This is a genomic window from Enterococcus sp. 3G6_DIV0642 (genome assembly GCF_002140635.1).
GTDB classification, from domain to species: Bacteria; Bacillota; Bacilli; order Lactobacillales; family Enterococcaceae; genus Enterococcus_D; species Enterococcus_D casseliflavus.
Genome location: NZ_NGLH01000001.1, coordinates 759,658 through 816,420, shown reverse-complemented (window position 1 = coordinate 816,420; position 56,763 = coordinate 759,658). Strand labels below are relative to the sequence as shown.

The 56,763-nt window shown below is 39.7% G+C and carries 68 protein-coding genes and 1 tRNA gene; 17 read left to right on the top strand and 52 right to left on the bottom strand.

The genetic code is table 11. The features are described from left to right. Positions 1–283 precede the first annotated feature (283 nt). The 19 genes from A5878_RS03975 to A5878_RS17450 form a co-directional block, all read right to left on the bottom strand. Positions 284–697: a hypothetical protein gene (locus A5878_RS03975; RefSeq protein ID WP_086294663.1), complete on the bottom strand. Its 414-nt coding sequence runs from the start codon at positions 695–697 to the stop codon at positions 284–286. 213 nt (positions 698–910) lie between these two features. Further along, complete coding sequence (locus tag A5878_RS17460; RefSeq protein WP_175496514.1) at positions 911–1,072, bottom strand: hypothetical protein; 162 nt, start codon at positions 1,070–1,072, stop codon at positions 911–913. Between the two features lie 298 nt (positions 1,073–1,370). After that, positions 1,371–1,571, bottom strand: a complete 201-nt coding sequence (locus A5878_RS03960) for a hypothetical protein (RefSeq protein WP_086294660.1) — start codon at positions 1,569–1,571, stop codon at positions 1,371–1,373. After that, positions 1,561–1,986, bottom strand: a complete 426-nt coding sequence (locus A5878_RS03955) for a YopX family protein (RefSeq protein ID WP_086294659.1) — start codon at positions 1,984–1,986, stop codon at positions 1,561–1,563. The genes A5878_RS03960 and A5878_RS03955 overlap by 11 nt, the downstream gene beginning before the upstream one ends. Before the next feature lie 2 nt (positions 1,987–1,988). Further along, complete coding sequence (locus A5878_RS17455; protein ID WP_179190618.1) at positions 1,989–2,150, bottom strand: hypothetical protein; 162 nt, start codon at positions 2,148–2,150, stop codon at positions 1,989–1,991. Beyond that, positions 2,150–2,560 carry a hypothetical protein gene (locus tag A5878_RS17665; protein WP_252708602.1) on the bottom strand — a complete coding sequence of 137 codons (411 nt, stop codon included), beginning with the start codon at positions 2,558–2,560 and terminating at the stop codon, positions 2,150–2,152. The genes A5878_RS17455 and A5878_RS17665 overlap by 1 nt, the downstream gene beginning before the upstream one ends. 253 nt (positions 2,561–2,813) lie before the next feature. Beyond that, the gene (locus A5878_RS03945; RefSeq protein ID WP_086294658.1) at positions 2,814–3,092 is read right to left on the bottom strand and encodes a hypothetical protein; all 279 of its coding nucleotides are present in this window, start codon (positions 3,090–3,092) and stop codon (positions 2,814–2,816) included. Between the two features lie 37 nt (positions 3,093–3,129). Continuing rightward, complete coding sequence (locus A5878_RS03940; RefSeq protein WP_086294657.1) at positions 3,130–3,354, bottom strand: hypothetical protein; 225 nt, start codon at positions 3,352–3,354, stop codon at positions 3,130–3,132. 32 nt (positions 3,355–3,386) lie between these two features. Next, entirely contained in the window at positions 3,387–3,698 is a 312-nt protein-coding gene (locus A5878_RS03935; protein ID WP_252708603.1) for a hypothetical protein, read from the bottom strand. Between the two features lie 384 nt (positions 3,699–4,082). Further along, positions 4,083–4,553 carry a single-stranded DNA-binding protein gene (gene ssb / locus A5878_RS03925; RefSeq protein WP_086294654.1) on the bottom strand — a complete coding sequence of 157 codons (471 nt, stop codon included), beginning with the start codon at positions 4,551–4,553 and terminating at the stop codon, positions 4,083–4,085. Further along, positions 4,550–4,936, bottom strand: coding sequence for a RusA family crossover junction endodeoxyribonuclease (locus A5878_RS03920; RefSeq protein WP_252708604.1), 387 nt, complete (start codon positions 4,934–4,936; stop codon positions 4,550–4,552). The genes ssb and A5878_RS03920 overlap by 4 nt, the downstream gene beginning before the upstream one ends. Next, positions 4,926–5,108, bottom strand: a complete 183-nt coding sequence (locus A5878_RS03915) for a hypothetical protein (RefSeq protein WP_086294653.1) — start codon at positions 5,106–5,108, stop codon at positions 4,926–4,928. The genes A5878_RS03920 and A5878_RS03915 overlap by 11 nt, the downstream gene beginning before the upstream one ends. 1 nt (position 5,109) lies before the next feature. Then, positions 5,110–5,421 (bottom strand): hypothetical protein, encoded by a 312-nt coding sequence (locus tag A5878_RS03910; protein ID WP_086294652.1) that lies wholly within the window; start codon positions 5,419–5,421, stop codon positions 5,110–5,112. Next, entirely contained in the window at positions 5,396–6,217 is an 822-nt protein-coding gene (locus tag A5878_RS03905) for a hypothetical protein (RefSeq protein WP_086294651.1), read from the bottom strand. The genes A5878_RS03910 and A5878_RS03905 overlap by 26 nt, the downstream gene beginning before the upstream one ends. 4 nt (positions 6,218–6,221) lie before the next feature. After that, positions 6,222–6,899, bottom strand: a complete 678-nt coding sequence (locus A5878_RS03900) for a putative HNHc nuclease (RefSeq protein ID WP_086294650.1) — start codon at positions 6,897–6,899, stop codon at positions 6,222–6,224. Positions 6,900–6,904: 5 nt separating this feature from the next. Continuing rightward, the gene (locus tag A5878_RS03895; protein WP_086294649.1) at positions 6,905–7,600 is read right to left on the bottom strand and encodes a DUF1071 domain-containing protein; all 696 of its coding nucleotides are present in this window, start codon (positions 7,598–7,600) and stop codon (positions 6,905–6,907) included. Then, positions 7,597–7,926: a hypothetical protein gene (locus tag A5878_RS03890; RefSeq protein ID WP_086294648.1), complete on the bottom strand. Its 330-nt coding sequence runs from the start codon at positions 7,924–7,926 to the stop codon at positions 7,597–7,599. Before A5878_RS03890 ends, A5878_RS03895 begins: the two co-directional genes overlap by 4 nt. Positions 7,927–7,981: 55 nt before the next feature. After that, complete coding sequence (locus A5878_RS03885) at positions 7,982–8,191, bottom strand: hypothetical protein (protein ID WP_086294647.1); 210 nt, start codon at positions 8,189–8,191, stop codon at positions 7,982–7,984. Between the two features lie 123 nt (positions 8,192–8,314). Beyond that, entirely contained in the window at positions 8,315–8,452 is a 138-nt protein-coding gene (locus A5878_RS17450; protein ID WP_174784177.1) for a hypothetical protein, read from the bottom strand. A 152-nt stretch (positions 8,453–8,604) separates the two neighbouring features. Between A5878_RS17450 and A5878_RS03880 the strand changes: the two genes are divergently transcribed. Then, positions 8,605–9,021, top strand: coding sequence for a hypothetical protein (locus tag A5878_RS03880; protein WP_086294646.1), 417 nt, complete (start codon positions 8,605–8,607; stop codon positions 9,019–9,021). Between the two features lie 169 nt (positions 9,022–9,190). Here A5878_RS03880 and A5878_RS03875 read toward each other — a convergent pair whose 3' ends face one another. Further along, the gene (locus A5878_RS03875; RefSeq protein ID WP_086294645.1) at positions 9,191–9,934 is read right to left on the bottom strand and encodes a phage antirepressor KilAC domain-containing protein; all 744 of its coding nucleotides are present in this window, start codon (positions 9,932–9,934) and stop codon (positions 9,191–9,193) included. A 51-nt stretch (positions 9,935–9,985) separates the two neighbouring features. On the opposite strand from A5878_RS03875, the gene A5878_RS03870 reads away from it, so the two are divergent. Next, a complete protein-coding gene (locus A5878_RS03870) occupies positions 9,986–10,207 on the top strand; it encodes a hypothetical protein (protein ID WP_086294644.1) in 222 nt (73 codons plus the stop codon). Positions 10,208–10,290: 83 nt separating this feature from the next. On the opposite strand, the gene A5878_RS03865 is transcribed toward A5878_RS03870, so the two are convergent. Continuing rightward, entirely contained in the window at positions 10,291–10,578 is a 288-nt protein-coding gene (locus A5878_RS03865; protein WP_179190617.1) for a hypothetical protein, read from the bottom strand. 14 nt (positions 10,579–10,592) lie between these two features. After that, positions 10,593–10,781 carry a helix-turn-helix transcriptional regulator gene (locus A5878_RS03860; protein ID WP_086294643.1) on the bottom strand — a complete coding sequence of 63 codons (189 nt, stop codon included), beginning with the start codon at positions 10,779–10,781 and terminating at the stop codon, positions 10,593–10,595. A 294-nt stretch (positions 10,782–11,075) separates the two neighbouring features. On the opposite strand from A5878_RS03860, the gene A5878_RS03855 reads away from it, so the two are divergent. The 4 genes from A5878_RS03855 to A5878_RS03840 all read left to right on the top strand — a co-directional run bounded on the left by A5878_RS03855 (position 11,076) and on the right by A5878_RS03840 (position 14,063). Further along, entirely contained in the window at positions 11,076–11,420 is a 345-nt protein-coding gene (locus A5878_RS03855; RefSeq protein WP_086294642.1) for a helix-turn-helix domain-containing protein, read from the top strand. Positions 11,421–11,432: 12 nt separating this feature from the next. After that, positions 11,433–11,789 carry an ImmA/IrrE family metallo-endopeptidase gene (locus A5878_RS03850; protein WP_086294641.1) on the top strand — a complete coding sequence of 119 codons (357 nt, stop codon included), beginning with the start codon at positions 11,433–11,435 and terminating at the stop codon, positions 11,787–11,789. A 90-nt stretch (positions 11,790–11,879) separates the two neighbouring features. After that, positions 11,880–12,638: a DUF5067 domain-containing protein gene (locus tag A5878_RS03845; protein WP_086294640.1), complete on the top strand. Its 759-nt coding sequence runs from the start codon at positions 11,880–11,882 to the stop codon at positions 12,636–12,638. Positions 12,639–12,923: 285 nt separating this feature from the next. After that, entirely contained in the window at positions 12,924–14,063 is a 1,140-nt protein-coding gene (locus A5878_RS03840) for a site-specific integrase (RefSeq protein ID WP_086294639.1), read from the top strand. 84 nt (positions 14,064–14,147) lie between these two features. Here A5878_RS03840 and groL read toward each other — a convergent pair whose 3' ends face one another. Both groL and groES read right to left on the bottom strand, forming a co-directional pair. Further along, the gene (gene groL, locus A5878_RS03835) at positions 14,148–15,776 is read right to left on the bottom strand and encodes a chaperonin GroEL (protein ID WP_005237384.1); all 1,629 of its coding nucleotides are present in this window, start codon (positions 15,774–15,776) and stop codon (positions 14,148–14,150) included. 32 nt (positions 15,777–15,808) lie between these two features. Next, a complete protein-coding gene (gene groES / locus A5878_RS03830) occupies positions 15,809–16,093 on the bottom strand; it encodes a co-chaperone GroES (RefSeq protein WP_005225291.1) in 285 nt (94 codons plus the stop codon). Between the two features lie 217 nt (positions 16,094–16,310). On the opposite strand from groES, the gene A5878_RS03825 reads away from it, so the two are divergent. Beyond that, positions 16,311–16,955 carry a CPBP family intramembrane glutamic endopeptidase gene (locus A5878_RS03825; protein WP_005225290.1) on the top strand — a complete coding sequence of 215 codons (645 nt, stop codon included), beginning with the start codon at positions 16,311–16,313 and terminating at the stop codon, positions 16,953–16,955. Positions 16,956–16,997: 42 nt separating this feature from the next. On the opposite strand, the gene A5878_RS03820 is transcribed toward A5878_RS03825, so the two are convergent. The 10 genes from A5878_RS03820 to A5878_RS03775 all read right to left on the bottom strand — a co-directional run bounded on the left by A5878_RS03820 (position 16,998) and on the right by A5878_RS03775 (position 27,807). Then, entirely contained in the window at positions 16,998–18,428 is a 1,431-nt protein-coding gene (locus tag A5878_RS03820) for a 6-phospho-beta-glucosidase (protein ID WP_086294638.1), read from the bottom strand. Between the two features lie 25 nt (positions 18,429–18,453). Then, positions 18,454–19,746: a PTS sugar transporter subunit IIC gene (locus tag A5878_RS03815; protein ID WP_086294637.1), complete on the bottom strand. Its 1,293-nt coding sequence runs from the start codon at positions 19,744–19,746 to the stop codon at positions 18,454–18,456. Positions 19,747–19,901: 155 nt separating this feature from the next. Then, on the bottom strand, positions 19,902–20,639 hold the full coding sequence (locus tag A5878_RS03810) for a MurR/RpiR family transcriptional regulator (RefSeq protein WP_010747610.1): 738 nt from the start codon (positions 20,637–20,639) through the stop codon (positions 19,902–19,904). Positions 20,640–20,681: 42 nt separating this feature from the next. Beyond that, positions 20,682–21,488 carry an MBL fold metallo-hydrolase gene (locus A5878_RS03805; RefSeq protein WP_005231151.1) on the bottom strand — a complete coding sequence of 269 codons (807 nt, stop codon included), beginning with the start codon at positions 21,486–21,488 and terminating at the stop codon, positions 20,682–20,684. Positions 21,489–21,543: 55 nt separating this feature from the next. Further along, complete coding sequence (locus A5878_RS03800) at positions 21,544–22,398, bottom strand: two-component system regulatory protein YycI (protein WP_005225285.1); 855 nt, start codon at positions 22,396–22,398, stop codon at positions 21,544–21,546. Next, on the bottom strand, positions 22,399–23,709 hold the full coding sequence (locus A5878_RS03795) for a YycH family regulatory protein (protein WP_086294636.1): 1,311 nt from the start codon (positions 23,707–23,709) through the stop codon (positions 22,399–22,401). Further along, positions 23,706–25,547: a cell wall metabolism sensor histidine kinase WalK gene (walK, locus tag A5878_RS03790; RefSeq protein WP_005225283.1), complete on the bottom strand. Its 1,842-nt coding sequence runs from the start codon at positions 25,545–25,547 to the stop codon at positions 23,706–23,708. The genes A5878_RS03795 and walK overlap by 4 nt, the downstream gene beginning before the upstream one ends. Positions 25,548–25,550: 3 nt before the next feature. Then, the gene (gene yycF / locus A5878_RS03785) at positions 25,551–26,255 is read right to left on the bottom strand and encodes a response regulator YycF (RefSeq protein ID WP_010747607.1); all 705 of its coding nucleotides are present in this window, start codon (positions 26,253–26,255) and stop codon (positions 25,551–25,553) included. Between the two features lie 132 nt (positions 26,256–26,387). Continuing rightward, a complete protein-coding gene (locus A5878_RS03780; protein WP_005225280.1) occupies positions 26,388–27,248 on the bottom strand; it encodes a DegV family protein in 861 nt (286 codons plus the stop codon). After that, on the bottom strand, positions 27,241–27,807 hold the full coding sequence (locus tag A5878_RS03775) for a DUF1836 domain-containing protein (protein WP_034858210.1): 567 nt from the start codon (positions 27,805–27,807) through the stop codon (positions 27,241–27,243). Before A5878_RS03775 ends, A5878_RS03780 begins: the two co-directional genes overlap by 8 nt. A gap of 269 nt (positions 27,808–28,076) precedes the next feature. Between A5878_RS03775 and A5878_RS03770 the strand changes: the two genes are divergently transcribed. Next, positions 28,077–28,149: transfer RNA gene (locus A5878_RS03770), tRNA-Lys, on the top strand. A gap of 495 nt (positions 28,150–28,644) precedes the next feature. Here the strand turns inward: A5878_RS03770 and A5878_RS03765 are convergent. From A5878_RS03765 to A5878_RS03740, 5 genes are all read right to left on the bottom strand, one after another. Further along, entirely contained in the window at positions 28,645–28,899 is a 255-nt protein-coding gene (locus tag A5878_RS03765) for a type II toxin-antitoxin system PemK/MazF family toxin (RefSeq protein WP_240937516.1), read from the bottom strand. Beyond that, positions 28,892–29,167, bottom strand: coding sequence for a type II toxin-antitoxin system RelB/DinJ family antitoxin (locus tag A5878_RS03760; RefSeq protein WP_005225277.1), 276 nt, complete (start codon positions 29,165–29,167; stop codon positions 28,892–28,894). Before A5878_RS03760 ends, A5878_RS03765 begins: the two co-directional genes overlap by 8 nt. Before the next feature lie 930 nt (positions 29,168–30,097). Continuing rightward, positions 30,098–30,586, bottom strand: a complete 489-nt coding sequence (locus A5878_RS03750) for an ATP-binding protein (protein WP_034868317.1) — start codon at positions 30,584–30,586, stop codon at positions 30,098–30,100. 538 nt (positions 30,587–31,124) lie between these two features. After that, positions 31,125–31,514 carry a DUF4430 domain-containing protein gene (locus A5878_RS03745; protein WP_086294634.1) on the bottom strand — a complete coding sequence of 130 codons (390 nt, stop codon included), beginning with the start codon at positions 31,512–31,514 and terminating at the stop codon, positions 31,125–31,127. Between the two features lie 87 nt (positions 31,515–31,601). Further along, entirely contained in the window at positions 31,602–34,079 is a 2,478-nt protein-coding gene (locus A5878_RS03740) for a vitamin B12-dependent ribonucleotide reductase (protein WP_086294633.1), read from the bottom strand. A 140-nt stretch (positions 34,080–34,219) separates the two neighbouring features. Between A5878_RS03740 and A5878_RS03735 the strand changes: the two genes are divergently transcribed. Further along, positions 34,220–34,759: a hypothetical protein gene (locus tag A5878_RS03735; protein ID WP_086294632.1), complete on the top strand. Its 540-nt coding sequence runs from the start codon at positions 34,220–34,222 to the stop codon at positions 34,757–34,759. A 558-nt stretch (positions 34,760–35,317) separates the two neighbouring features. Next, positions 35,318–36,745 carry an APC family permease gene (locus tag A5878_RS03730; RefSeq protein WP_005225272.1) on the top strand — a complete coding sequence of 476 codons (1,428 nt, stop codon included), beginning with the start codon at positions 35,318–35,320 and terminating at the stop codon, positions 36,743–36,745. Between the two features lie 115 nt (positions 36,746–36,860). Here A5878_RS03730 and A5878_RS03725 read toward each other — a convergent pair whose 3' ends face one another. From A5878_RS03725 to A5878_RS03705, 5 genes are all read right to left on the bottom strand, one after another. Then, positions 36,861–37,487, bottom strand: a complete 627-nt coding sequence (locus A5878_RS03725) for a TetR family transcriptional regulator (RefSeq protein ID WP_086294631.1) — start codon at positions 37,485–37,487, stop codon at positions 36,861–36,863. 47 nt (positions 37,488–37,534) lie between these two features. Beyond that, entirely contained in the window at positions 37,535–38,236 is a 702-nt protein-coding gene (locus tag A5878_RS03720; protein ID WP_086294630.1) for an ABC transporter ATP-binding protein, read from the bottom strand. Between the two features lie 5 nt (positions 38,237–38,241). Further along, the gene (locus A5878_RS03715; RefSeq protein WP_086294629.1) at positions 38,242–39,318 is read right to left on the bottom strand and encodes an ABC transporter permease; all 1,077 of its coding nucleotides are present in this window, start codon (positions 39,316–39,318) and stop codon (positions 38,242–38,244) included. Between the two features lie 317 nt (positions 39,319–39,635). Beyond that, a complete protein-coding gene (locus A5878_RS03710; protein ID WP_086294628.1) occupies positions 39,636–40,595 on the bottom strand; it encodes an L-lactate dehydrogenase in 960 nt (319 codons plus the stop codon). A 94-nt stretch (positions 40,596–40,689) separates the two neighbouring features. Beyond that, entirely contained in the window at positions 40,690–41,658 is a 969-nt protein-coding gene (locus tag A5878_RS03705; RefSeq protein WP_086294627.1) for a TDT family transporter, read from the bottom strand. Positions 41,659–41,808: 150 nt separating this feature from the next. On the opposite strand from A5878_RS03705, the gene A5878_RS03700 reads away from it, so the two are divergent. After that, entirely contained in the window at positions 41,809–42,636 is an 828-nt protein-coding gene (locus tag A5878_RS03700; RefSeq protein ID WP_086294626.1) for a LysR family transcriptional regulator, read from the top strand. Between the two features lie 83 nt (positions 42,637–42,719). Here the strand turns inward: A5878_RS03700 and A5878_RS03695 are convergent, their stop codons facing one another. Further along, on the bottom strand, positions 42,720–43,148 hold the full coding sequence (locus A5878_RS03695) for a GNAT family N-acetyltransferase (protein ID WP_086294625.1): 429 nt from the start codon (positions 43,146–43,148) through the stop codon (positions 42,720–42,722). A 182-nt stretch (positions 43,149–43,330) separates the two neighbouring features. Then, positions 43,331–44,047, bottom strand: coding sequence for a GntR family transcriptional regulator (locus A5878_RS03690; protein WP_086294624.1), 717 nt, complete (start codon positions 44,045–44,047; stop codon positions 43,331–43,333). 148 nt (positions 44,048–44,195) lie between these two features. Between A5878_RS03690 and A5878_RS03685 the strand changes: the two genes are divergently transcribed. Further along, positions 44,196–45,605 carry a PTS transporter subunit EIIC gene (locus A5878_RS03685; RefSeq protein WP_086294623.1) on the top strand — a complete coding sequence of 470 codons (1,410 nt, stop codon included), beginning with the start codon at positions 44,196–44,198 and terminating at the stop codon, positions 45,603–45,605. Positions 45,606–45,616: 11 nt separating this feature from the next. Further along, positions 45,617–46,708, top strand: a complete 1,092-nt coding sequence (locus A5878_RS03680; RefSeq protein ID WP_236596213.1) for an SGNH/GDSL hydrolase family protein — start codon at positions 45,617–45,619, stop codon at positions 46,706–46,708. Between the two features lie 155 nt (positions 46,709–46,863). Here A5878_RS03680 and mngB read toward each other — a convergent pair whose 3' ends face one another. The 4 genes from mngB to A5878_RS03660 all read right to left on the bottom strand — a co-directional run bounded on the left by mngB (position 46,864) and on the right by A5878_RS03660 (position 51,704). Continuing rightward, positions 46,864–49,539 (bottom strand): mannosylglycerate hydrolase, encoded by a 2,676-nt coding sequence (gene mngB, locus A5878_RS03675; protein WP_086294621.1) that lies wholly within the window; start codon positions 49,537–49,539, stop codon positions 46,864–46,866. Positions 49,540–49,803: 264 nt separating this feature from the next. Next, the gene (locus A5878_RS03670; RefSeq protein ID WP_015509121.1) at positions 49,804–50,904 is read right to left on the bottom strand and encodes a PTS fructose transporter subunit IIC; all 1,101 of its coding nucleotides are present in this window, start codon (positions 50,902–50,904) and stop codon (positions 49,804–49,806) included. An 18-nt stretch (positions 50,905–50,922) separates the two neighbouring features. Then, on the bottom strand, positions 50,923–51,246 hold the full coding sequence (locus tag A5878_RS03665) for a PTS fructose transporter subunit IIB (RefSeq protein ID WP_005237427.1): 324 nt from the start codon (positions 51,244–51,246) through the stop codon (positions 50,923–50,925). Beyond that, positions 51,243–51,704 (bottom strand): PTS sugar transporter subunit IIA, encoded by a 462-nt coding sequence (locus A5878_RS03660; protein ID WP_086294620.1) that lies wholly within the window; start codon positions 51,702–51,704, stop codon positions 51,243–51,245. Before A5878_RS03660 ends, A5878_RS03665 begins: the two co-directional genes overlap by 4 nt. Before the next feature lie 247 nt (positions 51,705–51,951). Here A5878_RS03660 and A5878_RS03655 point away from each other — a divergent pair, with 247 nt between their 5' ends. Next, complete coding sequence (locus A5878_RS03655) at positions 51,952–53,886, top strand: BglG family transcription antiterminator (protein WP_143353828.1); 1,935 nt, start codon at positions 51,952–51,954, stop codon at positions 53,884–53,886. Positions 53,887–54,054: 168 nt separating this feature from the next. Here the strand turns inward: A5878_RS03655 and A5878_RS03650 are convergent, their stop codons facing one another. Then, positions 54,055–54,645 carry a nucleotidyltransferase family protein gene (locus tag A5878_RS03650; protein ID WP_086294618.1) on the bottom strand — a complete coding sequence of 197 codons (591 nt, stop codon included), beginning with the start codon at positions 54,643–54,645 and terminating at the stop codon, positions 54,055–54,057. Positions 54,646–55,024: 379 nt separating this feature from the next. Here A5878_RS03650 and A5878_RS03645 point away from each other — a divergent pair, with 379 nt between their 5' ends. The 3 genes from A5878_RS03645 to A5878_RS03635 all read left to right on the top strand — a co-directional run bounded on the left by A5878_RS03645 (position 55,025) and on the right by A5878_RS03635 (position 56,074). Continuing rightward, entirely contained in the window at positions 55,025–55,345 is a 321-nt protein-coding gene (locus A5878_RS03645) for a multidrug efflux SMR transporter (RefSeq protein ID WP_086294617.1), read from the top strand. 149 nt (positions 55,346–55,494) lie between these two features. Beyond that, positions 55,495–55,734, top strand: a complete 240-nt coding sequence (locus A5878_RS03640) for a helix-turn-helix transcriptional regulator (RefSeq protein WP_086294616.1) — start codon at positions 55,495–55,497, stop codon at positions 55,732–55,734. Continuing rightward, entirely contained in the window at positions 55,724–56,074 is a 351-nt protein-coding gene (locus A5878_RS03635; RefSeq protein ID WP_086294615.1) for a DUF2178 domain-containing protein, read from the top strand. The genes A5878_RS03640 and A5878_RS03635 overlap by 11 nt, the downstream gene beginning before the upstream one ends. Positions 56,075–56,280: 206 nt before the next feature. Here A5878_RS03635 and A5878_RS03630 read toward each other — a convergent pair. Next, positions 56,281–56,763: LPXTG cell wall anchor domain-containing protein (locus A5878_RS03630; RefSeq protein ID WP_143353836.1), on the bottom strand; the 483-nt coding region annotated here is incomplete at its 5' end.

Below are 56,763 nucleotides of genomic sequence, written 5' to 3'. Positions count from 1 at the left end.
AAACAATCGCTTTTGAACCTTCTTTTATAGCCGATATAATCATAAGGATTATAGGAACATTATAACAAGAACTAACGTTCGCGTAAACAGAAAATTTATGGTTCCTCCCCCCTCAACTAACATGAAAAAATTTCTTTTAATTTATTTCTAAAAATAATTTATCGCCCACTGAAAAATTTTACGTATCAAAAGGAGGTTGAATGCCGTTGTGCTTGTGGGCGATACCTGATAATACTATTTTACCCCTCTTGACACAGGGAAAACTACACGTTTCTTTCCCAAATTAATTGATTTCACCGATCTTTCTGCCAAAATCGAGTAAAACTTTTTGTCTAATACGATAGATTGGCGTTCTCGCATATCCATGCTTCTTGCCGAAACTTACCCAATCCATCCAACTGTCTTCTCCCCAGTACTTAGTTTCGATCAACTGTCTTATTTCCGCACTCTGATCGCTCAGAGTTTCTTTGACTGCCTTTTTCCACAACTCCCGATTCATAATGTATGGATCAGACATTTCTTTAATTACTTGCGACTCAATCGGATTGCTCATGATATTACTTCGACCGCCACCGATATTTTCATCGACTTCTCGAAGCTTCAGCTCCTCTTTTCGTATAGCAATCTCTTTGTTATATGCATGGTAGTTAGCAAACTTTCTATCTAGCTCATTGATTAATGAATCATTCTTACTCAATCACTTGCCCTCCTTGGTTAATTTTGTCCCGCACATAGGACAGAAGGTAATCTCAAACTCTGTAGTGTAACCCGCATTATCAACTTCAGCTGTAACATGCATTGTATTGCCATTCACTCCAACTTCCACACAGTCGGTACGTCCCGACCACAGATAATCAGATCTATACAAAGTTTCCCTATTCCTTGGATCGGGTTTACAGTACTCACACATTTACTCGACCTCCATATAATCTCTGACGAACTCTTCAATTTCTTCTTCGCTGTATTTTTTTCTTGTTCCAAATTCACTCTCGATCAGTCGCTGCCATACGTATTCTAACAGCATTCCGTGAGAGAAATCATAAGCATACGAGCCAGCAGCTTTCAAATCCAATCACTTGCCCTCCTCATTATCTTCCTTACCAAAAATCACACTTGCAACCACTGTCGCTACGACTGCGAGAAAAAATGCTACTGCAACTGTCATAGCCATAAATTGCCACCTCTATGCCTAACCTTCGGGGTTTTCGGTTTTCTTCGCCCTCTGAATGGCACTACTTCATGATTCTGCTTTCGCTTGTATCCACTCCATAAAATAATTCTTGTGTGTTGCACTGGCAAATACCCATTGTGAGACCAATACTTCTCGTATGTTGATTCTGGTTCTTCTAAATATTGTGGTCTATACATCTTCATCCTCCCGCTTCCATCGCTTCCCTAACTAACGGATCGTTAATAATAATCTTGTACTTCATCTGCTCATACTGCAGCTGTTCTTGTAACTGTTCAATTTGTTCCTGTTGGTCCACAATTGTATAGGATAGCCAACTCAAGCCAGCGATCGTCAACAGTATTGATACAACAGCCAGTACCGTATAATGATTAACTTTCATTGGATTGATCCAAAAGTTCTGGGTTCTCGTAGATGTTGCCGGCGACAGTTACATAAGGTTTTAATCTTGCTAATAAAAGATTACCAGCACACCAAGTTAGGTCGCCTTCATTCCAAGAAATCGCATAATCACCATCAATTTCGATGCCCGCGCCCGATTTTTCTGTTTTCTGAAATGGATGATTTCTTACTGAAACGATATCCCCCTCGAAAATCTCAACATCGTTCTTGTCTTTCAAACCAGTGGATTGCATTATTTCCCATGTTTTACCAAGTTCATTTTCATAATAAACAGGATTAAAATCGTCCATAACCGGACTCAAATACCACAATTCCCCTTCTTCATCAAATACTAAAGATGCAATATTAATCCAACGATTTTCTTCTTTATCCCATGCTCTATATCTCGGTTTCATACTTATCCCTCCTGTTCGCTATCGCTGACGATTGCGGAATTAACTCTTACTTCAAACTGATCACATACCGGGCAGTACCAAACGTCTTCGGTCTCATCTGGTTCAGGCTCTTGCTTTTGCATTGTGTACAAATCACACCGTTCACAATAATCGGGTTCATTCATCACTCTGCCTCCTGTTCCTGCGCCCATTTAGAAAAAAATTCTAGGACTTGGGCTAGCTCCCTGTTGTTCAATTTCGTAAAAGCTTTACTTTCTTCTCCGTAAGGCACTCCGTAAGAATACAACTGTTTTGATGCGTAAATAGTATTGTAAAAATCAGAATCGTCTAGCATATACTCCTTCAACCACTCCAACACAATCTGCTGATTCTTGTTGAGTTGCGGTTGTAATGCCTCAACGATAGATTTGGCTAAATCGTCAACATTTTTTTCTGTCCATTCCTCGAAGTCTTCCAAAGACATGGTCCCTACTTCAAAAGCAGCCTTAACTCTTTTTAACTCGTACGTGTATGTGTCTTCGAGTGAAACGTGATTGCTTATTGCTTCTGCAATTTTTTCTTTTAAACCACTCACATTCATTCCTCGCTTTCTGCTATTTCGTCGGATAACTGACTTGGTAAAATATGTTACAATACCTAAAAGGAGGTATTGCTTTGGGAACTTTTTTAGCTTTTATTTGGTATATTTTTATAGGATTTATGCTTTATGGAATCATCAGATTGGCAGTTAAACACGGAATTTCCGATTCCAAAAAAAATAATTTATGATTCTGTTGCTACTCTTTTAGGGTAGTTTTTTTATTTCCACAATTTTGGTGGATTACTGACTAAACTACCTGAGCAAGCCCATCATATGACCCATCTCCGTTTTCCCAAACCTCGATTTGGAAAACAGCACCATTTTCTAACTTTTGCTTCAATCTGTAGTATCCATCAACAAGGTTTTCAACTTCCTCAATATCTTCTGTCGCATAAATTTTTTCATGTTCAAGATTATTTAGTTTTAGGTAATCAACGTAGTGCGATCCCCAAGATTCATCTAAAAATTTCGTATAGGCATGAGATAGAGAATTAGCTCGGAACTCTTTATTCTCGTATTTAAACATTTCTTATTCCTCTTTTCTTAGTTGTGTATTTCTGTCGCTAGCTGACAGTCAACTTTCTAACTTCGTAAAGTCCAGTTCCTATGCTGTGAGCGCTGATTTTCACCTGATCGTGATAGCGTCTAACAACTTTTATCGTATTTCTGTCAACATAAGTGACGATTCCACGATTGAAATGTTCTTCGCCTTTTTGCTTAAATTCCACGAAATCATCAACTTGCATGTTCTTTTGATCAATAACATATGATTCTGTTTGCTTAATCATTTTTTGTCCTCCGATTCCACTATTTCTTCCGACTACTGACTCAATATCTCGACCGTTGCACCTGCGAAATTGCCCTTTTTCAAAGGTATCTGCAATCTGCACGCTCGATCCAATGTCCATTTGTTCAGCCCTGACATCTCTGCGGTTTCACGCTGTGTGCTGAATTCTTTGACTTCACCATCTGGAAAAGTAAATCTGACAGGTGTTGAGTTGTATCTATTCTGCTTTGGTCGATCGTAACTCTTTCCCCACAAAGCCTTTCTCAAAACTCTGATTTCGTCTTCATCAGCACCTGGAGTATTAACTAACCTTTCCAACCGATACAAATCTTCTTTGTTAACCATCATTCCACCCTCTTCATATCTCGCAATCTAACAACTGTCCGATCGCTACCAAACGTCACAATAGCTGAATTTTCAAGCACTTTGACACACACTGCTTTGAAAGGTTTTGTAAAACGTTCGGTCACGCACCAATACTCGATGCCTGCTTTTACTCTCCGTTGCTTTCTGACTACACGTGTCGGCGGGCTATACTTACCGTCTTGCACTCTTGTTACTGTGTCTGCTAGTCTCATAATTTACTCCTCCGTTCCATTTCCTCGGCTAGCCATTCTTGTTGCTTGAGCAATCTCTCGACATGGCTGTCGATCACTTTCTTTCTCCATACTAGGTCCTTATCCGACATGTTTCTGATTTGGATTTGAGTTGGTGTCATCTGCTCACCTCTCAAAATGGTAAATCGTCATCGCTGATATCAATTGACGAGTTTCCAAATGGGTCTGCCGTTGCGCTTTTTGTGTTTTGTTGGTTGCGAGTGTAATTATTCGTTTGACTATTTGAAACGCCGCTACCTTGTGTATTTTGGCTAGAATCGGCTTTCTTGCTTTCTAACAACTGGAAGTTGTCCGCAATCACTTCGGTGACATAAACTTTTTGTCCTTGTTGGTTATCGTAAGAACGAGTTTGAATCCGCCCCGTCACTCCGATCAACACGCCTTTTTTCGCATAGTTCGCTAATGTTTCAGCTGGCTTTCTCCAAATAACACAATTGATGAAGTCCGCTTCTCGCTCTCCGCTCTGATTCGTGAAGTTGCGATTCACAGCTAATGTGAAGGTGGCAACTGCGGTTCCGTTGCCTGTGTATTTCAAATCTGGATCTTTCGTTAGTCTTCCGACCAAAGTTAAATTGTTTATCATTTTGCTTCCTCCAGTTCAATTTCAATTCTTGGGCAATCCTTATCCACTTCAAACCGATGCTCAAAGTTGGCTACCTCACCCCAACCATCATTTGCGATCACTCTCGCTTCAATCATTCCGTCCAAGATAAACTTGATCCCGAATGCAATGTTGTCTTTATCCTTGCGCTTGTTTTTGCAGTACCAAGTGATTTTCAAGTTGATTGGCGTTGTCACTCTCAGGCCTGCCGCTTTCGCCATCAAGAATGCATAGCAACATTTTTCCGTGTTCTCCTTTTTCAACTTAGCGCCTGCATAGCGGTTCGTCCGTTGGCTATTGATGAATTTGTTTAAGTCTGTTAGCTCTCCTAGTATCGTAATCACCATGTTTTTCTTAAATTGCATCTCGTTTATCTAATAGGTCTAACGTTATGACCGCTATATCCCTTTCTGTCAGCTTTAGCTCCTGCGCAACCTCTGTCGGCTTCATTCCTGAATCTAATAAAGCCGCTGCCTTTGCTAACGTTCTTTTTGGAAAATCGAACCGCCATCCATCTAAGCAAATAACTTTTTCCATATTACTTACCTCCATTTTTTAGGTTGACGTAAAGTTGTTGAGCTTCCGACCAAAGTTCATCTGTAGTGGCTTGGAGAAAGTTTTTTCCGAAATGGTTACTCTTAACAAGTCTTTCACTTATTAGGTAATGGCGGTATACAAGCATAAACGTTCTAAATTTTGCTTCTGCACCCTTCGCTTCGGTATCTCCTGTTTCCTTGACGTAACCCGTCATCGATTCAAGAGGAAATCGCATAAGTTCTTGTTGATCAGGGGGAAGCAAGCTGTAAATAAGTTTTACTGGCTTACTAAAATCCTTCTTCGTCTCCGACATCTTCTAAAAACCCCCTTAAATCCTCTTCTGTGACATTCGGTTTATTCTTTGTGTAATTAGTTGGTTCCTTTGCCCAATCTGGCAAAGTTTCGCGTCTTGTCTTTTGAGGAGAAGAAGTTTTCGGCGCTAAATCATATTGATCCTTATAGCGCTCATCTCTAATCCATCTAAAAAACTCTTGGGGATGATACCAATCATTCAAACTTATATAAGCCAAGTAATTTGAAAAACCATTCTCAAATTGGTCAAGTAAATTCTGGTTTGTTATCTTCTTCTTGAACTGTTCTTTGGCTTTTTTCTTTTGGGTCTTTTGCGGATACCTTTCCCAAAAATTCTCAAAACTGTCTATACACAATTCAGTACTTGGTATCTGTAAGTCATTAGTAAAAGAATAAGTACTTAGTAGCTTCCGATTTTCTACTTCTTGGTTTTCTACTTCTTGGTTTTCTACTTCTTGAAAATCGGTAAGTGGTGAACTTGTTGTTAAATCAACGTTTTCTCTAATTTCAGTTCGCCATTCGATGATTTTTCCAGATTCATTCCTAACCGGAAACCTACGCACATATCCTTTTTCAGTTAATTCAGTCCATCCACTTCTAAAACTCGCTTTCTTATCAGTAGCATGTTCAATCAATTCTTCTAAATAAATTACCCAATCATCTGGAAGGCTAAGGACATAACACATGATTCCTTTTGCTTTCCAACTAATGTCATTACGTCTGAGTATTTCGTTATGAATAATTGAGTAGTTATTTGTCTTTGATTGTCGAAATATTTGAGTTCTTGTTTCTGCCAACTCCTTATCCTCCAATCCTTAATTTTTTTATTTCTTCCTGTTTCAATTTGATCCCGATAACGTGATACTTATTCTTAAACTCTGTAATCCCCAATTGGTGTTTTTCGGTATGATGGGTTCTGCAAAGTGCTGCAAATGTAAATTCTGTGTGATCAACTTCTTTCCGCTTTCGTCTTCCCAAAGCTTTGTCAAAGTGATCGATGTCAGCGTTCTTTTTACCGCAAATGCAGCAAATCCTATTTGTCACACATTTATAGAAAAAGTACTGTTCATTTTGTGGCGGAATCTCATAGCCTTCACGAAATGGAATGTCATTTGCGAAGATAAAATCTATTATCAATTCGTCTAATGTTGAGACTTCATCGACTGTGTTCTCCGATTGATTCGACAAGCTAATGTTCTTCCCTGTGAAATATCGAAATTGCCAATAGAACACGTCTTTAAGGCTCTCTAATGGTTCGCCAGTGTAAATATATATGTCTTGCATTAAAGCAAATGTGAAGCGCCTCTGCTCGACTGTGAACCCTCGTGGGTCTTTGATGAATATTTCTGCTTGTCGCTCGCCGTCATATCCATCAAAGATTGTTTTAAGTCGTTCGATGTTTAGCGACTCTTTGAGCTGCAAAGTAATTTGATCTTCATCAACTTTTGTTATTTTTGCTAGATACGAAAGATTGTTCATTTACATCACTTCTCTTTGTTTTCTTGAGCAGCTTTCATTTGATCAATACCGTTTTGCGTATACTCTTTTAGCAACTCATAAAATGATTCGTTTATATCCTCAAATTTTCCAGAGTAATTAAAGTGTGCCAAAGCTTGATTCTCAAATGTCTTCGGCGATCGTTTCAGCAAACTCGACGCTTCTTCAAACAACAATTTCAGTTCTTCTAACTGTTCTTTACTGGCAGATGGGGATTCAGGCAAATCTTCACCAGCGTAGATATACAATCCTAATCCAAACATTGCCAAGTTCTTTACTAGGCAACGCATTATCGTTTTGTTAATGTCAAACATGGTAGCTGCATCAACTCTTAACCCTTTGGCTTTCTTTGTGTCATAGGTATATGGACTAGCTTTCATCGCTTTATTAGCCCCGTCCATCACTGGCAACCACATTTCGTGTGTAAGGCCTTCGATTGTGACCTTCGTAAAAACCATATAGCCAGTGTTGGGATCAAAAACATAAGGAAGGCTATTGTCGAATTTTTCTATTTCGTACTCCGCCGTTGGGAATTTCTTTTTCACTTCTGCCCATGCCCACGCCCAAGAAAGATAGCTGAGTTGTACACTTCCTGTTTTCTTCTTTTCAACATGGTTATTAACATCTAAGGTAAACAAGAAGTTAAATATCTCGTTTTGCTTTTCAGTAAACTGTTTACTCACCTAAACTCCTCCAATCTTTGATCTAACCAATCTGCTCCGCTGACAATCTTTAATTCGTTCATAAGCAATGATGATGGTCCGAATTCCTCGACCATGCTTAGAAAGTTTTCTTGCTGTAAGACAAACTTAGTACGTGTCAGTCCGTTCTTTCTGTAGCCTATAAACAACCAGTCCGCTGAGTGTACGGGCGTTTCGTTGTCGTCTTCGTTCCAATGCGCCGATGGGTCAACCTCTTCTTGTGGCTCCTCAGAATGGATATTTGGGAACACGTGGCTGCTTTCGTCTTGAATCAGGTTGTCGTAATCTGTTGCGATATAATCTGACATCTTCCCACTCCTCTCGATATGTGGTAAACTTAGGTAAATATTTTTTCGTAAGACTCTATGCTTGCCGGCCGGAGTCTTTTTTTGTGGATTCAACTACAAATGCGTTACCCAAATTCCTTTCAAGAAACAATTGAATCTTGTTGGCAGATTCCTCATCAAATTCAATAGCTTCCTCGATTTTTCCGAATAGGCACATTCCATTAGACAGTTTCTTTACATAGTTTTTGTTCTTCCCATGATTAGATTCGATATACACTACCTTCAAGCCATATCCCTCCATTTCTTCATTCGCTCAATATTCTGCCTTTACTGAATCAATGGCTTGTTATGCTTGTACCAGCGATCAGCAATAACTTTGCCTATACGTAGCGCTTCAGCTCTGGTCATACTACTTAACCCCCATGATCCAAATCAGTGTTAACAAAAGGACGATGTTTAAACCAATGCTCAAATATGAAATCGCTTGAAGTTGTCGTGCTTTGTAAAAGTGATTTCTATTTAGACTTGCTAACCATTTTTTATTCATGCTGGCTCCTCCTTGAAGTATCGATCAAAGCGACGGCTTCTTCTTTTGTAGAAACGGTATGCTGCATTGTCGATCCATTTGTTTCTATTGAAATAGTGATTTTCATGCGGTTCCTCCTTTGATATAATTGTTTAAAAACTGGTGGTGCTGATATGGAATCTAATTCAACAATTGTTTTATCCATCGTTGTTACTTTTGTGTCTATACTCTCTCCTATTGTTATTGCATTTATAAATAACCGTCATTTAGCTAAAATGAAGCAACTTGATCTTGCTCAAGAAAACTTCAAAAATATAACCTTGCATAAAAGAGAACTGTTTGAAAATTATCTTAGATTGATTGGCGAATTTTCATATGAAGCGACTTCAGCCGAAATATCTGATTTAGTCATTAGTTACTATCTGATACTCCCTTATATCCCAGCTGATAAAGCAGCATATTTTAGAGTTTTCGCTAATCAAATAGCAACTCAAGATTTCGATGATGATGATTCTGTAGATTCAAATCTTCTTCACGAACAAATTATTCCCACAATCAAGAAAGAGATTGAGAAATTACAAGCAACGTAAATAGAATTCCAATGATTGAAGCATATGTTGCGTATACTTTGGTAATAAAACTATCTTGAGTAACTTTCTTCATGAAGTAAGTACAAAGCGGAATTATCATCCAAACAATCGCAACGAACATAATGTAAAATAAATTCACGCTAGCCCCTCCTTCCGTGTGGGGTTATTTTTAATCCAGCAGATCCATTTGAGGATAGTAACCCTCTGCAGTTAATAAGTTGTAAATGAAGACACGACCTTTTTGCGTCCACTTTGTATTCATCACAACTTTTACGCCGCCATCAGCTTTTGGAATCTCGCTTGTGTGCGATTTTGTGTATCCTTGGTTCATGTGTTTACGATACAGAATCCATTGACCACTGACTTTATGCTGAACACCTAACTCATTAAGCAATTTATTCAGTGCGATTGCCGACATTCCGTAATCTGCTGCGATTTGAGAAGTTGCTACTGTATCAGTTGATGACAGGATCATATCTAGGTAACTGATTTTCGGTTCATATTCAGCGATTTGCTGTTCGAGCAGTTGGTTCTTTTCTTCTAGGTCAGCTGCTAGTCGCAATGCCTGAGCGAAACTTTTAGGTACGTTTGTATAGCTTCCTGTTTTTCTGATTGTTGGAAGGACTTCGCTTGTCACCCAACGTTTGAACTTCTTTGCGTTTGGTAACTTGGATTTAAGTATTAAGCTGTATAGCCCTGATTCATTGATGATCGTCATCTCTCTTGATTGACCTGAGGTCGTGATTCGCGACCCCGTCTTATCTTCCGAATCTACGTGTCGTGACAAGGCATCTTTAGTGTTCGAATATCCTAAAACTCCTGCTACATCTTTACCTACAAAATATGGTTCGTCATTTACTAAGATTGTCCGAACTTCGTTTTGTTCGAAATTAAAAATTTGTGGTGTATTCATTTTTTCATTCCTTTCTTTGATATAATTACCTCGTTAGGAGGTGAAATAATTATGGAAAAATTTGATATGGACGTCGACGACTTATTCAAACAAACCGTATTCAAGACTGTTAACAAAGATTTCAAAATAGATTTCAATAATGCCGAATCTTTTCCAACAGAAATTGAATTTTTCGAAGAATTTTCTCAGAGCGTTTCTGAGTCTTTTTCTCGCCAGTTACAAAAGAATTTTTTTGATGGTCTAATGGATAAATTTCAACAACGCTACTGCTAAAATTTTGTTTTTTAAAATGTATAGTTATTAAAGCTCCTTTTGCAGAAGGAGTTTTTATTTTGTTTCACTTCGGCTCCTCTTCTTTATGCAACCTCTGAAGGTCTCAATTTTTTTGATCTATAACGATTAGCTTCTTTCCATTTCAAATACCAAAGGAATGTTCCAAGATGAATCCAAGTTACACTATGTGTTGGTTTTAAAACTCCTTCTTTAAATTCAGGAATACTCTCCATCTCTTTTTGATACGTATTTAAAGTAGTACGAGATAACCCATTGAAACGAATCATTAAATCCTCACGCCTATCCCATTCAGAAATCGAAGTCTTATCCGTAGCCATTTTGATTAATTCCGGAATAGTTGGTTTTTTCATATTTCCATTCCTTTCTAATGTGAATTCTTAAGCTGTTCTAGAGCTGTTTCGATTGGTTTTATTTGTTTATCCGGTTTACGTCGACCATTCATAATGTCAGACATATATGTTTTCGAAATTCCAATTGTCTCAGCAAGCCAATTTTGTGTTTTATCGTACCGTGCTAACTCAACCCTAACTTTAACGATGAAATCTTTAGACATACCCACACCTCCTTTTTTTAATAAAGCGAACAAAATACGCTAAAATAGTTGACATCCATCCCAAAGTTTTATAATATTGATTTATGGTTAATAAAAAGACGGAAAAATACCTATATATTAAACATTCTTAGTTTCCCGACCTCGATTGTTTTTAATAAATATAAGTGTTTTTCTGTATTTATTAGCGTATTTAATTTGCTTATGAGCTAATATTATCCCATAACTTTATAATTGTAAAGTATTTTTTATTATACTTTGGGATAAATAACTCATTTGCAAGAAGGATGGTTGAAAATGAGTTTATTTGAAAGGGTTTCAGAACTTGCAAAAAAACAGGGGAAAAGTTTAAATCGAGTTGCAGAAGATAATGGATTATCTAAAAATGCTATCTATCAGTGGAGAACGAGTAGTCCAAAAGCTGAGACCTTAGAGCTTATTGCAAACTACTTTCACGTATCGACAGATTACCTTTTAGGAAGGACAGACAACCCACACATGGGAATGTCCGAAAAACAAAAAGAAATGACCATAGAAGAAGCTTTGAAATCTGTTATGAGTTATAACGGTAAAGAAGTTTCGGAAAATGACCGTCAAGTTTTAGAGAGGATTGCAAAAGCATACTTGGACGGAAAAATATAAGAGGGTGTTTGTTTGGATGCTCAGATTTTAGAAATTGTTGAAAAGTTGAACATAACAATAGTTTATGATGAATTTTTGGAAGATCATGGGAAATATCTACCAATTGTAAATATAATTGTATTGAATAGTAAGTTAAATAATTTTGATACGAAGAAGGCTTTACTTCATGAATTAGGGCATGCTTGTGAAGATCAAGATAATTACGAGCTTTATAAACTCTCATTTGTCTTAAAGTCGAAAATGGAATATGCTGCAGATAGATTTATGATAAGCTACTTCACCAGCGAATACGATGACATTTATAATTATAGTCAATTAATAGAAGAATTTAGTATTGGGATGGGCTACGATGTTAAATATGCTAGATAAAAATACCCCTATCAAAGGACCAGCTTCGATAAGGGTTACCCATTTCTGAGATAGTACAAATATATTATATCAAAGAAATGAGGAAAGAAGATGAAAAAAGTCGTACCGTGCTTATTGTTTGTTGGTTTAATAATGACCGGATGTTCTAATAATGAAGAAAGTACAACTCCCCCAACTGTTACAACTTCTCAAACGACTTCTGTTTCTGAAGAACAGAAAGCTGACTTCGAATATGGGAAAATCATTACTGACGAGTTTGAACTTACTTATAAAAATTCTGAAATAGTTAAAAGTCCGTCTGAAGATGGCTATGGGTTATATATAACGTATTCATTAAAGAATACTTCAGATAACAATATCACACCTATTGATATTATTAATGATTACGTTTTATTTAAACAAGAGAATGAAACTTCTGAGGTTGATCTCGATAATACCTACTATAGCTTAGATGCATTTGGATCAACAGATGATGACGAATCCTATAATGAGCAAGTTGATAAAGAAAACTCTCGTTCTGATGAACTGTTACCCGATAAAACCGTGGACATAATAGAGACTTACTCTCTGGATAACTTAGATTTCCCAGTTAAAATGATAGCTATGTATGAAGATAAAGAAATAGGTATTTATGAAATTGATTTGACTGAATTAGAAATGCCTGAAGAAACAAAATCTTTAGCCAATACAAATAATCCCAATGAAGATAGTTCCTATAACGAAGGCCTTTCCGATATGCCAGCAAGCTGGCAAGAAGGTGAGCTGAGTGGGAAAAAGCAAAAGCTGAAGGCTGGACAGCCGAGGATTGGGAAGAAGCAGTCAGAGCTAGTGAAAACGAAACTTATGTAGTAGGTTCCGGTCAATGTGAAGATTCATTTAATGGTAGTCAAGCTGATCAAACAACATTGCCTGAAGGAACCTCTGAAAATGCAAGACGTATATATAATGAAATAAAAAGTATTCAAAATAGAGAATTAACATCTGGTGAAATTCAAACATTAGAAGCTATAGAACAAGGCTATTACGAGTAAAGAAAAAAACACGCCCCTCCGACCAAAGACAGGCGTGCAAAACAAAATAAACGATAGGCTTATTTAGTCATGCCTATTGTAACAAAGAATTGAGGTACACACAATGTGGAGCGAATCTTTAGGCAACGGAAGATATAAATTCATTGAAAGATATAAAGATCCATATACAGAAAAATGGAAAAAGACTAGTACTGTTCTAACTAGTGATTCATCCAGAGCCTGGAAGAATGCACAGAAAATATTAGACAAAAAAATAGCGGAAGCTTTGATTAATTATGATAAATCTGACATTACTTTCAAAGAGCTTTATGAAGAGTGGTTTGTTTATTATCAACAGCATGTAAAAAGAACAAGCTGGACCAAAGTTCCAAAAATGATGAAACATATTCAAAAAGTTATAACTGACGATGTTCTAGTTCGAAATATAGACGAGAATATGATTCGTAGTATTACCGAAAGTATGTATACTTTCGGTGACCTATCCTTGAATTATACGAAACAGACCAAGACGACCCTTTCACTCATGTTGAGTTATGCAGTTGAGAAAAAGTATATTAAACAAAATTTAGCGCTGAATGTCAAAATTCAAAGAAAAAAAACTGAAGAAGAAAAAAGAAAAAAGAACATGGATGAAAAATACCTTGATCAAAGCGAAATGACAGAGTTGCTTGTATATATGAGGAAATCTACTAAAAGATTATTGCACGCTAACATTGCAGAGTTGTTATATTTAACAGGTCTAAGATACGGAGAGTTACAGGCATTACAAATAAAGGACTTTGACGGGAATACTTTGGATATTAACGGCACATTGGACTATTCTTTCTTAAAAATGAAAGATGCTGTAAAAACTTCACCTAAGAATATCTATTCTAAAAGAATAGTTTCTCTGCCTAATAGGGCAGTAGAAATTGTGAATGAAGTTATAGAACACAACTCTTTAGTATTCGGCTCCCAAAGTAATGAGGACTATATATTTAAATCGTCTAGAGGTACTCCGCTGTCTCTCCATAGCTTTAATATGGTACTGCATCGGATACAGGACGAACTTAAATGGGATAAAAACTTATCCTCTCACATATTCAGACATAGTCATATTTCTTTACTAGCTGAACTAAACCTTCCTTTAAAAACTATAATGGAAAGAGTCGGACATTCAGATGCTAACACGACTTTATCAATCTATAATCATGTAACCAAAAAATCAAAAGAACAAGTTATCGATCGATTAAACAACTTGTAATTTGCCCCTTTTTTGCCCCTTTTATATAAAATTAATAGTAAACAAATAAAAGAACCCCTATAAATAGAGGTTCTTTTATTATAACTACATCATGCCGCCCATACCCATTGATGGGTCCATTGCAGGAGCTGCTGGCGCTGCTGGTTCTGGTTTGTCGGCAACGACTGCTTCAGTTGTTAACAATAATGCGGCAACAGAAGCTGCGTTTTGTAATGCAGAACGCGTCACTTTTGTTGGGTCAACGATCCCAGCTTCTAGCATGTTTACCCATTCGCCAGTTGCTGCATTGAAACCAACGCCTAAGTCAGCGTTTTTCAATTTGTCGATGATCACTGAACCTTCGTAGCCTGCATTTTCAGCAATTTGACGAACTGGTTCTTCTAAGGCACGTAAAACGATTTTGACACCTGTTGCTGCATCGCCATCTGTTTCGATTTCTGCAACTTTGTTGATGACATTGACTAAGGCAGTTCCCCCACCTGAGACCATGCCTTCTTCAACAGCGGCACGTGTTGCATTCAATGCATCTTCAATACGTAATTTCAATTCTTTCAATTCAGTTTCAGTTGGTGCCCCAACTTTGATCACTGCAACTCCACCAGCAAGTTTTGCTAAGCGTTCTTGTAGTTTTTCACGGTCAAAGTCAGAAGTTGTATCAGCGATTTGGTTTTTGATCAATTGAACGCGTGCGTCAATTGCTTCTTTTTCACCAGCACCTTCAACGATCGTTGTGTTGTCTTTATCCACAACCACTTTGCTTGCTTGACCTAAGTTATCGATGGTTGCATCTTTCAACTCAAGACCTAAGTCTTCAGTGATCACTGTACCACCAGTTAAGATCGCAATGTCTTCTAGCATTGCTTTACGACGGTCACCAAATCCTGGTGCTTTCACTGCGACAACGTTGAATGTTCCACGGATTTTGTTCAAGACAAGTGTTGGTAATGCTTCGCCATCAACGTCATCAGCGATGATCAATAATGGTTTTGATTGTTGTAAGATTTGTTCTAACAATGGCAAGATATCTTGGATGTTAGAGATTTTTTTGTCAGTGATCAAGATGTATGGATTTTCTAACGCTGCTTCCATTTTATCGTTGTCAGTTACCATGTATTGTGATAAGTACCCACGATCAAATTGCATTCCTTCCACAACATCTAATTCTGTTTCGATCCCTTTTGATTCTTCAATAGTGATAACACCGTCATTGCCGACTTTTTCCATTGCATCAGCGATGTATTGACCAACTTTTTCACTACCAGAAGAAACAGCACCAACTTGTGCGATTGCTTCTTTTGAATCAACGATTGATGAAATGTTGTGTAGCTCTTCTACAGCCACTTTTGTTGCCATTTCGATCCCACGACGAATACCTAACGGGTTCGCACCAGCGGTGACATTTTTCAATCCTTCACGAACGATTGCTTGTGTCAATAACGTAGCAGTCGTTGTTCCGTCACCAGCGATATCGTTTGTTTTTGAAGCGACTTCAGAAACAAGTTTTGCGCCCATGTTTTCAAAATGATCTTCTAATTCGATTTCTTTAGCGATCGTTACACCGTCATTTGTGATCAATGGTGAACCGTAAGATTTTTCTAAAACCACGTTACGACCTTTAGGGCCTAAGGTTACTTTTACTGTATCTGCTAATTTATCTACCCCACGAAGCATTGCTGCGCGTGCGTCTTCTGCAAATTTGATTTCTTTTGCCATGATTTCATCACCTCAAGTATTTTTTATTTTTCTTATTCTACTACTGCAATGATATCTTTTGCAGCAACGATCAAATATTCTGTTCCTTCATATTTCACTTCTGTGCCAGCGTATTTTTCGAACATTACTTGTTCGCCAACGTTGACAGCAACAGGAGCTTTTTCACCGTTTTCGAGCGTGCGTCCTTCGCCGACTGCAATAACGGTACCCGTTTGTGGTTTTTCTTTTGCTGCTGATGCAAGCACGATTCCGCCTACAGTTTTTTCTTCTTCTTTTGCGACTTCGATAATCACACGATCACCTAATGGTCTTAACACGATAAATCCCTCCAATGAATGTTATAGAATTTAGCATTAGCACTCTCTTGTATCGAGTGCTAACTTACAGTTTCAATATTACTCATTTTCCCAAATTTTTGCAAGCCTTTTGCTAAATTTTTTTTGCATTTCTAATTGATTGATAAATATAGTAGGATTTTTTGTTTCTAGAAGCAACCTAGTCTATAATGAAGCAAAGGAGTGTGAGGAAACAACTATGTCTTTATCAAAATATTCTTTGTCCACGATTCTTACTTACGGCATCGTCTTTTTTCTACCGATCGCCTTCGTCCCTAGCGGACATCAAGTAGCAGCAACAACGATCGGTTACTTAGCTGGTGCAGCGATCATGTTTTTCTTGTATTTCAAACAAACAGAACCGCTATCGTTTGAACACAAAAAAACCAAAGTCTCAGCGATTCTTATTTACGGGCTAACCGGCATTGTCGCAGCGATTTTGTTGCAAAATCTAGCCATCTTTATCGAATCCTTTTTCGGAGAAGTCAGCGCTTCGCAAAATACCGAAAACATCATTGCCATCGTGGTGCAAAACCCACTCTTTGCTCTCGCAGCAATGGTCGGTGGGCCAATTATGGAGGAATTTGTCTTCCGCAGAGCCTTAGTTGGCATCATTGGGAAATACAGCAATGTTTGGGTTGGTGTAGTGGTCAGCGCCGTAGCCTTTGCCTTTGCCCACAATGACAATCATCTCTTAGTCTATATTTTCTTAGGACTGTTCTTTTCTGGGCTTTATGCTTTGACCGGCAGTATTTGGACTTCCATGATCACCCATGTGGGAATGAACACTTTAGTTATTATTATTCAGTTATTGCTTCATTACGGCTATATCCAAATGCCCTAAAGAAAAAACGCTACGCAGAAATTTTGCGTAACGTTTTTTTCTTTATACCTTCGTGCCATTGGACGCAATCACTTGCTGATACCATGCAAATGAATCTTTCTTCCGACGAGCAAGGGTTCCATTTCCTTCATTGTCTTTGTCCACATAGATCACACCATAGCGTTTCTTCATTTCCCCTGTCCCCGCAGAAACCAAGTCAATGATGCCCCACGGTGTATAACCTAATAAGTCGACGCCATCATAAGCTACTGCTTCTTTCATCATTTCGATATGGGCTTTTAGGTAGTCAATACGGTAGTCATCGTGGATCTGTCCATCCTCTTCCACCGTATCCACCGCACCAAAGCCATTTTCTACAATGAAAAGCGGCAATTCGTAGCGTTCGTTAAACCAGTTCATGGCATAGCGCAAGCCTACGGGATCAATCTGCCAGCCCCATTCAGAAGCATCGACATAAGGATTGCCCACCAGATCTTGGCTCTCATCATAGTCATAGGTTGGATCATTCTCCTTGCCTTTGATCGCAAAAGACATATAGTAGCTAAAACCAATGTAGTCAACACAGCCTTTTGCCAAAGCTGCTTCATCTTCAGGGGTGATATCTAAATCAAATTGTTTTCTCTCAAAATAGCTGCGCATATAACTCGGATAGTGCCCACGGGCATGAACATCTGAAAACCAATAGCGGCGCTGCATGGCCACCGTGGCTGCCATCATGTCTTTGGGATCGCAAGAATACGGATAGATTGGGCACATCGCGATCATCGATCCGATTTGAAACGCAGGATTGATCGCATGTCCTAGCGCCACCGCTTTTGCACTGGCAACGAGCTCGTAATGAGCTGCTTGGTACATGACTTTTTCTCGGTCTTCTCCTTCCGTAAAGAACAGACCGGAATTGGTAAACGGCGCAAAATCTTCTTTATAGTTTGCTTGATTGTTGATTTCATTGAAAGTCATCCAATACTTCACTTTCTTTTGATAGCGCGTAAAACAAACTTCTGCAAAGCGGACAAACAAATCGATCAACTTACGGTTACGCCAACCTCCGTATTCGGTAACTAAATGATAAGGCATTTCAAAGTGTGACAGGGTAATGACTGGCTCAATGCCATAGCGTAAACACTCATCGAATAATTGATCATAAAAGGCCAATCCTTCCTCATTCGGCTCGCGTTCATCACCTTTTGGAAAAATACGGGTCCAGGCAATCGATGTTCGGAAGCACTTCAACCCTAATTCGGCAAAAAGCTTGATGTCTTCAGGATACCGATGATAAAAATCGATCGCTTCATGATTGGGATAACTTTCGCCCGGTTGGATACCTTCCGTGATTCGGCGAGGAATTCCGTTGCCTCCGACTGTCATGACATCAGCGACACTCACGCCTTTTCCACCCGCACGATAGCCGCCTTCCAATTGGTGAGCAGCGACTGCGCCACCCCATAAAAAATCGCTTCTTAGTTTATTCATTTCTATTCAACCTGCTTCCTTGGTATTAAACAATCTCTGTTTCTTGTTTATAGTTCAAACTATCGACCTTACGAATGAAAGGATAGTAAATAAAGAAGCCGATTGCTAAAACAACAAATTGTAAGATAGCGGTCCGAATGCCACCTACTAGAAAACCTGAAATGATCGGCGGGGTCGTCCATGGAACTTGCACAGCAGTAAATAGCGGTACGATACCGGTATAAAGTGCAAAATACGTGATCACGCCTGAAACCATCGGTGTCAAAATAAATGGTAATACCATGATTGGGTTCATGACGATCGGTGTCGCAAAAATAATTGGTTCATTGATATTAAAGAATGCCGGAATCAAGGAAAGACGTCCTAATTGTTTGAACTGCGCCGAACGGGCAAAAGCCACCATGTATAGTACGATCCCAATCGTCATTCCTGCCCCAGTTACCGTCATAAATTGATCCAAAAACTGCTGGGTCACGATGTGTCCGCCATTTTCTAATGTCAATGCTTTACCAGATTCAAGAATAGCCGTATTGGCTAATGAATTGGCTTGTAAAATTGGTCCCATGATCCCGCCCACGATCGTCGAACCATGAACCCCAAAGAACCACAAGAATGGCACTAAGAAGCCTAGCATCATTGCACCACCAAGGGAATCCGTCACCCCTTGCATTGGACTTTGAATCACGGTGTAGATCCATTCGACCACGGTTGTTTGAAAAACTTTATCAAAGAAAATATAAATGCCTAATGCGATGGTCGTCAAAACAGCGGCTGGAATCAATGCTGTAAATGAGTTTGCGACATTGGTGGGTACTTGCTCTGGCAGTTTGATTCGGATGTCGCGTTTCAAGAACCATGTATAGCCCCAACCCACAAAAAGTCCCACTAAGATGGCACTGATCATGCCTTGTCCACCGGTCCACGTCTTATCAATGACATTTGCGATGGTCACATTTGCTTCAGCATCCATCACACTTGACTCCATAGTTAATAAGAAAATAACTAAACCAATCATTCCTGCAGGGAGTCCTTCGTAACCTTCTGCTTTTACATATGAATAGGCGATGCCCATTACGGCGAAAAAGGCCATAATTGCAAAAGAGGCGCCATAGGCTTGGTTGAAGTATTCACCTAAGCCGCTATTCGTTACCCAATCCGCAATCGACTGGACGGGAAAGTTTGCTAATAGTAGGAAAATCGATCCTACGATTGAAAAGGGCATCGTATAGAGCATACCGTTTCTTAATGCAGTGATTGCTTTCGTATTGACAAATTTTAATATTGGGGGTAATAATTTCTCATTGATCCATTCGTTCATCTCACATCACTCCTAAAATAAAATTCTATCCACTGGCCAGTGAATTCGCTTACAAATAAATCTTAATGGATAATATTCCCCTTGCCTATAGCTTTTCTAAGTTATGAAACATGTTCCAACAAAAAAAACAGCCGAAGCTGTTTTTTTACGATCACTTAGATTTGCTTGTAGACTTGATGGGCTAAAAGTTCGATCAGTGTAATCACCGGGACTTGCGTCGTCAGGTTCAAATCGACTTCTTTTCCCCCACTGACGACGGGCATATAATAGGAAATATTGTAATCTGCCATTTGGGCGATCGTCGATTTTTCATCATTGGTGATACTGAGTACTTTTGCCCCATACCGTTTGAAGTCCTCCGTTTGCTTGATCATTTGAATGGTTTCCCCCGAAACTGATAAAATGATCGCTAACGTATTTTCCATCCCACGAGGCGGTACTGGCAAAAAGGGATCGACGATGCTATAGGCATTGATGCCTAAATTAGCAAAATAGCGGCTGCCATAGGTGCCAAGAATGCCACTTGTGCCGATACCTGAAAACGCCACATGGCGTGCGGAAAGAATCAGTTCTACCGCTGGCTGGATAAACTTACGGTAATCTTCATTATTGACTTTTTTTAAGAATGTATTGACTTGGATCGTTGCATCATAGAAAAGATCAAACGCTCGTGCATCTTGTTCCTTTTTTTGACAGATCGCATACTTTAACTCTGAATACCCGCGATAGCCTAATTTCGTGATACATCGTAAAATCGTCGAGGTCGAGACATGGCATGCAGCTGACAATTCGCGGATCGTCAGTTGATCGATCTCTTCAAAATGCTGGACAATGTACTTATAAACAGCCATTTCAAGCTCGTTCAGACGCTTGATTTTTTCTTCATCAAACATACCTGCTGCCTCCACCCGACAATTTTATCCTTTGTTGATCGATTAGATTGCAAATAACTCCGTCGCTTTGTCAGGATCGGTATCATAGACTTCAAATGTTTCTCCAACACCTAGATCATGTTCTTTCATGGTGTTGACCATCGTTAAGTGCGCCAACTCTTTCAAGTTGTTTTCTTTACTTAAATGACCAAGATAGACCCGTTTGGTATTGTCGGTCAAGATATCCGTCATGACCAGAGCGCCATCTTCATTCGATAAGTGACCACGATCTCCAAGAATTCGCTGTTTGAGGCTCCATGGGTAAGGGCCCATTCGCAGCATTTCTAGGTCATGGTTGCTTTCCACAAGGTACGCATCGGCGCCTTTGATAATGCCTCGTACATGATCGCTGCAATAACCGGTATCCGTCAACATCACGAATGATTTGCCGTCTTTATGGAAACGATAAAATTGCGGCGCTGCAGCATCGTGAGAGACGCCAAAGCTTTCAATGTCCAAGTCACCCAAGGTCAGCACTTTTCCCATTTCAAAGATATGTTTTTGTTCGACAGCGACGTTACCGATCATTGGATCCATCGCTTGCCATGTTTTTGTATTCGCATAGACATCAAGTTTGTATTTTCGCGCCAGTACTCCGACACCGTGGATATGATCTCGATGTTCGTGGGTCACAAGAATGGCGTCCAAATCTTCTGGTTTACGCCCTACTTCATCCAATAATGAAGTGATCTTCTTGCCGCTCAAACCGGCATCCACTAAGATCCGCTTTTTATTGCTTTCGATATAGAGCGAATTTCCTGAGCTTCCGCTGGCTAGAATACTTACTTGAAAGGCATTTTCCTTCATCATGGTTTACGTGACTTCCTCTCTGGTTGTTTCAACGAGTTCCATTATACCCGCTTTTTTATGGATTTTCTACCTTTTGAACGGCATTATTCGTGATGATCCGATTGCTAAAGGCATTGACCGTTTCGATTTGGATGGTGTCATCGCCATCTAATTGGAACGCAATAAACCATGCAGGAATGTACACATTTTTTTCCCTAACCTTCAAAATCATCGTATAGGCTAATTCCGTCCAGAGAATTTTCGAGTGACTCGGCAGCTTGTTGTTTAGATAAAGCGTATTTACTGCTTCTTTTTCTGAATAGACCGTCATCTTTTCCCTTAGAGGCGTAATATTGGAGATATGTGTTTGCGTGTAACGGGCAATCTGCAATAGATCATCCGTTTGTTCTAAGGTGATATCGATTCGACTTGAGCTGTCATTGAAAGGAATGCCTTCATAGGATTGAACCGCCACCACGGTCGGATGATTGGCGTTCAAGACAGAGAGGTTTTCCAAATAGTCATATTCATCCCCAAACAGGACTTGATCTTTTCGTTGCAAAAAACCATTGACGGTTTCTTCCGTTTGGGAATCATCACTGATGTAAAAGCCATTGGTTGAGACATGGATCAACTGCTGCCCTTTGACCGTCGACCCTCTTTTGAACTGCGTATTGAGTTGCGGATTTCGTAGCTCCACATCAAAATCCGTCTGTTCACCGCTCAAATAATAGCCACTCAAGACCTCATCTGATAATTCGCCAGAATACCGAATGTCCTCAGACTCGAGGCGTTGTTCGATAGGAATCGTTTGGTTTGATTGTGAAACCATCTGATGCTCGCTGCGAGCCTCACTGTAAACATTGAATAAAAAGACGTTCAGACCAAGAAAAGCGAGGAAAAAAATCCATTCGATTCGTTTAAAATCCAATTAATTCTCCTCCGTTTCTGCTAATTTTGTCATTAATGCATCATAACTGATCCAAGACGAGTCATAATTGACATACCAAGCAGGCGTCAAATCAACGAGTGGTGCATCTTTGATCTCCCCCCATTGATAGCCAACGATGATCTGTTGCAACAATTCAGGATCAGCCCCTGCCGCAATCAGCTCATTTTTGACCGACAAACTAGAGGGCAATTCAATCTCGGTTTCAGAAGGAATCGGCACTTGAATCGCGTTCAAACTGGCAGAAATCGTCATTTCCCGACTGCCGGTCTGACCACTTTCTGAAAAAGCCACACTGATCACCCCTTGACCACCAGTACTAAAGACTGGATAGCCTTCAACGAAGACCCGATAATCCAAGTGCTTGTCTTGTTGATCAAAATAGCGGATCGTCCCAAAATTGTTGCCTAAACGAATAATATAATCCGCACTCAACATCGCCAGATCCGTTTCATCGGAACCATCTGTGGTAGTTTCAAACTTGACTTGCTGCTGATCTTGCAAGACCGTCATGTTTTGCCCACCTTCATAATAGTAGGTATCGACACTTTCATCATTGATCTTGACGTTTTTAGGATTGCTGAAAAAGGCTTCTCGAAACAAGCTCTGAGATTGGGTCGAAGAATAGTAGCTGTATTTTTTCAGCTTGATCGAATCCTGCGTATAATATTGCTTGCTGGATCGTTCTTCATCTGCCGCCATTGTCGTCCATTCCCGAGGGTTGTCTGCTAGTAAGTGTTTTACTTGGCTTTTGTCCCAGTCGATTTTGCCTCGCACCACTCGTTGATGGGTAAAATCAACAAATTGGATCGTGTTTTCTTCAAGGTCAAACTGGATGCGGGAAAACGGAAAATCCTCTGTTTCACTTTCGTCCTCTAAGGACAGCTCTTTTTCAAAGGTTTTCTCATAATCTTTCAAGTAAAACGTTGTATAGTAGTTTAAGGACACCCCTTGATTGACTTCTTGGGCTTTTGAAAAAGCTTGTTCCTCGCCATAGGTTCGCAGTGTCAAATCACTGATCGTTGCCTCATTGATCGCCTCTTGGATCTCTCGAATCACCGCTTCAGAGTTAGTTTCTTTGATCGCGTCCTCGTCATTCCAAGTCAAATACAGGGGCAAAAACAAATCGCTTTTTTGTTTGTAGGTTTGAACCGAAGGATTGACGCCGGTATCTGTTTCCGTGCTGGCATTGTTGAACCCAGTCGGATTCAGCCAAATCATATAGGAGAAATAAAAACTCAAGGCGATCATTACGATCAAGCCTACACGAATGATTTTTTCTGAGATTCTCATACCCACCAATCCTCCTCATACGGTTCATACGGCAACATGATGTAAAATGTTGACCCGCGATTTTCTCGACTTTCCGCCCAAATCGCACCGCCATGAGCTTTGATGACTTCTCGTGAGATCGCCAATCCTAAGCCAGTACCTCCTTGCTGACGGGCACGAGCTTTGTCGACTCGGTAAAAACGATCAAAGATCTTCGTGAGATCTTTTTTCGGAATTCCTAGTCCTTGGTCATTGATGCTAAGTACGATGTTGTTATGGGTCTCCATCAATTTCACCGTAATGATCCCGCCATCTGGCGAATATTTGATGGCATTATTCATGATGTTATCGATCACTTGGATCATTTTATCGGTGTCGACTTCCACCCACAATTCTCGTTTAGTGAACTCCCGACGAATCAAGTATTTTTTGCTTTCATTCGTCACCATCATGTCAAAACGATCCAACACGAAATTGACCATTTCATTGAAGTTGATGTATTCCAACTGCAGTTGCGAATTGCCACTATCCATCCGCGACAGACTCAGCAAGTCATTGATCATCCGAATCATTCGATCCGTTTCATCCAACGTCACTTTCAAAAAGTTCGGCGCAATTTCTGGGTCTTTCCAAGCACCCTCACTCAACGCTTCGATGTAGCTGCGCATACTCGTTAATGGTGTCCGTAACTCATGAGAAACGTTGGAAACGAACTCTCGCCGTTCCTGTTCATTTTTTTCTTGCTCTGTAACATCGTGCATCACCGCAACTAACCCAGAAATAAAGCCAGACTCCCGACGAATCATGGAGAAATCGATGCGCAAAATCATATTTGTTCCCGTCAAATCATTGCTAGGACGCTCCAACAGCATGTCTTCAGGATTTTCCAAAAGCTTTCGTAACGTGTATTCTTCATCGATTTCCAATAACGTCAAAATCGACTGCCCGATCGCTTCTTCGTTGCTGACATTTAACAAGGACATCGCCATCTCATTGATGGTAATGACTTTGCCTCGTCGGTCGGTGGCAACAACCCCGTCTGTCATGTGGGACAAGACACTATCCAAGCGATTTCGCTCGGACTCCATCGCTTCTTGAGTCTCTTCGATTCGTTCCCCTAATTGATTAAAGGTCTCCGCCAATTGCCCCAATTCATCTTTTCCATGAATCGCGACCTTGCGGCTATAATCCCCTTTGGCGATGCGAATCGCTTGTTCGCGCATCTCTCCGATCGGTTGGGTGATGGAACGAGAGACTAAAAGTGCCACAATGATCGAAATCACTGCCGCAATCAGCGAGGCGGTAACAAAAATGACCGCCGTCGTACTGACTTCATTGTATTTTGACTCAAGATTGCTCCGTAAATAAAGGGTTCCTAAAACGGTATCCCCTGTCGGTGATTGGATCGACTGCACGATATTGAACACCCGCTGGCCGCTGGATTCATCATAGAGGACTTCACTGCGGTTCGTATCGTAATCACGGTAATCATTTTTTTCTCCCACCGAGCCACGATCATTGATATTGGTGGTTGCACGAATGATCCCTTGCTCATCCACCACCCGCATCTCCAAAATTTCCGATGAGTTGGTACTCGTTAAGATTCGATTCAAGGAAGCATTCATGGAATCCCAATCTAAACCGTCATCATTATCCATTCGACTCAATTCAGAGCCTAATGTTACCACTAACGTGCTGGCACGTGCCTCCATGTCGCGTTTGAAGGCATCGACCGTTGTTCTTTCCAATTCGCGAATAAAATACGCCCCGATAATCTGGATCGCAATCAATAAGATCAAGATAAAAGTCAGGGCGATTTTGAAGTTCACCGATTGAAAAAAGCGAACTTTATTTTTCATAGCTTATTCCTGTTCTGGGTTCCGCAAGTAATAGCCCACTCCGCGACGAGTAACCAAATAATTTGGATGGCTCGGGCTGTCTTCGATTTTTTCACGTAAACGACGCACCGTCACGTCAACGGTCCGAACATCACCAAAGTAGTCATAACCCCAAACCGTTTGCAATAAATGCTCCCGGGTCATCACTTGACCAAGATGTTTTGCCAAGTAGTGCATCAATTCAAACTCTCGGTGCGTCAATTCGATGGCTGCACCATTTTTAGTGACCATGTACGCATCAGGATGAATGGTTAAATCACCAATCGTTAATTCGCTGTTGGCGTTATCGTCTGCTTCCTTCGCAGCTGCCGAGCCGCGACGCAGATTGGCTTTGACACGGGCCACCAATTCCCGGTTTGAAAATGGTTTGGTTACATAATCGTCCGCACCAAGCTCGAGGCCTAGTACTTTATCGATTTCAGAATCTTTGGCTGTGACCATGATGATCGGCATGTCATGGGTTTTGCGCACTTCCCGTGCAACTTCCAACCCATCCATTTTTGGCAGCATCAAATCAAGCAAAATCAGATCAGGATCGACCTCGGCTACTTTTTCTAATGCCTCTTCTCCATCATAGGCGGTATATACTTCATATCCTTCTTTGGTTAAATTAAATTTGACGATATCAGAAATTGGTTTCTCATCGTCCACGACTAGGATCTTTTTCAAAAATGTCACCTCAATTTTTTTTGGTTTCTTACTTATTATACATTATTTAAACGGGCTTTTCATCTTTCCCAAAAACCGCAGCATCATTCTTAAGGAAAGCACAAAAAAAGAAAGGCACGGGGCCTTTCTTTTTTACTCTTCTAAAAGCTGGATACCGATCCCTAACAACCCAGGACCCGTGTGGACGACTAATGCGGGAGAGATTTGTCCAAATAAGATTTCTTTGACCTTAGGAAATTCGGCTTCTAATCGTGCTTTCATTTCTTTGGCTTCTTGCAGTGCATCACCTTGCGCCACGGCTAAACGCACATGGCGATGATCACCGATGAATTGCTTGATCAAGTCAACGGTTTTGTCCAAGCTTTTCTTCCGTCCACGAGATTTTGCGACCGTATAGTAGATCCCTTCTTCATTACAAGAGATAATTGGATTCAATTTCAAGGCATTGCCTAAGATGGATGCGACCAGACCGATGCGGCCGCCTTTTTGTAAATACTCTAAGGTAGCTACGTTGAAAAAGACTTTGTTTTTCGGCACTTCATTCGTTAATTGTGCCCGCAGTTCTTCCCAAGTCACGCCTTTTTCTAACAGTTCTGCTGCACGAATCGCTTGCAGCCCTGCACCGATTCCGATATTTTTCGTATCAAGCACGAAAACCTCAAGATCCGTCCGTTGTTCACCTAACAGGCGAACGACGTTAAACGTTCCGCTCAATCCGCTGGAGATGGTTACGGCAAAGACTTTCTCATACCCATCGGCTTTGATCCGATCAAAGATTTCCCCGATCGCAGCACCGTCAGGTAACGAGGTACTAGGGATCTCTTGCGGCAAGCGCTCGTAGATTTCTTCCGCAGTAATATCAACTTTATCGGTATAGGTCCGATCCTTGTAGATAATTTGCAATGGCAGCATATACATGCCGTATTGCTCCATGATCTGTGCGGGAACATCGGTACCTGAATCAACTAATAGGGCAATTTTCTCTTTATTCATGGGCTTCTCCTTTATGTGTGTCTAAATAAATGACTTCTAATTCAATCGTTTTTTCTGCCAATAGTTTGTTGGCAAAGGAACGCGTCGCACCTTTCATGGCTACTAATTCAATCGGGATCGGTTCCGACGTCATTTGTTCGGGTTCTCCCATCGCTTCTTTGCCGACAAGGTGGATCGCTTTTTCTTGTTCTTCACAAAATACATTGTAGGCATTTCTGATGCCGACAACTTTCCCTTGAAAAAGGATCCCCGTCTTTATTTCAGGAATCGTCAGCACTTGCTTGAGCATCGTGATCGCAATCAAAAATGCGAGATGCTTTTGATTGTAACGTTTCTTCTCTGGTGCTGGAATCATCCCTTTTTTGACATAATTATTGACCATGGAAGAGGTCAATAGCGGATGCTTTTCCGTTTGGATCACCGGCGATAAATATTGATCGATCAATGTGATCACCTGATCCATATACAGTTCCAGCGTTGGCAATTCTTCCCATCTCGGCAGGTGGAATTTCAGCAATGAATTGCCCCAATTTTTCATGTCTGCTTGTAATTTTTCCATGTCATCCTCCATTTTGACGAACAGAAGGTTAGATTATCACAAACTAATCATCTAGTTTTGATAACTAGATACATTTTATCACGGTTTTCTGAGTTTTTAAAGCAATCTGATCAATCTTTTAAGAATTTCCTATCATTTGAATTTGGGAAACAAATGGTGTTTTATTAAGATAACGCCAGTTTCTCAACTGAAAAAAGCGCATATTTTTTTCAAAAGAATGATTGATTTTTCAACAATGGAGTGCTAAGATAATGAAGTACTTTTGGTACGGGCCGTTAGCTCAGTTGGTAGAGCAGCTGACTCTTAATCAGCGGGTCGCGGGTTCGAGCCCCTCACGGCCCATTGGGTGCCAAACCCACGGAACAGGTAAATGTTGGTGCGAAAGCATTTCGAAAACATTTATGCTGTTCCATTTTTTTGTTTATAATTAATTTATTGCCAAGTGAATAAGAAGAAATGCCTTGCTGTCAAAAAGTTTCTTATTTAAATGATGTATGTAAGAGCTATGCTTTTCGAAAAGTTTTTTTCTACGAGATGACTGAACTCTTTGCACGTGAAATGCTTCGTTTTTCCATAAATTAACTGAGTCAGATAATTTGTGGAAGTAATAGCTTCTGTATAAATTCAGTGAGTGCTTCGCTAGTTCAAAAACCTTTACAGTAATTTTTTTCTCACTATTACCACTACAAATTAGATATGAAATCAAAAAAATCACTACCTAGTCCTAATGAAAAGGTAGTGTATTTTTAATGCTGTTCATTCTTCTAAGAGCGATCCTTAAGAAACTCTTCTAAACGATTCAAATCTTTCTGAGATAGTTCCCCTATATCTTTATATTTAAAATCTATTTTTTTCTTTGGAAAGAACGAATAACGTTCCTGTGTCAATCCAAGACTCTTTTTTTAAATTTGAATCTTGCCAATCATTGATATAAAAATAAAGCTTTTTTATGCGCTCTGATTTGTGTTCAAACTTGCTTGTAATCGCATAAAAAAGAACTTCATTTTCACTATTCTCAATAATCAAAACTGGTCGTCTTTTTCCTTCTGGTTTACCCACATAAGCCACATACATTGAAACTATTTTATTCATCTTCATCCAACCAAGCCTCGAAAGCCTTATTATCATCTATCCTCGTCACATTAGTAGATTTTTTCGCTAACTTAGCAATTCGCCTTGCTTGCTTTGTTTGTTCAGAAAGTTTTACCTCAAAGGGTAATCCCCCTTTTTCTATGACTTGTTTATAAAAAATAGTAATTGCCGTAGTGGGATTCATTCCTAAATCATGTAAAATATCTTCTGCTTCCATTTTTAGATCTTTTTCAACCGCAATCTGAATTCTTTCTTTTTCCTTCTTCATAACGCACCTCCAAAAAGAGTTTTTTATACTCATATTATACTCTATTTGAACGCTATTTTCACTTACTATACTCATAAATAAATTTATTTTTCGAATAAGAAATCTTACTTCTTTAAATTACCTAACTTTTAGTCAGTGGGTTTGACACCCAATGAACAGGTAAATCGTGGCGCGAACCCCTACTTATATTATCTCCATGTATTCTTCAAAAAATCCATGGATATTACACTAACACTAATTATCGTAACACCATAAAACAAGGAGCATAACTAGTTAACCTATGTCATGTCCCTTGTTTTTTTAATTCAGGTATTGATAAACTAAATACATAAACCATACTAATCCTATTATAAAAAATAGATTTAAAATGTTTTTATTTATTTTTCTTCTTTGCTCTCCAAAGTATGGCGACCTTTTTTGCCAAAACAATTTCCTGTTTTTCACATCAGAAAAAAACAATCTTAAAACTATAAATAACACAGGAAGAGAAAAATTTAACACTATATAAAAAATATCTGTAGGATCTCCAATTATAACTAACCCTATCAAAATAAATAATATAAAAAGAAAAATTAGTTTATACTGAACTTTCATAACTCACCTATACAATCAATTGATTTTATTCTATTTGCATTCTGAAGGTTCTGAGGGGACGATCGTCATTTTAAAATAGTTCTCCTATTTCTTACCCTCTTTTACAATTTTGGCTGATCTAATTCCTCTCATCAGCAATTGGATACAAATTTCGTAATAGCTGCTCTTATTCTTCATTTGGGATGGTCACCGCTAAATTATTTCTTCTATCGAAGAATGCAACAAGAAAAGAAATTGCCAATCACTATTTTGCTTCTAGCATGACTGTCCTTCGTGTCCTGCACAGTAATAAGACTAACTGTATTGAAAAAGAGTAAAAAACGTTTTGAGGCTACTTCATATATTCTTTTGCTCGATCACTACCTCATCTTCATTTACCGGTTCTTCGAATCCTGAAAAAAACCGTTGAAGGATTTCTTCTGTAATAGGAAAAGCGGAATTTGCAGTTTGGACTTTATTTCTGATCGCTAATCGTTTTCGTAAAGTATCATAATCAGCTTTTAGATAGATTACTTTAATCGTCACATCATATGCTGCCAGTAGTTCTCTATAAGCGTCTCGGTGACTTTTAGCCCAAAAACTAGAATCGACAACTACGTTTTTTCCTTCTTGAACAGCCTTTACTGTAAGCTCTTTCAATTTAACTGAAGATAATGAAGAAACTTTTGCATATTTCTCCGAAGGGTAATCAACACCATAAACGCCATAGTCTTCCCAAATCAATTCATCTATTGCTAATCTTACATAGCCTTCTTGCTCTTTTTGTTTTGAGTACGTGGTTTTGCCTGCACCACTAACGCCACACATCAAAAGTACCTCAACCATTATTCTCCTCCTACCTTTTCTGATCAATAAACAAAGAGAACGAAAAAACCTTATTTGTAATCAACGCTCATGTTTTAGACCACTGTTCGCCACCCACATCTGATGATACAATGATAACATTGTTTTTATGAACAACAAGCAGATTGGGAAACAATCTCAAGAAAAATAGTAAGTAAAACCATATATTAGAGAATAGAAGCGTTAGCCACTTAAGCTAACGGATAAATCAAATTTTTGTCCATTTCCACTCTACTATAAAAAAATTATTTTCTACAAAAAATAGGAACGAAAGCCAAAATACGAAAGAAACATCATCGCTAAAACTTATGTATGTAATGGTATCTTTATTTCTATTATTCCAATTTTAAAATAAAATAAGCCACCACTCCAAACTATGATAGAAAAACAAGAATAGACTCTTGAGTAGAACGTGAATGCAAAACTACCTCCAAAATCAACGCAAGAGTCTATCTGTATAGATAAAGGTCTTTATGTGCAAGTTCTTTTGTACCAGTAAAGATCCTTAGAATCAAACAAATCAGAATGCTTTCAAATCAAATCTGATAGTGTCATTGTTTTTTAAAATCAACGTTTGTGCCCCTTTATCGGTCATTTCGTCATTGACGGTATAGACCCAAAATAGATTGGCTTTTTGATCTTGACTGATGCCGTCAATCGAGGTGATAAAGCCATCTTTTTCTTTGATCGCAAAGTTTTCTTTCATTACTTCCAGCAGCGACTCATTTTCTCGGAACGTTACTTCTTTTGAGGTCACAGCTTCTTGATTTTGGATGACGATCGTAGCTGTTCCTTGTTCTTGCTTCAAGGAACTTTGCTGCGTGCTTTCTGGCGTTACACTTGCCTGTTGGCATCCTGTAGCGACGAGTAGTGTGCTCACTAGCATGAATACGACAAATACTTTTTTCATCTATTTCTTCCTCTCCAATAGTCAAAATACTAATCGTTTTTCTATCCAGTATGCGGATAAGAATTATTTTATCAATCTCGTTTTTTCTTAGAGCCCGCATTTTAATTGGATTTTACAGTTTGTGCAGGTACTGCAGCCGCCGATTTCCTCAATGGTTCCCTCATGGCAGATGGGACAGATTTCACCAGAGGCGACGGGTTCATCTACTTGAACGACAGGTAGCGGTTCAACTTGTGCGGTCAGCTCATTTTCAACCGCTTCTAAGGTAAGTACTTGTGAATCTCGGCTGCCATCTACATAGACGGTCCCTCCTTTGGCTCCTCCTTCATAAAGATCTCGATAAACCTTGGCTACTTGGCTTACTGTATATCCTTTTGGTGCATTGACCGTTTTTGAAATGGAGCTATCCACCCAGCGTTGAATGGTGCATTGCACACCGACATGCTCTTCGGGCGTCAACTCCATAGCGGAAATGAACCATGCCGGCAACTCCGCTTTGGTTCGTTCAGGATGATCCATCAGGTATTCGTCAACGATTTCCGCATTGATTTCAATAAACTTACCTAGTCGACCGCTTCTAAAATAAGAAAAGGAGTAGTAAGGTTCTAAACCAGTTGAAACTCCCGTCATCGTGCCTGTCGATCCTGTTGGCGCAACAGTCAAAAGATGAGAGTTGCGAATACCGAATCGCAGCACGCCTTCGCGGATGTGCGCTGGCATTTTTTTCATGTATCCTGTATCGATAAATTTCTTCCGCAACGCTTGCGTCTCTTGGTCATTTTTTCCAATCAGGAAGGGAAAGCTGCCTTTTTCTTTCGCCAATTCAATGGATGCCTCATAGGCAGTGACTGCCATTGCCTCGAAAATTTGATCAACGAATTGATTTCCTTCTGCCGATCCGTATTTTTTCCCGCAGTAGATCAATAAATCTGCCAAGCCCATGATCCCTAATCCAACACGTCTTTCCCCTTTCGCCTGCTGCTCATTTTTGTCAAAAAAGTAAGGCGTTACGTCAATAACATTGTCTTGGAAACGAACCGCTGTTTTCACGGTTTCTTTTAGTTTGGCAAAATCAACGGTGCCCTTTTGGCGATCCGCCATGTTTGCGAGATTGATGGCTGCCAAGTTACAGACCGCATAAGGGGTTAGGGGCTGTTCACCGCACGGATTGGTTGCCACGACTTTTTGTCCGTATGCTGTAGCATTCGTCATCTTGTTGGCATTATCGATAAAGAAAATACCAGGCTCAGCAGAATATGTTGCACAAAAAGTAATCAACTCCCATAACTCACGAGCTTTGATCCTTTGATAGGTTTTGACTTTATGGCCAGTAGCTGCCCATTCTCGCACATCCCCGACTTCAGCCCATTTTGCATCATATTGCGCCATCTCTGCTTCTGAATAATTGTCGATATCTGGAAAGCGTAGCTCATACCACCCATCTGTCTTCACTGCTTCCATGAATTCTTCTGTCAAGCAGACTGAGATATTCGCGCCAGTTAAGAAATCACTTTCTTTCACCGTATAGCTGCCACCTATGCGCAATTTTTCTTTTGCCTTTTGGATCATGTCATTATGTTCCTTATCTGACGATTCAGGCAGTTGTGCTAGATAAGTGAACATTCTTTCTTCCATTTTTGTCAGAGGGTCAAATTGCAGTTTTTCATTGATCAGTTGTTTGATCGTCGCATTTGTGATTGTTTTTTTTAGGTGAAGCAATACAGCAGGATTTTGAATTTTAGAAAGAATAAACGCAAAAATATCTGGATGCCAATCTGCCATCATAATCATCTGCGCTCCACGGCGGCTACCTCCTTGTTCGACAAGGTTCGTCAAGTTTGCCAAATCATTCAACCAAGAAACTGCCCCAGAAGACCGACCACTGACACCGTGGACCACACTTGATTTTGGTCGCAAGGTCGACCCATTGGTTCCAACCCCGCCACCTCGACTCATGATTTCCATAACTTCTTGTCGATGAACAGCAATCCCTTTTCGGGAATCATGAATGAAAGGCATCACAAAGCAATTGAAGTAGGTAACTTGAGAATTTGTTCCTGCTCCATAAAGTACTCTGCCTGCAGGAATTAGGTTTTGCGCTACGATTTGTTGGTAAAACGCCTCGAAGAAGCGCTCCTGGTCATGGGACTCGTTGGCAGAAATCCCTTTGGCCACACGATGCGCCACTTGCTCAAAAAAGAGTTCTAACGGTTTTTCAATGTCACTTTTTCTTCTTTTAACAAGTCCACTCGCTTGTTCATCAATATCTTCTAACGCTGAGCGATAGGCCTCTTCAACTTCGATAGAGACAAGTTCCCCATCGATTGCTTTCACCACACCGATTCCTCTTGCAGGATATTTAGGATCAGCTTTCGTTGTCAAAATCACCAAATCATCCTTACGCAATGTTTGATGGGTTTGATCCTTGTATGAATAACGATCCAGCATAATCAAACGAGCGATTCCCTCAAATGTTTGGGTCATTTCTGGTGTGATCGCCGAAACTTCTTGGAACAACTTGATATCCTCGTTCAATTTCTCAATCGTTTGTTTTTTGTATTCCATTTCTTTCCCTCGCCTTCTAAAACACAACATATTGTGCTCGTTTTTTATTATCGTACTATATAATGTGTATTTCAATCTTGAATTTTATTATTTTCCATGTATAATGAGAATGATTATCAATTAGAAAGACGGCGATTTTCATGCTTCCTCCCCAAACCAAGATATTTTCCATCCAAAGAATTTCTCATTTAGCACTGATCACTGCGGCTTGTATCGTTGGACGGTTAGTTTTTGTCTTTATCCCTAACGTTCAGCCTATGAGTGCCCTTTTATTTTTAGTGGCTTTTTCTTACCGTTTATCTGATGCGTTGATGATTGCCTTATTAAGTTTGCTCGGAACAAATATCTATCTAGGCATGGGTCCCTGGACGATCAGTCAATTTGCTGCACTTACTATCACCATCATTCTTTTTCATCAGATTGGAAAAAGAACGATCATCAAGAAAAACCGCTTCTTGCAAGCTTTCTTTGCCTTTCTTTGCGGACTTCTTTATGGCTTGATCGTTTCGTTGATGGAGGTTTGGCTTTATCAGTTTCCTTCGTTTCTTGCCTATTACCTTCAAGGACTACTGTTCGATTTCTTCCATGCCAGCGGAAACTTCGTCTTTTATCTGCTTTTATGGCCAGTATTTGAGCGAATAACACCCACCTCCTATAAATTGGCGAAAAAAAACGAGTGATTTCGATGGAACGAAGCATTCGGCTAACTTTGTTTTCGTGTTTCTTTGAAAGAATGTTCGCGTAAAATTTTTCTTAAAAAACAAAAAAACTACGACTACTCTCCTGTTTCCTTTGCTTAAAAATCTATCCAACAAGCACCAGTGAAAAGCCTTTCGAAAGGGTTTCTTCCATCTTTATACGTCCATTCATTTAAATGAAATGATCCCTCTTTCATCCATGCCCTTGACCGAATGTAGTTGGATTCCTTTCAGATTATTAATGAATGATGATGTTTGCTTTTGCTATCATCAGAAATTTATTATTTTTTTTAAATAACAATTTAATTTTTCTTGACCAAAAGAATTCAGAGGTTTATCCTAACTATGGAAAATCAACGACTGGATAAAAAGAAGCACATGAAATTTTTTTATTCAATTTGACCTTTGACATTTGTGAAAAAATGCATAAGAAACTTGATCGTGATCAAGCGCTTATGGAAAGAAATTTTTTTCTCACTAAATTTCAAAAAACGCTCTATTTTAACCAGTCAGAAAAATCATTTTAAGAAGGAGAAAGCGATGAATGAGAAACAATTACGCTGGTATAATATTGCGCTGATGGCGTTCGTCTCTGTTTGGGGACTGGGAAATGTTGTAAACAACTACGCTCAACAAGGGTTGACTGTTGTTGTTTCGTGGCTATTAATTATGGCTCTTTATTTTGTACCCTATGCATTAAGTGTTGGTCAGTTAGGATCGACCTTCAAAGAGTCAAGTGGTGGGGTCTCCTCATGGATCAAAGAAACCTCAACAAAGCGGTTGGCTTTTTTTGCTGCTTGGACTTATTGGGTCGTTCACGTGCCTTATTTGGCACAAAAACCCCAAGGAATCTTAGTATCATTAAGTTGGTTATTTAAAGGAAATGGTACATTTGTATCAACGATGGGCTCCATGGAAGTCTCGTTGATTTGTTTAGCTATTTTTCTATTCTTTTTATGGATTGCCTCTAAAGGATTGACGACCTTAAAAATGATTGGGAACATCGCCGGAACAGCCATGTTCGTGATGTCGATTCTTTTTATTCTTTTAGCAGTCACTGCTCCAGCAATGACTGGTGCTGAAATTGCTACACCAAACATGTCATCTGTTTCAACCTATATCCCTAAATTTGACTTTACCTATTTAACCACGATCTCGATGCTGGTATTTGCAGTAGGTGGCTGTGAAAAAATCTCGCCTTACGTAAATAACACAAAAAATCCTGCCAAAGAATTTCCAAAAGGTATGATCTTTTTAGCCGGTATGGTGGCGTTATGTGCCTTGCTCGGCTCGATTGCTATGGGGATGCTTTTTGATGCCAACCATATTCCAGAAGATTTGATGGTCAACGGCGCTTATGAAGCCTTTCAACGACTAGGAAACTTCTACGGAATCGGCAATTTCTTTGTCATTCTTTATTCCATCGCCAATGCGTTAGCGCAAATCTCTGCTTTGGCTTTTTCAATAGATGCCCCATTGAAAATATTATTGTCTGATGCTGATTCAGAATTTGTACCAAATGGCTTAGCAAAACTAAACAAAAAAGGAACACCAGTAAACGGGTATATTATGACAGGTATCCTAGTCAGCATTTTGATCATCATTCCAGCACTAGGAATCGGCAATATGACCGAACTGTATCGTTGGTTGCTGAACTTGAATTCGGTTGTCATGCCATTGCGTTACTTATGGGTCTTCTTAGCCTTTATGCTAGTCAACAAACACGCCAATCGCTTTACTTCCGATTATAAATTCGTGAAAAACACCAAGGTTGGCTTTGGGATCGGCTTATGGTGCTTCTTGTTCACGGCCTTTGCCTGCATTTTAGGGATGGTTCCTAAACTTGATTATGCGGCAGATCCGCAAGCTTGGTTCTTCCAATTGGCCTTAAATATCATTACGCCAATCGCCTTTCTTTTGATTGGCTTGATCTTGCCGATCATTGCGAAACGTGTAAATAAAAAATAATCATTCCCTCAAAAAAGAGGTGTCCGACAACTATTTCAGTTGTCGGACACCTCTTTCTTTGTAAATGAACTTCTCCGCCGTGCGAGGCATTTGCTCCATCCTCTTGCCGAAGCATTCATTCTTCTTCATTGTCTTCTTTGATTCCATACTTGATCCATTGCACCTTATAGCGAAAATCTTTGATCAGCTCTTTTGCGGTCCATTCATTCGAAATAAAATCTGTCAGACTATCCATCACGACCGCCATAATAAAGTAAAGGAAACTGACGGCTTCTTGCGTATCATGGATCGTGAAGCGATTTTCTTCCAACAGCTCCAACCATTGGCGAATCATGGGCGAATCGTCAGGGATCGCATCGCGCTTCGTCCAGGCATTGCTTTGGGTACATAAGTGGATCATTTTCCAATGATCATCTTCAGGTGACCATTGACTGCACCAAGCCAAGTATTCTTCGATCCCTTTGAAAAAATCATTTTTGTTGCGATTGATAAACGTAAAAATCGCGGAATGGATTTGGTTTGAATAGTCGGCGATCGCATAGTCATAGGCATCTTCTAAGTTTTGAAAGTACTTGTAAAAGGCCCCTCTAGAAATGTGCGACTTTTCGACGATGGCAGAGACCTTGACTTGACTGATGTGCTTGCTGAAGAATTCTTCTAAAAGCACGGCATCGATTTTTTCTTTTTTCGCTTGTTTTAAATGAAAAAATGTTGTACTTGGCAAGGGATTCTCCTCCATCATTCGCAATCTACTCCCTCTATTATAAACAAATCCCTCTACTTTTCCACTCAGACTTGTGCAGTTTCTCTTGACGGGGCGTTTTGTTCGATCAGATTGCCATCTTCCATTCGGAAAATACGATCACTCCATTGGATCATTCGCTCGTCGTGAGTGACCATGACTGTCGCTTTCTTTTTCTCATGCGCTTCTTTCACCAATAACTTCACCACTTCATACGCATGATCGGTGTCTAAGCTGGCAGTTGGTTCATCCGCCAAAATCAAGCTTGGGTCATTAAACAACGCCCGGCCGATCGCTACTCGTTGACGTTCCCCACCAGATAAATCGCGGGGAAACTTGTCTTGAAGATCGAGAATATCTAATGAAGCAAGCAATTCATCAATCCGTTCCTTTTCCTTGGCTTTTCTTGAAACTTTGTCGACCAAATAAAATTGTTCCTTTACCGTTAAAAAAGGGATCAAATTCGAGCTTTGCAAGATAAACCCAATCTCTTTAAAACGCAACTTTCCTCGTTGCTTTTCATTTAATTGGGAAAAGTTCACCTGGTTGATAATGATCTCTCCCGATGTTGGACTTTGTAAGCCGCCAGCGATGGTCAAAAAGGTACTTTTTCCTGAACCAGAAGGACCGATGATACTGACAAATTCCCCTTCTTGAACATGAAAATTCAGTCCTTTTAATGCAGTTACTTCGGTATGCTGCTTGCCAAATTTTTTTATAATATCCTTCATTACTAAAATGTCTTTCATCTTTGTTACCCTCCTATTGCCGTAATTGGATCGACTTTTGTGACCGTCCGAATGGAGAATAAGCCGCCTAGAACTGCCACGAGAATCAAGATGCCGCTATAAAGCAGCCATTGCTTGAATTCAAAGAAAAATGGCATGGCATCTGGTAAAAACAAACTGGTGCCGTATGCCGCCGCAAAGGCTAGGGCTACCCCGATCACACCGACCATAAATGCTTGCGCAATAATTGATTTGGCAATAAAGCTGGTCCGAATCCCTTGGGCTTTCATCACACCAAAAATCGCCGTTTTTTGTAGGGTGATTACATACATGAAAATCCCCACGATTGCCGTTGCAACAACAAATAAGAAGTAGATCATGGCATTTAAGGTCAAGTTTTGAGCAGAAAATCCAGGAAGCTTTTCAATAAAGTCTTCCGTTGCCAACACTTTGAGCTGAGTTCCTTCTTGGTTATCGACTTTCGGATCACTTGATTTGGTCACAATGATATTGATGGGCTGCTCCTTGTCAGATGCAAATGGTTGGTTAGCAAACTTCATTTTCGTCCAAGTATCGAGGGAAGTATAAATAACTGGTGACACCGTATAAGACGTTTCTGGGGTGATCCCAACGACTTTGAAGGTTTCATCTGAACGCCCGATTTTCACTTGATCCCTGACCTTGATACCTTCTTCTGCTAAGTTTTCTGAAATCGTGATCTCATTTTCTTGTGAAAACAGCTTGCCTTCTAAGACTTCTGGTAACAAGAACGCATCCTCTTGTGTACCAAAAACAGTCACATTGACTTGTTCATCGTTGACCGTGATGACACTGCTGTATAGACCAATCGGGGCTTTTTGGGTCCCTTCTACACGGTCTAGATCCCCTCTCGTCAATTGCGAAGCCGCAAATGTGTCATTCGCATCTTCTGATAAAACGATCGCGGATGAATCCCAGTCGACGATGGCCTTTTTAAAATCCCAGTTAAGTCCGGTAGCTAAGCCAGACAATATAAAAACAACATAGGCGATCAAAAACATGATTCCTACGATCAGCCCATATCTTAATTTTGAATAACGCATTTCTTTTATAGCCAGAAACATTGCTCTTTCCTCCTGTTTTCCAAATATTGACAAAGTGTCACTTTTTGAAGAATACCACACAAGGTGACACTTTGTCACTTTTTACAACTCGGAAAGTTTGTAAGGTTGATCGATCATTCTTTTTCTGTCATTCACTGAGGATGTTTTTTTTAAAGGAGTGAGGAAAAAGAGAGTTGAATAGTGGGCGTTTCGCGTAAAATACGCCATTTCCTTTTAACATTCTTGGCTAGATGTAAAAAAAGCATGGCCGACCGTAAATAGTCGAACCATGCTTGGCAAAAACGAACACGAGGTTTTCATTACTGGTATTCTTGAGATCAGCTGACTTTGCTTTGTCCAATTGTGGAAATTACTGCTCGTAACTGATGACACGAAGTATCAAACTGCCGTTTTTCCTCAGGGGTAAGCGTCAATTCAATAATTTCGCGGACGCCGTTTTGGTCCACGACTGCAGGAACCCCTGTGAATAAATCGTTGATGCCATATTCCCCATTAAGGTAGGAAGATACCGGCAGAATCGCTTGCTCATCATTTAAGATCGCTCGAACGATTCTTGCGACACTCATCCCTATCCCGTAAAAAGTTGCTTGTTTTCGATCGATGATTTCATAGGCAGCATTTTTTACTCGTTCAGAAAGAACCGCTAAATCGGCAACGGTCAAACGATCCTTTTGCTTGATCAATTCTAGGATCGGTTGCCCACCGATCGTTGTATGGGACCAGACAGCGACTTCCGAATCACCGTGTTCCCCAATGATATACCCATGAATATTCCGTGGATCGATGGCTAATTTTGCCGCCACTTCTTTTCGAAGTCTTGTGGTATCGAGGGTCGTTCCCGTACCAACGACACGATTGGCTGGCAACCCTGACACACGCCATGCTTGATAAGTTAAGACATCGACTGGGTTTGAAGCGATGACAAGCACGCCATCAAAACCTGAAGCCATCACTTGTTTTGTGACGCTTGCCATAATTTCGGCGTTCACATCGATCAATTCAAGCCGTGTTTGTCCTGGCTTTTGGTTGACCCCTGCGGTAATAACGACGATGTCAGCATCTTTACATTCCGAATACTCTCCCGCCCAAACTTTGATGTTTTCTTGCCCCCATGACATACCGTCTAACAAATCGAGGGCTTCTCCTTCTGCTTTGTCCCGATTGACATCGATCAAGACCAATTCATTGATCAGTCCTTGATTGATCATGGAATACGCAATGCTCGTTCCAACGAAACCTGTTCCGACAACGACAACTTTTCTGCTTGTACTTTTCATGTGCGATCCCTTCCCTTTCTTTTCAAATACTTGTACTATTGTTTTGCGTATAGTACGCATTTTCTCAAAAAATAGATGATTTTTTTGTGTTTCCTTAGTAACTATGACCGGCAATCAGCGCTTTGGTTTGCTGATACAAATGAATTGCATATTTTCCTAACACATAGCTGACGACGATTACGGCAAAGCTTGTTTCAATAATCGTTAAGGCTTGTAGAAACCCAAATATCAGTGGGTGATTTGCAAAAAACAGTGCTGATTTGAACATTGCAGTCGCCGAGATCACAAGAGGAAACGTAAATGCCGCATAGCTTGGGTAAAACCCGACTGCCAGCATGTTTTTCATATAAGCGACGACAAAGAAATAAATCGTTTGTGACAATAACAGCATAAAGGCGACAAACCAAGCAGAGCCTTGTTCAAATACGGAAAGGTAACCTGCTAAGCAAAGAGAACCCGGCGCGGTTAAAATCGTGATCAATGGAACTGCCGCACGTTCCGTCAGTTTTTGATGGACGATTCGCTTTAAAATAATCGGCAAAAGTGCAAAATACAATACCAATGCGATCCAGACAATCACTTCTCCTAGCTCTTTAAAAAAGACAGCAGAAGTATTGGGAATGACGCCAATCCCGACGAAGGTAATAAACCAGCTTGGATAAATGTATTCCAGCGAAAGGTCGACAGGCAAAATATGCACGACAACAAAATAGATCATTAAAGCAAAATGTAAGCCGATAGCCCCCCACCAGAGCAGATCATTCACCACTGCATTGGGAATGACCCGTTCAAAAACAGTGGAAATCACCATCAGCGCCATCGTAAAGGTCGGCGCAACCGAAGCAACGATTGGGTTTTGCAACTCTGACATCGTGTGCTTAAATGTAAAGCATACTTTCAGAAGGAAGAGCCCCATGATGAAAATACCAAGGGTGCAAAACGCATTTCCAACCGTCTCCATTCCTTCTGAATACAATAAATTCCCCAAAGACACAGTGCCTAAAATCAAGCCGCAAATCGGGATTGGCAATGAATGTAAAAAATGCTGGATCGATGTTTTCATCAACTCATCCTTTCTTAATGTATGAAAATTTCAATTAAATTTGCTTTCTTTTTTCTCTACACTTATACTATAATCACCTGATAACTATTTGTAAAATTGTACTTTTAAATACTAATTATAAATTTTATTAATAATAAAGGAGTCCGCAAAATGATTGAATTGCTCAAAACCTTCATTGTTGTTTATGAAACTAGAAACTTTAGCCTTGCCGCCAAACAGCTCTATAAAACTCAGCCAACGATCTCCTTGCAAATCCAACGATTAGAGGCGGAACTTGGCTTCAAACTTTTTGAACGTAAAGGAAAACAATTGATTTTACCCACCAGCCAAGCGGAGTTTTTGTATCCTCGTGTGGTCGAGTCTCTCCGCTCATTGTCCACTATTTTTTCGCAAGCCAAAGACACCAAAAATTTTAAAACAGCGTGTGTGCTCGCTTGTTCAAATACCACCGCCGTCTACTTACTGCCCAGTATCATGGCGCAGCTGATTGAAGAATTTCCAACGTTTGCCTTTGAAATCAAAATCATGAATTCGCAAGAAGTAATCGATGCCGTCGAATCAAACAAAGCCCATATTGGCCTGATCGAAAAATCAATCGTTTCGCCATTGATCCAAAAAGAATTCGTCTATCGCGATGAATTGGTGTTAGCAGGCAACCTCGCTTCTGATTTTTGGGTCTTGCGGGAAAACGACTCGGGGATGTACTACATTAACGAAACCTATCTGTACGCACAGCACTTGCATCCGCAAATCATCAAAGCCAATAACAGCGAAGTGATTTTGTCCCTACTAAAACAAAACATCGGCAAATCGATCATCTCGAAACTCTCGTTACCACAAGAGTTGCCTTGGCAGGAACTTGATCCAGAGTACCGCTATCGTGATCTTTTTATCATTCAGAATCGTCAACGTGTGACGCCGGAAACCGGAGAGGTTTATGAGGAGATTAAACGGCTGTTGTTGGCATTGATTCCATAAATATTAGTCTTTTGAACCAATTAAAGTGAATACAAAAAAGACGCTGGAGTGTCGTTTGTCGCTCCTCCAGCGTCTTTTTATTTTTATAATTCCTTGATAAACCGTTTCTGTTCATGACTGCTATGATAGCCATGGTTTTCATAAAACCTGTGAGCAGCATGGCGTTTGACATTCGAATTTAATCGAATGCCTTGCATTCCTCGCTGTCTGGCTTCTTCTTCAATTGCAGACAGCAGCTTCCCACCAACACCTTGCTTTTGCACTTGATCGTCCACTACTAAACCTAGAATATTAAAAAATTGCCCAGCAGAATAAACTGTCGAATACGGCTGTGCTTCAATCATCCCAACTGCTTTCCCCTTTATTTCGGCGACCAGTAAGAGATGGTCCTCCTCAGCTAAGATTCTCTTTAGACCTTCGATCAATACTTCTTCTTCGATTGGATAGCCTAGTACCTTCGATAAGTGAGCTAGTTCTTTACGATCAGACAATGCTGCGGCTCTAATTTTCATAGTATTCTCCCGTCTTTTGGCTTTTTATTCGGTCTTGTTTTAGATAACTCACATTCATTTATCAACTTAGAAATTAATGACAGCTAGTTGATTTGTTAAAGTGCAATAGAAAAAAAGTATACAGACAGTGTACTAGAAATCACTTTGCTGTGATCTTTTATGTTATTTAGCTAAACCAGTTTTTAATTTTGATCAAATGAAATGAGTGCGTATTCGTTAGGTATATACCTGATTGTCGTATATTCGAATAATTTTCCCATATCATTATAGACCGCATTTTCCAGTATCCCCACACAATTATTTTTTCCCAAAGCTAATTCTTTAAAGTCAGAGTCTTTTGCAGACTCAACTTTCATAATGGATTTTGATGCAGCGATTTTAAAATCTAAGTTTTGTCTGATATGGTCGTAGATTGATCCGGCTATGATTTTCTCATTAAGTCCCTTAACAATACTTTTTTTGAAATAACTCGTATCTGACATCATCGCTTTCCCATCAATAATTCGTAATCGTTTCACAAGGTATACTCTTTCACCAACCGGAAATGAAATTTTTTTTGCTAATGAATCATCAACAGTCAACTCGCGAAATTCTTGCACAATTGTTTTTTTTTCGACCTCAGTGTCTGCGGATAGTGCCTTCAATCCTTGAAAATTTCCTACCTTGAAAGACTTCTTGTCAATCTCGATTCTTTCAAGAATAACTACCCCTCTTCCTTTCACACTATAAACCAATCCATCTTCATTAAGCAGTTGAATCGCTCGGCGAACTGTATTTCTGCTAGTACCAAATCGCTCAATTAACGCCATTTCGGTCGGTAAAACCATTGTATCGTTATAAAGTCCCTCATTAATTTCATTTTTCAAAGTGTCATATATATCCCGAAACTTATTCACCATAGTTCCACCTCACTCTTTCAGTTAATTATAGCATGATATCATTCTACCTATACAAAAAACTTAAATTTGTTTAAACAAATACTTGATTATTTGTTTAAACAAATTTAAAATGAGCGTAACCGGTTAAAAGAAATGAGGAGGTTTTATTATGAGTGACAAACAGTTAGCGGAGTACATGATTGAGTACGTTGGTGGAAAACATAATATCAAAAATGTGATCCACTGCATTACACGTGTTCGTTTCTATCTAGTGGACAAAGAGAAAGCCGATACAAATAAGATAAAAGAGTTGGATGGTGTAATGGGCGTCGTAGAAGCTCAAGGACAATATCAGGTGGTTGTTGGAAACAAAGTAAATGCTATTTACGAGGAAGTAATGCGTCAGTTAAACAATGATCAAGTCTTTGATTCTACAGAGGGAGTGGTAGAAAATGATTCCAATAGTGATTTTCTTCAGCTATTTCGAAATGGCTTCAATCAGTTTATTGGCATAATTACAGGTTCAATGATGCCCGTCATCGGTCTTCTTGCAGGAGCTGGAATAATCAAAGGATTACAAGCTTCGTTGGTGACGTTTGGTTTACTACAAGATAGTTCGCAATCTTATCTATTGATTAGTACGATTGCAGATGGCATTTTTTATTTTTTACCTGTCATCTTAGGTTTTACTGCGGCTCAAAAATTAAAGGTGAATCCTATTGTTCTGGCAGTCGTGGGTGCGATACTCATTCATCCAAATATAGTCACTATTGCTTCAAGTACAGCTGCGAAGGTCGCTATTTTTGGCATAGAATTTCCCATTATGAATTATACAGCTTCGGTTTTCCCTATTCTGGTCGCTGCTTGGTTAGCAACGTATGTTGAAAAGTTTTTAAAGAAAATTGTTCCTCTCGTGATTTCTTCCATTGTGTCACCAATCGTAGAAGTTCTGGTACTAAGCTTAGCCGTTCTTCTTATCATCGGACCAATCATAACGATTATTAGTGATGGGCTTGCATTCGGAATTAGTACCATTTTTGACTTTAATACGATTATTGGCGGAGCAGTCTATTGCGCACTTTTTCCAGTCTTAGTGGTCTTCGGCATGCACTGGCCATTGATTCCGATCATCGTCAACGATTTAACTGTCAACGGATTTAGTATGATGAATGCCTTCTCGTCTGTATTGATGATGGGTATTGCGGGTGAAACGTGCTCAATCGCATTAAAAACAAAAAAAGCTCAACTAAAACAAGTTGCCTTTGCTGCCACTCTTTCACAAATATGCGGTGTTGGCGAACCGGCAATCTATGGTATTCTACTAAAATACAAAAAAGTTTTCTATCTCGTGACCCTTTCAAATATTTTTGGTGGAGCTTTAGCAGGCTCCCTTCACTTGGTCAACTATGGATTCGCAGGTGGGGTTATAGGATTTGCCTCTTTTATCAACCCGGTTGCAGGGATCGATAACAACTTCTATGCTTATCTACTCTCTCATATAGGAACATTTTTGCTATCCTTTCTTTTGACTTGGCTTTTTGGTTTCAATGATAAAATGAAAGCTGCAGATGAACTGTAAGGTGATATATGATGAAAAAAATAATTTGGCATCAATTATTTTCTAATTACCAAGTACTAAACTTTTCTCCTAATGGACGTAAATTACGTTTGAGAATCAAGCAGCCGCTTTCTGGAAAACGATTAGCACTCGAACTTTGTAACCGCTATGACTCTTTTGATTTAAACGTAGAGTCGATAAAAATCAGTAGTGATCCGAGAACCCAACAATCTAGTGTTATTACCTTAGATAATCGACCACAATTCATTGTCCCAGCTGGGTCTACTTTATGGACAGATGACCTTGATTTTTCAGTAACCAAAGGAGCCGATATTCTGATAGAGGCATTATTTTCTAACGAGATCAATCGAGTATCTTCCTCGGCAAACTTACTGTCTGATCAATTAGTCCGTTCGAATATAAGAGAAACCAATAACTTTATTTTTGGTATTACTTCAGTTGCTCTAGAAACGAATGTTGATGCAAAAGTCATTGCTTTTTTCGGCGATTCTTTAACGAATCAAGGATATTTTAGTGATAGCGTCATCGACAATCTCAACAAGCGTGGTCTGGTTGCAACAAGCTTTAATGCTGGCATATCAGGCAATCGTCTGACACATGTTGGTTCAGGGATTTCTCGTTGGAAAGACAGCTTTGGCGTTGCAGGAATAAACAGGTTCCAAGCAGATGTCGTGGATCAAAAGCCAGACTTGATCGTTTCATTGATCGGGTTAAATGACTTATTTCATCCAGGAACTGGCTCACCGCTTTCAGAATTACCTACCAAAGAGGAGTTGATCCAACACTACAAAGTTCTAATAAGTCTGGCAAAAAAAGCCGACATTCCGTTTGTTCCCCTCACGCTTCCCCCTTTTAACTATTCTTACAACCAAGGAAAGCCGAGTTGGACCGAGGAAAAAGAAGCTATCCGAACTGCGTTTAATCAATGGTTAATGACGCAAGAAAATACGATCGATATCAATGATATGGTAAGAGATCCTTCTGATAAAACGAGATTAGCTTCTGCATTTGATTCGGGGGATCATCTGCATTTTTCTCAAACTGGAGGGGAAATTTTAGGAAAAGCTGTGGCTGAGAAAATTCTTTGCCTTTCATTGCTGTGAATTGATAGACTCTCAACAAAAACTGTTAAAAATAGTCAAAAATAAAACCTACCTCCCATACACATCTGGTTAAAATGTATACGGGAGGTTGACCTTTTCACTATGAATTTTCTTCAACTCTGCACTTGAATATCCTTACTCTCGATCACTAGCAATTATTCTACATACAATGTCACAAATTTTGCATGGCCTATCTTTTCAAGAGTGACTACATTCTTTTCCACAAGAAGTGCTTCTTTTGTAGCTTCTTTTAAATCGACTGTTTCTACTACGTTCACTGGATGGTTAAATGTGATCGTCGCGTGTCCAACTTCATCTAAAAGCCCATTGTATAGACGCAAAATATAACCTGGACGAGCTTCGGCTTTTTTCAATACACTTAGGGTCAAATTGCCATTGATCTCAAAAAGACTATAGTTTGCCGGTAAGGTTGGTTCAACCGGCCCTAAAGTAAAAATCAATCGGGAATTCAGGAATTCTGCGGATTGATAAAGCGTGATCGGTGTTACTGCTTGTTTGGCATGTTGTGCAACATTTGCTTGATCAAATCCTTGAGCAAAGTAAGCAACAGAGAAATCAAAATGCATCGTTTTGTGGCACTGCGCAGCTGGTGTCGCAATCACTGATTCTCCTGAAGCACGCCCTGGTCGATACAGTAGATTCTCTTTCCCCATGAAGCCATAGGTTCGGAAAATCGTTAAGCGAATCGTATCAAACGCTTCCCCCACGATCTCATATTCACGTACCCCCTGAGGCATGACTGCTACGCCATGGGACGCATCAAATAAACCGACAAAAGATTGACAAGTTTCTATAGCGATCGGCTTCTCATTCCATTGCTCTTTATTAGCTTCCCAAAGAGCCATTTCTTTTTCAAAAACAACCGGACGCTGCAACGTGCCAAACTGTTGGTCAGCCAGCGAAAATTTTGAGATAATTCCGGTATCAAATAGCACACATACCCGATGGCTATCCACTTGTTGGTTTTCAACCGTTAATTTGAAATCTATTTGTTGCGATTGTTTTTTTAACACAATCGTCAATTGGATCGGCAGTGAAGCCGAGACCTTCTTTTCTGCACGTTCAGCTAAATCCTTCGGAACCCTCAGCGTGAATGCCACATCAATCTTTTGGTAGATTGCTGATTGCTGAATCGAGATCGTTGGTTGCGCATCAATTGATGAAATCACAAAATCTTTCACAGGTGGTGAATAATTGAATGAATCACCATCGTCGCCATTTTCTTCAATGATCCCTTGATTTTGATAAAGCACCTGATTGGTTTTATCTAGAATATCCAACGAGCCATTGCTATTGACAGTGATCTGATAGTACTCATTTTCGATCGTATTGGTTGTAATCTCTTGCAATGGTGCACTTGTATCACCTTTTAAATCAATTGTCAGCTGGGTATACCCCATACTCGGCACGTTAGTCGTTTCTATGGCAATCTTTGCTTTATAGACTTTCTCCGGCAAATAGATCTCCTTGACTGGATCTAATATGTTCCCCTGATTCAACACATACTCCGTTTGGTCGGTAAGCTCTAAAACCGTATAAGGTAACGCCTGTCCTGACTGGTCAAGGATCGCAAATTCTTTTTGCGGCAAATAGACCTCTGCTTCGATCACCCCATTACGTTTTGTGTCATAGGTATTGAATAGCGTAAAAGTAATTTCTTTTGCTTGTGGGTTGTTGATTGCAGTAGAAATCTGTCGTAACGTCAATTCGACAAGATTCATAGAAATATCTCGCGCTTGCTTATAGCGCATATAGATATCTTCGTTGGTCGTATCAGAAACACAAGAACCAATCGAATCATGCGCCGCATTTTCAAACATTAACTTCCAAATCTCTATGACTGTTTCTACGGGGTACTCAAATCCTAATTGCATAGCCATGGTTAAGATAGGCTCCATGACATTGACTAAGTAATGTTGGATCTGAGTGTTCATCGCCTTCAAATCAGGACGTGAAGAAAAAATCGTTTTGTGAATTCGCATCAATTTGCCGTTGATCAGTTCACCAGCGATTTCTTCCAACTCAGGATGGCGTGCTTTGACCGCAGCAATGTATTTTTCAATCGTTGAAAATTGTAACTCATACTCATCCTGATACAGTTGATTCATTCGATCAACTAATTCTGGAAGATTTTCTCTAACTGGTGCTTGGTCGAAACCATTTGGAAAATACACTTGATCCGTTGCACTGCGTCCCCAAGTCGTTTTAAACGGTTCTTGATGTAAGAACTCTGCTAATTCTGCTTCTCGTTCAGGAATGGCACCGCCAATGTAGTACCCACTTGGGATCTGGTAAACATTGACCACAGAACCATCTTCTCCACGCCATTTGTACTCTGTGTGTTTAACATCGTCATCACTGACACCGCGCCAAAACATCGTGTCAGTGATACCAAACTCACGATAGATTTGTGGCATACTGGCTGCTTGTCCGAAAGAATCTGGCACATAGCCGACATTCATGTAGGTTCCGAATGCTTCACAAATTTTCATGCCATATAACATATTTCGAACAATGCTTTCTCCCGAGATCACTAATTGATCGGTTTGTGTGTACCATGGGCCAATGATCAATTTCCCTTGTTGAACAAGTTGTTGAATCCTTTCTTTGTCCTGTGGGCGCCATTTCAAGTAATCATCTAACAGAGAAGCCTGTCCATCTAAAATGAAACTTTCATAAGGATCATCCTTTTCTAGTTGTTCAATGACGTTTTTTAGATCGTGCATCAAATAGATTTTCGAGCGACTCGTCGTAAAATACCATTCGCGATCCCAATGACTGTGGGGTACGACATGTACTGTTTTTTTCATTCAATCATTCCTCTCCCGTGATAAAAAAAGGCACGTAACGATGGTTGTCCGTTCGTGCCTATTAATTTTTCTCAAATTTTTTTCCATCTGGTACGCATAATTTGATCCTTACATAAATGCTTCGAATTTTGAAAATCGTTTCTCTTCAAATACTCTTGTTTTCTTCCCCAAGTCTTGTCCTTGTCAGATACCTTAAAGCGTTCTTGAAAAATCACCTGCTCGTGCCTTTTCTTTTGCTACTATTTAGCTAATCAGCCTTGTTGCTTAATTTTCAAAGCTCACTTCAATATCATCGAGGGCAATATCTTCTGTTTGTTCTTCTTGCTTATTGAAATTCACGAATAAAGGTGCGACAAAACCGATGAAGGCTGCTCCTGCAAATAGTCCAATCAAATACGCCCAACCGTTTCCAACAGTGAAGAAGCCGTAGATTCCCCCAACTGGTGGCATTTTGTCATACATTCCTAATGCGATCCCCAAACCAGAAGCAATTGCACCTCCCAACATGTTGATCGGCACAAGCCGTAATGGATTGACTAATGTAAAAGGAATTGCTCCTTCTGTGATTCCGATGAACCCCATAATAAAGTTATTACGCCCGGCATCCAGTAGCTCTTTGTTGAATCGATTTTTGTGGAACAAAGTTGCTAAGGCATATCCAAATGGTACCGCACAAATCGCAACGTTCACGATGATGGCTGGTAAATAGACCCCTTCCGCTAGTAACACATTTCCTGCCATCCAAGCAGCTTTGTTTACAGGTCCCCCTAAGTCAGAGCCAATCATTGCCCCCATGATGACTGCCAGTAAAATTTTGTTAACGTCATTTTCAATCATGGTTCGGATCCATTCAACCAAACTAGTATTGATCCACGCCAATGGCTCAGAGAGTAAGGCGCCCATGACGATTGCTACAGACAATGTAGCAATCAAGGGTAAAATTACCAGCGGCATCACCCCAGCAAACGACTCCGGTAATTTGATATGTTCTTTCGCCCACTTCACTAAGTATCCTGCTAAGAACCCAGCAATAACTGCCCCTAAAAATCCAGCATTGGTGCTAGACGCGACTGCACCACCGATAAAGCCGGCACCTAGCGCAGCCTTATCTCCAACAGAATACGCGATAAAACCAGCCAAGACAGTATTGATCAAGCCGATTCCTGTCCACCCTACTTGTTCAATCAAATAAAGCGCATGTTTAAAGCCTTCCGTGTCAGCATAAGGATCTAAGCTTGTGATCCCCATACCAAGAGCAATCATTTTCGGAATGGCAACAACCAGTGAAGCACCAATAATCAATGGCAGTACAAAACTAATTCCACTCATCAAGTGGCCTTTTAAATCTGCTAGAACTCTTTTCATCATCCTTGCCTCTTTCCTTTAGTTTGCGTTTCTTTGTTCAACAGCAGCGACACATTTCTTCAGCACCGCTTCCGGTGCTTTGATACACGTATTGATATTTACTCGAATTTGCGGTTTTCCTTCAAACCGTTCCATCCCAACAACTTTTTGGTCAGTCGCTAAAAGCAAGAAATCTGCTTCTTTTGCTTCGGCTGCAGTGATCTCATTGACTTGCCCTAATGAGCCTTGCTGTTCGATCTTGACCTCATAGCCAAGTTTCGCACCAGCTTTTTCTAAAGCTTTTGCCGCCATCGGTGTATGTGCCAATCCAGCTGGACAGGCGGAAATTCCTACTATTTTCATACAATTTTCTCTCCCATCATTTCCTTTTTGATCAATTCTGCTAAATAAGCTTTGTCTTCTGATTGTTGAATCTGCTGGATGAATGTCTCTTCAAGCAATGCGGTTGCTAGGCGACTCAACATTTGCAGATGCACCGTTCCTTCATCTTTTTTAGGAACCATCAAAGCAAACACATTTTTGACTGCCGAATCATCGAAGGTTTCCCATTCGATGGCTTGCTCTAAACGAATAAACAAAACAGTCGGTTCCAAAACCGGTTCAGCTTTTGCATGTGGAATAGCAAAGCCTTCTTGTAAGCCGGTTGAATATTGTGCTTCCCGTTCAATGAATGCCGCACATGTATCTGCTGCATTGGTAACGATCCCTGATTCATAGGCATGATGCGCAATTACGTGAAACAGTTCTTCTTTTGATGTAACAGCCACATTCAAGAGAATATTTTTTTCCTGAAAATCCATCTCATCTGCTCCTTTCCTTTATTATGAAACCATTAGCGTAATTCGTGTGGTTTATTTTCTGTACACGTTTAATTTACGGTTTCTAATTCACGATGTAAACACAACAAATTTCCAATTCAAGTGGCAATCATTAGTAAAGCGTTTTCCAAAATGATTGCCAACTCTTCTGGAAATTTTCGGTACTGGTGAAGCATTTCATTCTTATTCTTTCTATTGTATGATGAGAAAGAGCACGGAGGTGAAACAAGTGTCAAAACTTGCTTATCAACGATTAGATGAACTAATGGAAGTATTAACTAGACAAACGGCTCCGCTACCAATGAAGGAGTTAACGAAAAGCTTCTCGATTTCTGAGCGAACGGTTCGGACCGACATTGCAAATTTGAATGATTTGTTAACAAATGTGGGTGCCTCCATCAAGTTAATTCGAGGACAAGGCTATTTGTTGTCTATTGGTTCAAAAGAACGATTTCATGACTGGTGGACTGAAAGTATGTCGACTACCGAGTCCTTTCTAACTACGAGTGAAGAACGACAAGCCTATCTACTTTTCCTTTTATTTAAGAATGAAAACCCTTTATCCTTAGATGATTTTCTTGATCGATTATTTATTAGTAAAAACACCTTTTACTCATACTTAAAAACGGCTCGAGACAATTTAGCGACCTATCAATTAAAAATAGTAAATCGTCCAAATATTGGCTTTGAAGTCTTGGGTAACGAATTCGCCAAGCGACAAGCAATCAGTGATCTGTTGATTGAAAAAGATCTCCAAGAGTATTTGGTGGGCTTTACGGAAATGGAACTTGAGTTGTTTGATACGATTGATCTGAACCGCTTGCAAGAATTGTCATTAAATCATCTGGCGCCCTTAGACTTGTTAGACTCTGACTACTATCATAAAAACATTCTTTCTCATTTTGCTTTAGCAATCAGTCGCTTTATAGCTGGCCATCAGATCAACGAATTTCCCTTGCACGTGCCCGCGCTCAAAGAAGACGCCCAGAAAGTTGTTGGTCACTTCTTAGAAGAAATCGATCATGCATTTGATATACAATTGACTGCTGGAGAAAAACAATACTTCATTTACTATCTTGCGATGAATGCACCACGTTTAGTTGAAACAGGCGATGCAAGCGAGTCTTCCACGAAAACTGCGAAAGCCATTGTGGAAGAATTATTAACTGCGATCAAACAGACGTCAAACTATGCGTTAGAGACAGACAAGATGCTAATAGAAGATTTGACATCTCATATTGAGGGCTTTATCAACATGAATCTAATGGATGCACGCCGTAGCAATCCATTGCTGGCAACGATCAGAAAATCTTTTCCACAGGCTTATGATTTATGTTTGACTCATTTAGAAACGGTAAGCCTGAAACACGGTTTTTATTTTTCTCCTGATGAGATCGGCTACATTGCTTTGCACATCGCAGGTGCTATGGAAAGGAGTTCTATCAGAAATCATCATAAACATCGCGTCATCCTTGTTTGCGGAACTGGTCGAGCCATGAGCCGTATTATTGAAGCAAAAATTATCAAGCACTATCAAGAAACGATCGAAGTCGTTGATCGCTTTTCTTACGTCGAGCTACAACAATGTGATCTTTCTTCGATTGATTTTGTGATCACAACCGTTCCATTAGAACAGTTCTCGGTTCCTTCTATTTATATCAACATGGCCAAGCTAGATAAAGAAATTGACAAAATCGAACCGTTTATTGAAACGCTCAGCGAAACAAAAGAAGGCATCTATTCATTGTTTCATAAAGCATTTTTTCTTCATGAAAATCATGTAGATAAAGAAACCTTACTAAAAAAAATGGCGCAGCAATTGTACCAAAAAGATTTTGTGCCCCAAGATTTTTATGACAGTGTGAAAAAACGAGAAGCAATTAATCAGACCAATATTAATGAGTGGCTTGCTATTCCCCACCCCATGACATTGATGGCAAAACGCTCAGCCGTTTCAGTGGCGATCATTCCTGATGGCGTTGATTGGGGAAATGGTGATTTGGTTAAATTCGTCTTTCTCTTTGCGATTCAAAAAGACGAATATGAAGATACCGAAGAAATCTATAGTCTTTTATTAGAGTTGATGGATCGTGAAGATATTCAACAAGCAATTTTGCAAAAAAGTGACTATCACCACTTTTTGAGCTGTATAAAGCAATTATAAAAGGAGCTGGGGAATCCAGCTCCTTTTGTTGATTCTAACTTAGGCGAGATACAAACAAACTATACTTATTGAATAGTGGTTTCTAAACTCAGAATGAATAGATCTATGTTAAAAATCAAGTAGGTTCTATCTAGAGTACTCTTTTTAACTTACTATATTCATCAATTGTTACTGCCAGCCAATCACACTAAGTTCTGGCCACTTCGAACACCATTTTTCAATCTTTTTTTCATAAACTTCCCGGGAAATCATCGCTTTGTTTGGTCTTACTATCCCAGAAAAGAGATCATACATGCCATAAGGGGCAAAAACCTGGAGCTTGCTTTCCTGATCGAAAAAAACACCGATCGAAGTTGCAGTACTGGGCCAAGTACTGATCGCTTCTTCAGTAGAGGTATATGCGGGAATAGAAAACCCGAATTCTTCTTCATACCATAGGTGCACCCTTGCCTCATTCTTTACATCCAGCGCATATTGATTTTGTTTAGTAGTTTTCACTATTTGTTCTAGTACCATTCGTTCTTTCTCTTGACTCAAATCTGTGTCAAAATAAACGATATCCACATCACTTATTCCGTAACCGATGGGCTTAGAAAAAAGATGATTCCATACAGACTGCGTGATACTTCCACCGCCGACATAAAGGTTTGGAATACCTAAAGCCGAGACATCTTTAATGATCTTGTAAAGAGTAGTATCTTTTTTCAAAATATCAATCAATACCGTTTCTTGAATAGCTAGACTCTTATTCTGATACATTGTTCTTCTCCTTCCCTAAAGATTATTTTTAACTAATTTTCAAAATAATTGTGAGATTCTATACCATCTAAATAAGATGCGAATGTATATTTAACTAGACTCTGACAAAACTTTTTTTACTTATAGATATTGTATCATTTTATTCAAAGTAATTGCTTTCAATAGAAAAAAATGACAACTATCAACTAAAAATCAAAAGAGCGATAGTTACCAACAATTTCCACTTATTTGACAATCCCACCCTTTTCAGCTAAGATTTTATTATTGTTACATTAATTCAATATCCAAACCACCACCGGGTGATAGAAGTGTTTGGTAAACTCATTAGGTCCTTGAAGAGTTTACTGGATGCTTATTTTTTTTGAGGAGGAAAAAGTATATGACATGGATGTATTTATTTTTAGGCGGTTTTTTTGAAGTGGTATGGGCTTCGACTATGAAGCTAAGTAATGGATTTACCCACTTTTGGTATAGTGTCTCTACACTACTCGGAATGATTTTCAGCTTTGGCTTCCTGGCTTTAGCGGTAAAAAACTTACCATTAAGTATTGCTTACCCCGTTTGGACAGGGATCGGCGCGGTGGGATCGATTATTGTGGGGGTCGTGTTCTTCAAAGACCAGCTATCCCTTCTTACTTGGGTGTTCGTTGCTTTATTAATAGTCGGGATTTTGGGCATCAAGTTTACCAGCGGACATTGATGATATCTAAAAAAAACAGCCGTCACTTCACTTCTGGCGGCTATTTTATGGTAATTCATTCAATTCCAGTATAAATATAGTTAGCTTCAGTATAACTAAACTTTACTTTTATATAACTATGGTTTACAATAGTTTTGGGAGGTGATCGTTTGAAAGAAGATTTTGGCGACTCTATTGCTAATAAAGTATATGAATATCGGGTGTTAGCTAGGCTTACTCAACAAGAACTTGCGGACAAAGTAGGTGTTTCAAAACAAACGATTTTTGTCATGGAAAAAGGCAACTACACGCCAACGCTTTTATTAGCCTATCGTCTAGCGAACGTTTTTCAAGTGAACATCACAGATTTATTTACTTATACAGAAGGAGAGAGGAAATATGGTCATTAAATCACTTTCGGATATTCCCGGCGCATTATTTTACCGTCTGAAAACATGGGCAGAATATTCTAATGCCAACTGGAACCTATTGCTAGGTATCGGCATGCTTTTACTGATTTTTGGCATTGCTTTGGTTTATATTTACACTAAAAAAATTGGCAAAGAAGATGAGCACTCGCAAAAAATTTATTACATCTCCACCATTGCGATGCTGCTAACGATCGTCTTTTTAGACATTCTCTTTCCAAAAGATTACATGTGGAATCAGTTCTTCCTTTACAAGTATGCTCTGGCTTTTATAGTGAGCGGGCTGAGTTTGGTTTATCAGTATAGAAAACAATTTTTATAAAAAAAAACTCGGTCCCTCTAAGATGGGAACCGAGTTTTTTTCTGTGATCAGTACCTGTTCATAGATCACTCACTTTTTATTCGCAGAAGGAAAGCAGAAAAACTGCAAACAATCGTAACATTCGAAAATTGTTTGCAGTTTCCTACCTCTAATTTAGTATAAGCAACACTCGATCAAAGCTTCTTCAAGCGTTTCTTCGATCCTTCTTACTCACTCTTTCTTTTTGAGCGTTTCATAAAGAGACCTAATAGTGATGCGACAACCAATGCCACTCCTCCATACAAACCGTACGGCGTTGCTTGTTCCCCAGTTTTCGGAAGAATTTTTTCACTAGTTGCTGTTTTTGTTGTTTCTGGTACTTTAGTCGTTGGTTCCTTATCAGTAGACGATGTCGTAACTTCTGGATTTGTCTGATCATTTGGTGTGTTGCTTGGCTCTTTTGATGGGTCTGTCGGTTCGGTTGGATTTTTTATATACGTCACAGTCAGTTCCCTATCTTCATCTTCCACAGTCAATCCTGTTTGTTCTTTGACCGTCGTAACATCTGCCGTGTAGCCATCAATATTCTTGCTTTTCACCGCATCAAAGGTCGTATCATCATCTTTAGCTTGCCATTCTCCAAAAGTTTTGTCACCTGTTGCTTCATTGGTAATGACAGTTCGTGTAAAAGTAACACTGTCCGTTTTGTC

Coding starts and splice junctions, on each gene's coding strand:
- A5878_RS03920 (WP_252708604.1), bottom strand. CDS start 4,936: ATGCAATTTAAGAAAAACATGGTGATTACGATACTAGGAGAGCTAACA.
- A5878_RS03855 (WP_086294642.1), top strand. CDS start 11,076: ATGAGTTTATTTGAAAGGGTTTCAGAACTTGCAAAAAAACAGGGGAAA.
- A5878_RS03650 (WP_086294618.1), bottom strand. CDS start 54,645: ATGTATCAGAATAAGAGTCTAGCTATTCAAGAAACGGTATTGATTGAT.
- A5878_RS03935 (WP_252708603.1), bottom strand. CDS start 3,698: ATGGTTAACAAAGAAGATTTGTATCGGTTGGAAAGGTTAGTTAATACT.
- A5878_RS03660 (WP_086294620.1), bottom strand. CDS start 51,704: ATGGATTTTCAGGAAAAAAATATTCTCTTGAATGTGGCTGTTACATCA.
- A5878_RS03780 (WP_005225280.1), bottom strand. CDS start 27,248: ATGAATAAAGAGAAAATTGCCCTATTAGTTGATTCAGGTACCGATGTT.
- A5878_RS03645 (WP_086294617.1), top strand. CDS start 55,025: ATGACATGGATGTATTTATTTTTAGGCGGTTTTTTTGAAGTGGTATGG.
- A5878_RS03865 (WP_179190617.1), bottom strand. CDS start 10,578: ATGAAAAAACCAACTATTCCGGAATTAATCAAAATGGCTACGGATAAG.
- groL (WP_005237384.1), bottom strand. CDS start 15,776: ATGGCAAAAGAAATCAAATTTGCAGAAGACGCACGCGCAGCAATGCTT.
- A5878_RS03845 (WP_086294640.1), top strand. CDS start 11,880: ATGAAAAAAGTCGTACCGTGCTTATTGTTTGTTGGTTTAATAATGACC.
- A5878_RS03730 (WP_005225272.1), top strand. CDS start 35,318: ATGAATGAGAAACAATTACGCTGGTATAATATTGCGCTGATGGCGTTC.
- A5878_RS03725 (WP_086294631.1), bottom strand. CDS start 37,487: ATGATGGAGGAGAATCCCTTGCCAAGTACAACATTTTTTCATTTAAAA.
- A5878_RS03795 (WP_086294636.1), bottom strand. CDS start 23,709: ATGAGAATCTCAGAAAAAATCATTCGTGTAGGCTTGATCGTAATGATC.
- A5878_RS03765 (WP_240937516.1), bottom strand. CDS start 28,899: ATGAATAAAATAGTTTCAATGTATGTGGCTTATGTGGGTAAACCAGAA.
- A5878_RS03685 (WP_086294623.1), top strand. CDS start 44,196: ATGAGTGACAAACAGTTAGCGGAGTACATGATTGAGTACGTTGGTGGA.
- A5878_RS03665 (WP_005237427.1), bottom strand. CDS start 51,246: ATGAAAATAGTAGGAATTTCCGCCTGTCCAGCTGGATTGGCACATACA.
- A5878_RS03875 (WP_086294645.1), bottom strand. CDS start 9,934: ATGAATACACCACAAATTTTTAATTTCGAACAAAACGAAGTTCGGACA.
- A5878_RS03955 (WP_086294659.1), bottom strand. CDS start 1,986: ATGAAACCGAGATATAGAGCATGGGATAAAGAAGAAAATCGTTGGATT.
- A5878_RS03900 (WP_086294650.1), bottom strand. CDS start 6,899: ATGAACAATCTTTCGTATCTAGCAAAAATAACAAAAGTTGATGAAGAT.
- A5878_RS03880 (WP_086294646.1), top strand. CDS start 8,605: ATGGAATCTAATTCAACAATTGTTTTATCCATCGTTGTTACTTTTGTG.
- A5878_RS03740 (WP_086294633.1), bottom strand. CDS start 34,079: ATGGAATACAAAAAACAAACGATTGAGAAATTGAACGAGGATATCAAG.
- A5878_RS03670 (WP_015509121.1), bottom strand. CDS start 50,904: ATGAAAAGAGTTCTAGCAGATTTAAAAGGCCACTTGATGAGTGGAATT.
- A5878_RS03705 (WP_086294627.1), bottom strand. CDS start 41,658: ATGAAAACATCGATCCAGCATTTTTTACATTCATTGCCAATCCCGATT.
- A5878_RS03840 (WP_086294639.1), top strand. CDS start 12,924: ATGTGGAGCGAATCTTTAGGCAACGGAAGATATAAATTCATTGAAAGA.
- A5878_RS03890 (WP_086294648.1), bottom strand. CDS start 7,926: ATGTCAGATTATATCGCAACAGATTACGACAACCTGATTCAAGACGAA.
- A5878_RS03715 (WP_086294629.1), bottom strand. CDS start 39,318: ATGTTTCTGGCTATAAAAGAAATGCGTTATTCAAAATTAAGATATGGG.
- A5878_RS03820 (WP_086294638.1), bottom strand. CDS start 18,428: ATGAATAAACTAAGAAGCGATTTTTTATGGGGTGGCGCAGTCGCTGCT.
- walK (WP_005225283.1), bottom strand. CDS start 25,547: ATGAAAAATAAAGTTCGCTTTTTTCAATCGGTGAACTTCAAAATCGCC.
- A5878_RS03910 (WP_086294652.1), bottom strand. CDS start 5,421: ATGTCGGAGACGAAGAAGGATTTTAGTAAGCCAGTAAAACTTATTTAC.
- A5878_RS03680 (WP_236596213.1), top strand. CDS start 45,617: ATGAAAAAAATAATTTGGCATCAATTATTTTCTAATTACCAAGTACTA.
- A5878_RS03690 (WP_086294624.1), bottom strand. CDS start 44,047: ATGGTGAATAAGTTTCGGGATATATATGACACTTTGAAAAATGAAATT.
- A5878_RS03720 (WP_086294630.1), bottom strand. CDS start 38,236: ATGAAAGACATTTTAGTAATGAAGGATATTATAAAAAAATTTGGCAAG.
- A5878_RS03700 (WP_086294626.1), top strand. CDS start 41,809: ATGATTGAATTGCTCAAAACCTTCATTGTTGTTTATGAAACTAGAAAC.
- A5878_RS03775 (WP_034858210.1), bottom strand. CDS start 27,807: ATGGAAAAATTACAAGCAGACATGAAAAATTGGGGCAATTCATTGCTG.
- A5878_RS03940 (WP_086294657.1), bottom strand. CDS start 3,354: ATGATTAAGCAAACAGAATCATATGTTATTGATCAAAAGAACATGCAA.
- A5878_RS03750 (WP_034868317.1), bottom strand. CDS start 30,586: ATGGTTGAGGTACTTTTGATGTGTGGCGTTAGTGGTGCAGGCAAAACC.
- A5878_RS03945 (WP_086294658.1), bottom strand. CDS start 3,092: ATGTTTAAATACGAGAATAAAGAGTTCCGAGCTAATTCTCTATCTCAT.
- A5878_RS03635 (WP_086294615.1), top strand. CDS start 55,724: ATGGTCATTAAATCACTTTCGGATATTCCCGGCGCATTATTTTACCGT.
- A5878_RS17450 (WP_174784177.1), bottom strand. CDS start 8,452: ATGAATAAAAAATGGTTAGCAAGTCTAAATAGAAATCACTTTTACAAA.
- A5878_RS03825 (WP_005225290.1), top strand. CDS start 16,311: ATGTCTTTATCAAAATATTCTTTGTCCACGATTCTTACTTACGGCATC.
- A5878_RS03815 (WP_086294637.1), bottom strand. CDS start 19,746: ATGAACGAATGGATCAATGAGAAATTATTACCCCCAATATTAAAATTT.
- mngB (WP_086294621.1), bottom strand. CDS start 49,539: ATGAAAAAAACAGTACATGTCGTACCCCACAGTCATTGGGATCGCGAA.
- A5878_RS03860 (WP_086294643.1), bottom strand. CDS start 10,781: ATGTCTAAAGATTTCATCGTTAAAGTTAGGGTTGAGTTAGCACGGTAC.
- A5878_RS03745 (WP_086294634.1), bottom strand. CDS start 31,514: ATGAAAAAAGTATTTGTCGTATTCATGCTAGTGAGCACACTACTCGTC.
- A5878_RS03805 (WP_005231151.1), bottom strand. CDS start 21,488: ATGATGAAGGAAAATGCCTTTCAAGTAAGTATTCTAGCCAGCGGAAGC.
- A5878_RS17455 (WP_179190618.1), bottom strand. CDS start 2,150: ATGAATGAACCCGATTATTGTGAACGGTGTGATTTGTACACAATGCAA.
- A5878_RS03870 (WP_086294644.1), top strand. CDS start 9,986: ATGGAAAAATTTGATATGGACGTCGACGACTTATTCAAACAAACCGTA.
- A5878_RS03960 (WP_086294660.1), bottom strand. CDS start 1,571: ATGAAAGTTAATCATTATACGGTACTGGCTGTTGTATCAATACTGTTG.
- A5878_RS03735 (WP_086294632.1), top strand. CDS start 34,220: ATGCTTCCTCCCCAAACCAAGATATTTTCCATCCAAAGAATTTCTCAT.
- A5878_RS03710 (WP_086294628.1), bottom strand. CDS start 40,595: ATGAAAAGTACAAGCAGAAAAGTTGTCGTTGTCGGAACAGGTTTCGTT.
- A5878_RS03695 (WP_086294625.1), bottom strand. CDS start 43,148: ATGAAAATTAGAGCCGCAGCATTGTCTGATCGTAAAGAACTAGCTCAC.
- ssb (WP_086294654.1), bottom strand. CDS start 4,553: ATGATAAACAATTTAACTTTGGTCGGAAGACTAACGAAAGATCCAGAT.
- A5878_RS03760 (WP_005225277.1), bottom strand. CDS start 29,167: ATGAAGAAGGAAAAAGAAAGAATTCAGATTGCGGTTGAAAAAGATCTA.
- A5878_RS03915 (WP_086294653.1), bottom strand. CDS start 5,108: ATGGAAAAAGTTATTTGCTTAGATGGATGGCGGTTCGATTTTCCAAAA.
- A5878_RS03810 (WP_010747610.1), bottom strand. CDS start 20,639: ATGTTTGATGAAGAAAAAATCAAGCGTCTGAACGAGCTTGAAATGGCT.